The organism is Polaromonas sp. P2_G11 (assembly GCF_056403595.1).
Genome location: NZ_JBFUFE010000001.1, coordinates 1063220 through 1119179 on the forward strand (window position 1 = coordinate 1063220; position 55960 = coordinate 1119179).

Consider the following 55960-nt stretch of genomic DNA (forward strand, 5'->3'; position numbering starts at 1 on the left):
TTTGCGCAGGCTCAGCGTGACTTCGTCGCGGTTGTGAAGCTTGAACACCACACCCTTGAGGTTCAACAGGATGTTGACGACGTCTTCCTGCACACCGTCGATGGACGAGTACTCGTGCAGGACACCTGCGATGGTGACTTCGGTGGCGGCGTGGCCGACCATGGAAGACAACAGTACGCGGCGCAGCGCGTTGCCCAGCGTATGGCCGTAGCCACGCTCAAACGGTTCCAGAGTCACCTTGGCGCGGTTGGCGCCAAGCTGCTCAACATTAATGGTTTTTGGTTTCAACAAATTGGTCTGCATGCAGTCTTCCTCTCAATACCCTCGGTTCGTTACACCGATAAGGCCGGCGAAGCACACCCTGGCGATACGGTGCCCCGTATCGCAGGAACGAAAAATTAGCGTGAGTACAACTCGACGATCAACGATTCGTTGACGTCGGCGGCAAACTCGTCGCGATCGGGTACCTTCTTGAAGGTGCCTTCTCCCTTGTCGGCGTTCACATCGACCCAGGCGGGCAGGCCGACCTGTTTTGCAAGCTCAAGGGCTTCCGTGATGCGGGTCTGCTTCTTCGACTTGTCGCGTACGGCAATGATGTCGCCGGCCTTGACCATGTACGAAGGAATGTTGACAGATCCGCCATTGACCGTGATGGCCTTATGCGAAACCAGCTGGCGCGCTTCAGCACGGGTCGAACCGAAGCCCATGCGATACACAACGTTGTCCAGACGCGACTCAAGGATGAACAGCAGATTGGCGCCGGTATTGCCCTTGCGACGATCCGCTTCTTCAAAATACCGGCGGAACTGCTTTTCGAGCACGCCATACATGCGCTTGACTTTTTGCTTTTCGCGCAACTGCAAGCCGAAGTCGGAAGTACGGGTACCGGAGGTACGACCGTGTTGACCCGGCTTGGAGTCGAATTTGGCCTTGTCGCTGATGGCGCGGCGTGCGCTCTTCAGGAACAGGTCGGTGCCTTCACGGCGGGATAGTTTGGCCTTGGGGCCTAGGTAACGTGCCACTTGAATGTCCTTTTGTCATCTGCTGCAATGAATTGCAGGAGCCGGAGGTCGTAACCTGCGGCGGTGGGCTTGGTAAAAATGCCTGGTATCTGACGGGCTGAAACAACCCGCCGGATGCCTGGGCACGGGGAATTAAATGCGGCGGCGCTTTTGCGGGCGGCAGCCGTTGTGCGGAACCGGGGTCACGTCGGCAATCGAATTGATCCGGATGCCGAGTGCGCCCAAAGCGCGAACAGATGATTCACGACCTGGACCAGGACCCTTGATTTCGACGTCAAGATTCTTGATGCCTTGCTCAATGGCGGCACGACCTGCCACTTCGGAAGCGACCTGCGCTGCGAAAGGGGTGGATTTGCGCGAACCTTTGAAACCCTGACCACCGGAAGACGCCCAGGACAAGGCATTGCCCTGGCGATCCGTGATAGTGATGATCGTGTTATTGAAAGAAGCGTGGACGTGGGCGATACCATCGGCCACGTTCTTGCGAACTTTCTTGCGAACGCGTTGTGCGGCGTTATTGCTTGGTGATTTTGCCATGACGACCTCTCAATTATTTCTTCAAAGCTGCAGCGGCCTTGCGCGGGCCCTTGCGGGTACGGGCATTGGTCCGGGTGCGCTGGCCACGCATGGGCAGGCCGCGACGGTGGCGGAAACCACGGTAGCAACCGATGTCCATCAGGCGCTTGATGTTCATCGTGGTTTCACGACGCAGGTCACCCTCGATGGTGAACAGGGCGATCTGCTCACGGATTTTTTCCAGGTCGCCATCGGTCAGATCTTTGACCTTTTTGGCGTAAGCGATGTCACATGCTTCGCAAATTTTGCGAGCGCGCGTGCGACCGATGCCAAAGATAGCAGTCAAGCCGATTTCGGCATGTTGCTGCGGCGGAATATTGATACCAGCGATACGAGCCATGTTCGTCCTCTAAAACTCTTGAAATCAGCCTTGACGCTGTTTGTGACGCGGATCCGTGCAAATCACACGGACAACACCCTTGCGACGGATAACTTTGCAGTTACGGCAAATTTTCTTGACCGAAGCTGAAACTCTCATTTCTATTACTCCTAAACTTTCACTCTGTGCTTACTTGGCACGGAAAACAATTCGTGCGCGCGATAAATCGTAAGGCGTTAACTCAACCGTTACCTTGTCACCGGGAAGAATGCGGATGTAGTGCATACGCATTTTTCCCGAGATGTGCCCCAGTACAACATGTCCATTTTCCAGCTTCACCCTGAAAGTCGCATTGGGGAGGTTTTCTACAACCTCACCTTGCATCTGGATCACATCGTCTTTAGACATATCCCATCAAATACCCAGTTAACCGCCCAGTGACGTCTTGAAGTTCGCCTTTTTAAGCAACGACTCATACTGTTGCGACATCATGTAGTTCTGTACCTGGGCCATGAAATCCATGGTCACCACGACAATAATCATCAACGACGTACCGCCAAAATAAAACGGCACGTTGTATTTCAAAATCAGAAACTCCGGCAGCAAACACACGAATGTGATGTACACCGCACCTGCCAGCGTCAAGCGCACCAGGATTTTGTCAATGTAACGGGCCGTCTGATCACCCGGCCGAATCCCCGGAATGAACGCACCGCTCTTTTTCAGGTTGTCCGCCGTTTCACGGCTGTTGAACACCAGCGCCGTATAGAAGAAGCAGAAGAACACAATCGCGCTGGCGTACAGCATCACATAGATGGGCTGGCCCGGCGTCAGCGTGCTGGCAATGTCTTTGAGCCAGCGCATGCTTTCACCGGTACTAAACCAGCCCACAACCGTGGCAGGCAGCAAAATGATCGATGAAGCGAAAATCGGTGGGATCACGCCCGCCATGTTCAACTTCAGCGGCAAGTGCGATGACTGTCCACCGTAAACCTTGTTACCCACCTGGCGCCGCGCATAGTTCACAAGAATCTTGCGTTGCCCGCGCTCTACGAACACCACGAAATACGTCACCAGCACGACCACCGCGACGATCACGATGGCTACCAGAATACTCATGGCGCCGGTGCGAACTAATTCGAGCAAACCACCCATGGCATTCGGCAAGCCTGCCGCAATACCGGCAAAAATCAGGATCGAAATGCCGTTACCCAAACCACGCTCGGTAATCTGCTCACCCAGCCACATCAGGAACATCGTGCCGGCCGTCAGGCTGAACACTGCAGTCATGCGGAAACCAAAACCGGGTGCCAGCACCAGGCCTGGCGAGCTTTCCAGCGCCACGGCAATACCCATGGACTGGAACAGTGCCAAAGCCAGCGTGCCGTAACGCGTGTACTGCGTAATCTTGCGCCGGCCGCTTTCGCCTTCTTTTTTCATCTGCTCGAACGTCGGAACGACGTACGTCAGCAATTGCATGATGATCGAGGCCGAGATGTACGGCATGATGCCCAAGGCAAACACCGTGAATCGCGACAGGGCACCACCCGAGAACATATTGAACAGGTTCAATATGCCGCCTTGCTGGCCCTTGAAAAGCTCTTTCAGCTGGCCAGGGTCAATCCCTGGCACCGGGATGTGCGCGCCAATGCGGTACACCACCAGGGCCAGCAGCAAAAACACAAGCCTGTTGCGCAGATCACCGTACTTGCCGGTTTTCGCGATTTGAGCCGAAGTGGTTGCCACTGATTATCCAGTCAGGTATTAAGCGACAGAGCCGCCGGCGGCTTCGATCACAGCCTTGGCAGCTGCCGTGGCAGAAATGCCGTTCAGCTTGACTGCCTTGGTCAGTTCACCGGTCTTGATGATCTTGACGTTCTTGGCGAGCTGGCCCACCAGGCCGGCAGTCTTCAGAGCCAACAGATCGACTTCGGCCAGGCCGAGCTGCTCCAGCGCGCCGAGGGTGACCTCGGCGTTGAACTTCAGCAAATGCGACTTGAAGCCGCGCTTGGGCAAGCGACGCTGCATAGGCATTTGACCGCCTTCGAAGCCCACCTTGTGATAACCACCGGAGCGGGACTTCTGGCCTTTATGACCACGTCCTGCCGTTTTGCCCAGGCCAGAGCCGATGCCGCGACCAACGCGTCGTTTGGCATGTTTGGCGCCTTCGCTAGGCTTGATTCCGTTCAATTCCATGATGAGTCTCCGCTCAGACAATCTTGACCAGATAGCTGATCTTGTTGATCATGCCGCGCACTGCGGGCGTATCCTGCAATTCGCTGACGCTGTTGACGCCACGAAGGCCCAGACCGCGCACAGTAGCGCGATGCGATTCCTTGGTGCCAATCGGGCTGCGAACCAGCTGGACTTTGACTTTGGTTTCTTTGGTCATTTTCAATGCCGCCTTAGCCGAAGATCTCTTCGACCGATTTGCCACGTTTGGCCGCAATTTCAGAAGCGGTCGTGGAATTATTCAGTGCGTCCATGGTGGCGCGCACCATGTTGTAAGGGTTGCTCGAACCATGGCTCTTCGCCACGATGTCGGTGATGCCCATGACTTCGAAAACGGCGCGCATTGGACCGCCAGCAATGATGCCGGTACCCTTGGGAGCCGGCGCCATCATGACGCTGGCTGCACCGTGGTGGCCGAAAACATTGTGGTGAATGGTGCCGTTTTTCAACGAGACCTTGGTCATGTTGCGGCGCGCTTCTTCCATCGCTTTTTGCACGGCTGCCGGCACTTCTTTCGACTTGCCCTTGCCCATGCCGACGCGGCCATCGCCGTCACCCACGACGGTCAACGCGGCGAAACCGAGGATACGACCGCCCTTCACGACTTTGGTCACGCGGTTAACCGCGATCATTTTTTCCTTCAGACCATCGTCTGGAGCGTCGTTTTGCTGTTTTGCTTGAAACTTAGCCATACTTAATTCCAGTCTGCTTAGAACTGCAAACCAGCTTCGCGAGCCGCCTCAGCCAACGCTTTGACGCGGCCGTGGTACGCAAAACCGGCGCGATCAAACGCCACTTTTTCAACACCTGCTGCTTTTGCCTTTTCGGCAATGCGCTTGCCAATGGCTTGCGCAGCAGCAACGTTTCCACCTTTACCCGAAGCGCCGATTTCCTTGCGGACTTCCACTTCCGCGGTGGAAGCAGCAGCCAGGACCTTGGTGCCGTCGCCAGAAATAACGCTGGCATAGATATGCAGATTGGTGCGATTCACGGTCAAACGGGCAACACCTTGCGTAGCAATGCGAATGCGGGTCTGGCGTGAACGACGAAGGCGCTGCTCTTTTTTGGTCAACATGATGCAGCTCCTTATTTCTTCTTGGTTTCTTTGATCGTGATCTTCTCATCCACATAGCGGATGCCCTTGCCCTTGTAAGGCTCGGGAGGACGAACAGCACGAACTTCAGCGGCGATCTGGCCGACGCGCTGGCGGTCGGAACCCTTGATCACCACTTCCGTGGGAGTCGGGGTTGCAACGGTGATGCCAGCAGGCATGTCCATGATCACAGGGTGCGAATACCCCACGGTCAGGTTCAGCTTGGCGCCCTGGGCCTGGGCCTTGTAGCCCACGCCGACCAGGCTCAATTTTTTCTCGAAACCCTTGGTGACACCCGTCACCATGTTGTTCACGAGCTGGCGCATCGTGCCGCTCATGGCATTGGCTTCACGCGAATCATTGGCCGGCACAAAAGTCAGCTTGCCTGCATCGTTCTTGATGGTGACAAGCGCGTTCTGCGTCAGCGCCAGGGTGCCGAGAGCGCCCTTGACATTGATCTGGTCTGCTTTCATGGCCACGTCCACACCCTGAGGTACGGCCACTGGCATTTTTCCTACACGAGACATTTCAGTTTCTCCTCAAATGCCGCCGTTAGGCCACGTAGCAAAGCACTTCACCACCGATACCGGTAGCGCGGGCTTTACGATCCGTCATGACACCTTGCGGAGTCGTGACAATTGCCACACCAAGGCCGTTCATGACCTGGGGGATGGCACCATGGCCTTTGTAAACACGGAGGCCGGGGCGGCTGACGCGCTCAATGCGCTCAATCACGGGCTTGCCTGCGTAATACTTCAGGGCGATTTCCAGCTGGGACTTGCCTTCGTCGGTCTTGACGGAGAAGCCATCAATGTAGCCCTCATCCTTCAATACCTGCGCGATGGCAACTTTGACTTTTGACGACGGCACCAGCACGACGGCTTTTTCAACCATCTGTGCATTGCGGATGCGGGTCAACATGTCGGCAATAGGATCACTCATGCTCATTTTGTGGTTCTCCTATGCTTACCAGCTTGCCTTGGTGATACCGGGGATATCACCAGCAAAAGCCAACTCACGGATCTTGGCGCGAGCCAGACCAAATTGACGGAAAGTACCGCGTGGGCGGCCCGTGATCGCGCAGCGGTTGCGCTGGCGGGTCGGGTTCGCGTTGCGGGGCAGTTTCTGCAGCTCGAGGCGAGCCAGCTGACGCTCTTCGTCAGAACGCTTGGCGTCGTTGGACGTCGCCTTGAGTTCAGCGTATTTTTTGGCGAACTTCGCGGCGAGTTTCTCGCGCTTCAGTTCACGTTGCAGTAAAGCTTGTTTTGCCATGTCCCGCCTCAGTTCTTGAACGGAAAACGGAAGGCGGTGAGGAGTGCCTTGCACTCTTCATCGGTCTTTGCCGTTGTGGTGATGCTGATATTCAGGCCGCGCAAGGCGTCAACCTTGTCGTACTCGATCTCAGGGAAAATGATCTGCTCTTTCACGCCGATGTTGTAGTTTCCGCGGCCATCGAAGGCCCGGCCGGAAATACCACGAAAGTCACGCACACGGGGCAGGGCCACGGTAACGAAACGATCGAGGAACTCATACATCTTCACGCCGCGCAGGGTCACCATGCAGCCGATAGGCAGGTCTTCGCGGATCTTGAAACCGGCGATAGCCTTCTTGGCCTTGGTCACGACAGGCTTCTGGCCGGCAATCTTGGTCATGTCGCCGACGGCGTTGTCCATAACCTTCTTGTCAGCAACAGCCTCGCTCACGCCCATATTGAGCGTGATCTTGGTGATACGGGGAACCTGCATGGGCGAGGTGTAGCCGAATTTCTCAATCAGGCCGGGGGCGATTTTTTCGCGGTACTGAGCTTGCAGGCGAGCCTGCGAAGCGGCTTGTACAGGTGCGGTCTTTGCCATGTTATGCAACCTTGATTTCTTCGCCACTGGATTTGAAGACGCGCACTTTTTTGCCGTCTGCCAGGAGCTTGATGCCAACGCGATCCGCCTTGCCGGTAGCGGCATTGAAGATTGCCACGTTCGACTGGTGAATCGGCATGCTTTTTTCGACGATGCCGCCGGTGGTACCCTTGAGGGGGTTGGGCTTGGTGTGTTTTTTCACCAGGTTAATCCCATCCACCAGCACATAGCTGTCATCTTTGCGCAGCGAAATCTTGCCGCGCTTGCCTTTGTCGCGACCAGCGATCACGATGATCTCGTCGCCTTTACGGATTTTATTCATGGCGAGTCCTTACAGAACTTCAGGAGCCAGGGACACGATCTTCATGAACTTTTCAGTGCGCAGTTCGCGCGTCACTGGTCCGAAGATGCGGGTGCCGATTGGCTCCAGCTTGGCGTTAAGCAACACTGCTGCGTTGCCGTCGAATTTGACGAGCGAACCATCGCCACGGCGAATGCCCTTGGCGGTGCGAACGACCACAGCGCTGTAAACCTCGCCTTTTTTGACGCGGCCACGCGGAGCGGCTTCTTTGATGCTCACCTTGATGACGTCACCAACGCTGGCGTACCGGCGCTTGGAGCCGCCCAGAACCTTGATGCACATCACGGACTTGGCACCCGTGTTGTCAGCAACATCGAGCTTGGATTGCGTTTGAATCATTTAAATGTGTTCCCAACTTGCACCGGAAGGCAACCCCTTGGGATTACCAGCCAATCAGTCTTGGGCCTGTCGTCCACACCGCAAACCACTTGCAGCGCTTCCGTTAGGCAGAATTCCTCGCTTTTTTAGAGCGAAGCCTACGATTATGACCGAGCGAAAAGCCACTGTCAACCGCTTGTTGTGAAAATATCCCCACAATAAAGCGGCGGCCCCTCCAGAAGCCCGGGGGAGCCCCCGGGTACCGGCCACGCTTCGCGCTTATGCCGCGGGCGGATTTTCAGCATTAAATCCGGCCTCAGGCCAATAGGGATGAGCGCAACCAGCTATCAAAAAGAGAGCAAAAATCTGCCCGGGCATCCAATTTTGCCCGCCTCCTTCCTCCTTTGCAGGACGGCAACTGGCGGCAATTCAGGCTGGCAGGCTGAGGTATTGGCCACACAGCGTCAGGAATTCATCCAGCTGCGGATCCACGCCGTTTTCCTGCTGCAGCAGAGTGGCCACTTCCGGCGCCAGGGTTCTGGCCAGTGCCGCATCGAGAAACAGCAGACGGGAACGCCGTGCCAGTACGTCTTCAACGGTGCGGGCATATTCATGGCGGGCAGCGAAACGCACCATTGCCTCCGTCAGCCCACCGCCTAATTCGCGGCTGGCACCCGGCAGGTTTTCCATGGCGGACGCCTCGCTGCCATACAGATGAGACCCTGGCGCCTCGCTAATTTTGTGATTCGAATTGTGAGCGCCAACTAACTTCAAGTTTGTGGTGACGCCGGCCCCGCGTGTTGGCAGCAACGCCGCGCCAAAACATTTGTCCAGCACGTCTTCCGCCATCGCCCGGTAAGTGGTCCACTTCCCTCCCGTCACCGTGACCAGGCCGCTTTTGCTGACCAGCACCGTGTGCTCACGCGACAACGCCTGGGTGCTTCCGGCATCCTCATCCGGCGGCTTGACCAGGGGCCGCAACCCCACCCAAATGCTTTTAATGTCAGCCGGGCCGGGCGCGCGGCTCAGGTAGCGAGCCGATTCGCGCAGGATGAAGTCAACTTCTTCGCGGAAAGGCAGCGGCTCGCGCGCCAGGTCGTGGCGCGGCGTGTCCGTGGTCCCCAAAATGGTTTTACCCAGCCATGGCACGGCAAACAGCACCCGGCCGTCGGCCGTCTTGGGCACCAGCAGGGCGTGGTCGCCAGGCAAAAACGAGCGGTCCACCACAATATGAACACCCTGGCTGGGCGCCACCATGGGCTTGGCGTCCCGCCCTATGGCTTGCCCATCCTGGAGCCGCAGCTGGTCCACCCAAACGCCAGCCGCGTTCACCACGCAGTTCGCCCTGAGTTCAAACGTACGACCCGTTTCCTGGTCCCGCGCATGCAGGCCGACCAGCTTGCCGCCCTCATGGATCAGGCCCGTTGCCGCGCAGTAATTCACCAGCAACGCGCCCTGACGTGCCGCGGTGCGGGCCAACGCCAACGCCAGCCGCGCGTCGTCAAACTGGCCATCCCAGTACTTGACGCCGCCCTTGAGATCTTGAGCCTGCACTGTCGGCAGGCAGGCAAGGGTTTCTTGCCGGTTCAGGAATTCCGTGGCGCCCAGGCCCGCCTTGCCGGCCAGCGCGTCATACATCTTGAGCCCGATACCGTAGAACGGCGCCTCCCAGAACTTGTAGGAAGGCATGACAAAGGGCAAGGGCTGCGCCAGATGCGGCGCATTGGCCAGCAGCGTGGTGCGTTCGTGCAAGGCCTCACGCACCAGCGAGATATTGCCTTGCGCCAGGTAGCGCACGCCGCCGTGCACCAGCTTGGTGGCGCGGGACGATGTGCCCTTGGCAAAGTCGTGCGATTCGACCAGCACGACGGAAAATCCGCGGGCGGCCGCATCCAGTGCGACCCCCAGGCCGGTAGCGCCGCCGCCAATGATCGCGATGTCGTAGTGGTGCGGCTCAGCAAGCCGGGCCATTAAATCCTGGCGCCGCGTTTGCGCGGGCGCTAATTCAGTCGTCATGGGCCTTGCTTCCCGTTTTCATACAAACCCATTGGTAAAAGAGCGCCGAGCTTACCCTGCGCTTGTTGCAATAACCTCAATCCCGCAAAAAAACGGACCGTGCAGCACTTGCGCACTGCACGGCCACGCGATCAGCGTACTTTTCCGTCTTTCCAGGCCTGCAGCAACTTGTCGTAGTTGATGGTTTCGCCCTTGGGCTTTTCATTGGCCAGCTTGGCCCATGGCGCACCCTTGTCGCTCAGCCACTTGGCAGGGTCACCTTTGGGGTTGAGCTTGGGCGCGCAGTGGGCCATGCCGGCGCGCTCAAGGCGGCCCATCACCTGATCCATCTCATCGGCCAGCGTATCCATCGCACCCTGCGGGGTCTTTTCACCCGTTACGGCCTGGGCCACGTTCTTCCACCACAGCTGCGCCAGCTTGGGGTAGTCGGGTACATTGTTGCCCGTCGGCGTCCAGGCCACACGGGCCGGACTGCGGTAGAACTCAATCAGGCCACCGTAATTGGCGGCATTTTTGGTGAAGTACTCATGGTGGATGTCGCTGTCGCGGATGAAGGTCAGGCCCACCACCGACTTCTTGGCCGAAACGGTCTTGGAGGTGATGAACTGCGCGTACAGCCAGGCCGCGGCCACCTTGTTGGGGTCATGGTCCTTGAAGAAGGTCCAGCTCCCCACGTCCTGGTAGCCGTTTTGCATGCCCTGCTTCCAGTAAGGGCCATTGGGGCCAGGCGCCATGCGCCACTTCGGCGTGCCGTCGGCGTTCACCACAGGCAGTCCCTTCTTGGTCATGTCGGCGGTAAAGGCCGTGTACCAGAAGATCTGCTGGGCGATCTGCCCTTGGGCCGGCACCGGGCCGGCTTCACCAAAGGTCATGCCGCTGGCCTCTTTGGGCGCGTACTTCTTCATCCAGTCCACGTACTTGGTCAGCGCGTAGACCGCAGCAGGTGAATTGGTGGCCCCGCCACGCGCAACAGAGGCGCCCACAGGCGTGCACTTGTCGGCCGCCACGCGAATGCCCCACTCGTCCACCGGCATGCCGTTGGGGATGCCCTTGTCGGCGGTGCCGGCCATGGACAGCCAGGCGTCGGTAAAGCGCCAGCCCAGCGAGGGGTCCTTCTTGCCGTAGTCCATGTGGCCGTAAATCGGCTTGCCGTCTATGGTCTTCACGTCGTTGGTGAAGAACTCGGCGATGTCCTCATAGGCGCTCCAGTTCAGCGGCACCCCGAGGTCGTAGCCGTATTTGGCCTTGAACTTGTCCTGCAAGTCCTTGCGCGCAAACAGGTCGGCACGGAACCAGTACAGGTTGGCGAACTGCTGGTCGGGCAGCTGGTAGAGCTTGCCGTCGGGCGCCGTGGTGAAGCTGGTACCGATGAAGTCCTTGAGGTCCAGGCCCGGGTTGGTGTATTCCTTGCCCGCACCGGCCATGTAGTCGGACAGCGCCAGGATCTTGCCATAGCGGTAGTGGGTGCCGATCAGGTCGGAGTCGGAAATCCAGCCGTCGTAAATCGATTTGCCCGACTGCATGGAAGTCTGCAGCTTTTCAACCACGTCGCCTTCCTGAATGATGTCGTGCTTGACCTTGATGCCGGTGATTTCCTCAAAGGCTTTTGCCAGCGTCTTCGATTCGTATTCGTGGGTCGTGATGGTCTCGGACACGACCGAGATTTCCTTGACGCCCTTGGCCTGCAGCTTCTTGGCCGCATCGATAAACCACTTCATCTCAGCCTGCTGCTTGTCCTTGGACAACGTAGAGGGCTGGAACTCGCTGTCAATCCATTTTTTCGCCTCAGCTTCGCCTGCCCAGCCGGGGCTGGCCATGGCACATGCCGCAGCCAGGGCCAGAGCCGTATAACGCATCTTCATGATTTGTCTCCTCATTGGTTCACTCCCCGTGGTTGAAGGCTTGTTCGGCTCCGGGGAATATGAGCCGGGTTCCTTTTCTGACTTCTATCCCTTGCGCATGACGAATGCGAGCAAGGCCATTGACAACACGAAGCTGATCCAGATCGACGGATCGCCCTCCAGACCCAGCCACCCGGCCAGCTTGCCGCTGATGCCGACAAAAATCAGGTTGACGTAGGCCGCACTGAGCAGGCCGATAAAAAGCCGGTCACCACGGGTAGTTTCCAGCGGCAAAAAGCCGCGCCGCATCGTTGTCGGGGATTTCAACTCCCATACCGTCATGCCCACCAGCATCAGCACGATGCAGGTAAAGAAAATTGCCACCGGCGTGGTCCAGGCCATCCACTCAAACATCTGTCATCTCCTTACTTGGCGGCATCAGCACCGCAAGTGAATCCGTGCAAGTGCCATCGCGGAACCGGCTTTGCCGGGCCGCAGGTGGCGCCCCCTTGGGGGAAGCGCCGAAGGCGCTTCGGGGGGTCACACTCTTCCCATTGCGAAGCCTTTTGCGATGTAGTTGCGTACAAACCAGATCACGATGGCGCCCGGCACGATGGTCAGCACGCCAGCCGCTGCCAGTGTGGCCCAATCCATGCCGGATGCCGACACCGTCCGTGTCATGGTCGCGACGATGGGCTTGGCGTTGACGCTGGTCAGCGTGCGCGCCAGCAGCAGTTCGACCCAGCTGAACATGAAACAGAAGAACGCCGCCACGCCGACACCGGCCTTGATGAGCGGCAGGAAGATGCGTACAAAGAAGCGGGGGAAGGAATAGCCGTCGATGTACGCGGTTTCATCAATCTCACGCGGAATGCCGCTCATGAAACCTTCCAGGATCCACACCGCCAGCGGCACGTTGAACAACAGGTGCGCCAGGGCCACCGCGATGTGGGTATCCATCAGCCCCACCGTGGTGTAGAGCTGGAAGAAAGGCAGCAAGAACACTGCAGGTGGCGTCATGCGATTGGTCAGCAACCAGAAGAACACATGCTTGTCACCCAGGAAGCTGTAACGCGAAAACGCGTAGGCGGCCGGCAGGGCTACAGTCACCGAAATCACGGTATTGATGGCGACATAAATCAGGCTGTTGATGTAGCCCGAATACCAGGACGGGTCGGTAAAAATGGTCTTGTAGTTGTTCCAGGTGAACTCCTGGGGAAAGAACGAGAAGCTCGACAAAATCTCGGCATTCGTCTTGAAGCTCATGTTGACCATCCAGTAGATGGGCAACAGCGCGAACAAAATGTAGGCAATCAGGAACAGCGTGCGCGCCTGGAATTTCGGTGTGTTCATTCCACGCCCTCCTTCTCTTGCGTACCGACGCGCTGCATCCAGTTATAGAGGATGAAGCACAGCAGCAGGATGATCAAAAAGTAAATCAGCGAGAAAGCCGCCGCCGGGCCCAGGTCGAACTGGCCGACGGCTTTTTGCGTGAGATATTGCGAAAGGAATGTCGTGGCGTTGCCCGGCCCGCCACCCGTCAGCACAAAAGGCTCGGTGTAAATCATGAAGCTGTCCATGAAGCGCAGCAGCACGGCAATCATCAGCACGCCGCGCATCTTGGGCAGCTGGATGTAGCGGAACACAGCGAACTTGCTGGCGCCGTCGATGCGCGCGGCCTGGTAGTAGGCGTCCGGAATCGAGCGCAAGCCCGCGTAGCCCAGCAGCGCCACCAGCGGCGTCCAGTGCCAGACATCCATCATGAGCACCGTCACCCAGGCGTGCGTGGCATTGCCGGTGTAGCTGTAGTCAAAGCCCATCTTTTGCAGCATCGCGCCCAAAAGGCCAATGTCAGCCCGGCCATAGATCTGCCAGATAGTGCCCACCACGTTCCACGGAATCAGCAGTGAGAGCGAAACGAGCACCAGCACCAACGAGGCCTTCCAGCCTTGCGCCGGCATGGACAGCGCGAGTGCGATGCCCAGCGGAATTTCGACCGCCAGCACGGCCAGCGAGAACGTCAGTTGCCGCCAGAGTGCCGCATGCAGTTCTTCGTCACGCATGACGGATACAAACCACTCAGTGCCGACAAACACGCGCCGCTCGGGCGAGATGATGTCCTGCACCGAATAGTTAACCACGGTCATCAGCGGCAGAATGGCGGAGAACGCCACGCAGATGATGACGGGCAGCACCAGCAGCCAGGCCTTTTGATTAACGGGCTTAGTCGTCGTGCTCATGCATCCACCAGTTCGTCATTGAGGTACAGGCAGGTGTGTGGCCCCATCACCTGCAGCCAGACCTCCTCGCCAACTTGCGGCGCGCGGGAAGCCGGGTTCAACCGGGCCTTGATCGTGTGTTCACCGATCCGCGCCGTCAGCATCCAGTGCGTGCCGATGTCCTGCACCAGCGTGACAGTGAACGGCAGCGCCGCCGGGTCACCCGGCGCCGTCTTCACCACGTATTCAGGGCGCACACCCAGCTTGAGCTCGCCGTCGGGCATGGCACGTTCAGGCGGGAGCGCCAACGGCCGCTCCGCGACGCGTAGCGCGCCACCGACGACGGTGGCCGGCAAGAAGTTCATGCCGGGCGATCCGATGAAGTGGCCTACAAACGTATGGCGGGGGCGCTCAAACAGTGCATCGGCCGAGCCCGTCTGCACAGCGCGGCCGCGCGTCATCACCACCACCTCTTCGGCAAAGGTCAAAGCCTCCACCTGGTCGTGTGTCACATAAATCAGGGTGAGCTTCAATTCATGGTGAATCTGCTTGAGCTTGCGCCGCAGTTGCCATTTCAGGTGCGGGTCGATCACCGTGAGCGGCTCGTCAAACAGCACAGCAGACACATCGGGCCGCACAAGGCCGCGGCCCAGCGAAATTTTCTGCTTGGCATCTGCTGCAAGCCCAGCCGCGCGGTGGTTGAGCTGGCCGCTCATGTCCAGCATCTCGGCAATTTCACCAACGCGTTTTTTGATCTGGTCTTCCGGCACCTTGCGGTTGCGCAGCGGAAACGCCAGGTTTTCAGCCACAGTCATGGTGTCGTAGATCACCGGGAACTGGAACACCTGCGCAATATTGCGCTGCTGCGGCGAGGCGTGCGTCACATCTACGCCGTCAAACTTGACCGTGCCCTGCGACGGCACAAGCAAGCCCGACATGATGTTGAGCATGGTGGTCTTGCCGCAGCCTGAGGGACCAAGCAATGCATAGGCGCCGCCATCGCGAAAACTCATGGTGAGCGGGAGCAACGCGTAGTCGCTGTCCTCGCGCGGATTCGGCCGGTAAGCATGGGCCAGGTCGAGATCAATACGCGCCATAAGGCCTCCACAACACGGCAGCCGATGCAAAAAGGTGCTTCACGCAAGTCCCCCCCTGCGCTCTGGCGCCAGCAGCAAAGCGCCGGTTGCATCAAAGACATACACCTGGGCAGGGCTGAGAAACAGCGTGATGGGCGCACCCAACTCAAAGTAATGCACACCGGTCAGTTGCGCCACCAGTTCGCCCACCGCCGTGGCAACGTGGACAAAAGTGTCGGAACCCGAAATTTCAGCCAACTCGACCTTTCCCGGCAACGCCACATCACCCTCACGCTTTTGGACGCGCAGGGCGCTGCCGCGAACACCGGCCGTGAGGGTGGCCAGGTTTTGCGCCGGCGCATCGGGCAAGGCCAGCGCCAGGGTGGGCCCTGCCGCCAGCTGCAATCCCTGCGCTGCGGGCAGTGCCGCTATCAGATTCATGGGCGGATCGCTGAAGGCACGCGCAACGCGCAAGGATCGTGGCGAGTGGAAGACCTCGGCGGTCGGGCCGTACTGCAGCAGTTCACCACCGTCCATCACAGCGGTATAGCCCCCCAGCAGCAGAGCCTCGCCAGGCTCGGTGGTGGCATAGATCACGGTGGAATCGCCGGCTGCAAAAAGCTGGGTCAGCTCTTCGCGCAATTCCTCGCGCAGCTTGTAATCCAGATTGACCAGCGGTTCGTCCAGCAACATCAGGGGAGCCCCTTTGGCCAGTGCGCGTGCGAGGGCCACCCGCTGTTGCTGCCCACCCGACAGCTCGGCCGGGTAGCGGTCCAGGAACATCTCGATGTGCAGGCGTTCGGCCAGTTTGCGCACCGTCTGATCGATGTCTTTTTCCCCTCGCAGCTTCAGCGGCGAGGCGATGTTGTCCGCCACCCGCAGCGAGGGGTAGTTGATGAACTGCTGGTAGACCATGGCGACGTTCCGCTCGCGCACCGGCATGCCGGTCACATCGGCGTCGTTCACCATGACTTTCCCCTGCGTGGGGACATCCAGGCCCGCCATGATGCGCATCAGGCTGGTTTTTCCGGCCTGCGTTGCGCCCAGCAGCACCGTGACTTCGCCGCTGCGCGGCGCCAGGTTCATTTCATAAAGCCATTGTTCGGCGCCGACTTTTTTGCTGATGTGGTCCAGGGTCAGCTGCATCACGCGCCCCTTCTGAACAACCGGCCGTCCCAGGCGCGTTGCAGCGACCCAAAACGGCGGTGGGGCCTCTGTGCCAGGGCATTGGCAGGCAGACAAAAAGAAACAGTAGACAAGAGGAAGGCTCCCGGCGAAACTTTGAGGAAGTTCGGTTTTTTTCTATTTTTCTTCTTTTTTGATTGTTTTATCTACTTGTTTTCCCTTATCTGTTTCCTTTTGTTTCGATATAAAGTTTCCAGACCTCCACGATTCCTTCAAACTTGAACCCGCGTGAACTCCAACCCCAGGCAAATCAAGCTCCTTGACGTCGTGCGAACCCACGGATCGGCCTCCGTCGAGCAGCTTGCAGAAAAATTGGACGTGACCTTGCAGACCGTCCGGCGGGATGTGCAGCGCCTGGCGGAAGCCGGCCTGCTGACGCGTTTTCATGGCGGCGTGCGGGTACCCAGTTCCACCATCGAAAACATTGCCCACCGCCAGCGTGAAAGCCTTCACGCCGAAGGCAAGGCGCGTATCGCGCGCGCAGTGGCCAGGCGTGTTCCGAACGACTGCTCATTGATCCTCAATATCGGCACCACCACCGAGGCCATCGCCAAGGCCCTGCTGCACCACAAAGGGCTGCGGGTCATCACCAACAACCTGAATGTGGCCGGCATCCTGTGCAGCAATACCGACTGCGAAGTCATCGTCGCCGGTGGCGTAGTGCGTTCGCGCGACCGGGGCATCGTGGGCGAGGCGGCGGTCGACTTCATACGCCAGTTTCGGGTAGACATCGCGATCATCGGCATTTCAGGGATCGAGCCTGACGGCTCCCTGCGCGACTTCGACTACCGCGAAGTCAAAGTTGCCCAGACCATCATCGAGCATGCCCGCGAAGTCTGGCTGGCGGCAGACAGCAGCAAGTTCAACCGGCCCGCCATGGTGGAGCTGGCCACGCTTTCCCAGATTGACCGGCTGTTCACCGACATGCCTCCGCCCGAGCCATTCCCCACCTTGCTGGAAGAGGCGGACGTCAACTGTGAAGTGGCCCACTCCTGAGCCCCGCGCACTTGTGCGCGCCTGCCACCCTTTCATACACTCCAGCGCATGACATACCTTCTTGCACTCGACCAGGGAACCTCCAGCTCCCGCAGCATAGTGTTTGACGAACACGGTCACATCGTGGCATTGGCCCAGCAGGAGTTGCCGCAGATCTACCCCAGGCCGGGCTGGGTCGAGCACGACCTGATGGAGATCTGGCGCACCCAGCTGGCGACAGCGCGCGAAGTGCTGGCCAAGGCGAACATCAAGGCCAGCGACATTCGGGCACTGGGCATCACCAACCAGCGCGAGACCACCGCCCTCTGGAACCGCAAGACCGGCCTGCCGGTTCATCACGCCATCGTCTGGCAGGACAGGCGCGCGGAAGCCACCTGCGCCGAGTTGCGTGAGCGCGGCAAGGAAAAGCTGATCCAGTCCAAAACCGGGCTGCTGATCGACGCCTATTTTTCCGGTACCAAGCTCAAATGGCTGCTCGACAACGTGCCCGGCGCCCGCGCGCAGGCCGAGCGCGGCGAACTGGCCTTCGGCACCATCGACAGCTGGCTGATGTGGCAACTCACGGGCGGCGCGCTGCATGCCACCGACGTCAGCAACGCGTCGCGCACAATGCTGTTCAATGTGCACACCAATCAGTGGGACGACGAGCTGCTTGAGCTGCTGGGCATCCCGGCTTCGCTGATGCCCAAGGTATTACCTTCGAGCGCGCATTACGGCGAGGTGCGCCCCGATCTGCTGGGCCATGACATCCCCATCGGAGGCGTCGCCGGTGACCAGCAAAGCGCGCTGTTCGGCCAGGCCTGCTTCAAGGCCGGCATGGCAAAAAACACCTATGGCACCGGCTGCTTCATGTTGATGCACACGGGCAGCCAGTTTCAAACCTCACACAATGGCCTGCTGACCACCAGCGCAGCCCAGGCAACAACCCAAACGCAGTTCGCCACCGAAGGCAGCGTGTTTGTTGGCGGCGCCGTGGTGCAGTGGCTGCGCGACGGCCTGCACGCCATCAAGGGCAGCGCCGAAGTGCAGGCGCTGGCCGAAAGCGTGCCTGACTCAGGCGGCGTGATGATGGTGCCGGCCTTCACCGGCCTGGGTGCACCCTACTGGAAACCGGATGCGCGGGGCACCATCACCGGCCTCACGCGCGGCACCACCGTCGCCCATATCGCGCGCGCCGCACTCGAAAGCATCGCCTACCAAAGCGCCGCCCTGCTGCAGGCCATGAGCCGCGACGCGGTGAGTGCTGGCGCCGCACCTGTTGCGGAATTGCGCGTAGACGGCGGCGCCTGCGTCAACGACCTGCTGATGCAATTCCAGGCCGACCTGCTGGGCATACCGGTGATCCGCCCGGCGGTCATTGAAACCACCGCTCTGGGCGCCGCCTACCTGGCAGGACTTTCCAGCGGCGTCTACAGCAGCACCGACGAGTTGTCCGGCATGTGGCGCGCCGAGCGCAAGTTTTTGCCTACGCTAGGCGCGGACCGGGCCGCTGAGCTGATGGCGCGCTGGGAGCAGGCGGTGCGGCAGACCGTGCTGCAGTAAGCGCAGCCCTGCCCTGTCACATTTCCCACAGGTGCGGCCGCTAGACTTGGCTGCATGAACCCCTATGTCACAGCACCCTCCAGGCGCCGGCTGGTCCTCGGAGCCGGCGCAGCCGCAGTGCTGGGCCTGGCCGGCGGCAAGGCACCGCAGCCGGCAGCAGCGGCCACGCAGCCGGTCCACACACGTCTGCGCCTGATCGGTGAATCCCGCATTCCACACCGGTTGCAATTCCAGGGCACCACGGTGGGCGGTCTCTCAGGCATTGACTACGACGCCGCCAACAACCTGTATTACCTGATCAGCGACGACGCCTCCAGCATCAACCCCGTGCGGTTTTACACCGCACGCATCGCGCTGGACATGAGCAGCCTGGGCCAGCCGGAATTGCTGAGCGTCACCCCCCTGCGCCAGGGCGACAGCAGCACGTATGAGGCCGCATTGCGGGGCATGCAGCCCCCCGACCCGGAGTCGATTCGCTGGCGCCCGAGCAGCCAGACGCTGCTGTGGGTCACTGAGGGGCATTCCCTGACGGGCGTGGCGCCGGAGCTGCGCGAAAGCCGGGCAGACGGCACGATGGTTCGCGAATTTACGCTGCCGCCCATGTTTGAGTTTCATCTCATCCGGGGGCCGCGCGTCAATCTGGCGCTGGAAGGCCTGGCGCTGACACCCGATGACAAGACAGCCTGGATCGCCATGGAAAACGCCTTCCGCCAGGATGGACCCGTACCCACGGTGAAAGCGAAGGGCGGTCCTTGCCGCTTCACCCAAATTGACCTTGCCAGTGGGAAAGCATTGCGGCAAATTGCGTATGTGCCCGACGCCATTCCGCGCGCACCTGTTGCGCCGGCCACCCAGGCCGACAACGGCGTGGTGGAAATCCTGATGCTCGATGCCGACCGCATGCTGGTGCTGGAGCGGGCCTATATGGCCGGCTGGGGCCCGCAGGCAGGTAACTCGCTGCGCCTGTACCTTATCGACACCCGGCAGGGATCCGACACGCTCGCAACGCCTGTCCTGCAGACTGGCACCTATCGCGCGGTGGACAAAACACTGATCGCCGACTTTTCCACCTTCACCGGCCCGGGGCCCGGCCTCCGGCTGGAACGTCTGGACAATACGGAAGGCATGGCCTGGGGCCCGGTACTGCCCAACGGAAATCGCAGCCTCGTCTTCATTAGCGACGACAATTTCAGCTCCCGGCAAATCAGCCAATGGCTGGCCTTTGAATTTTTGGATTGACAACGCATGACCTCCAATTCCCGTACAAGCAACGAACACATCGCCTTCATAGGCGGCGGCAACATGGCCAGCGCCATCATTGGCGGCCTGCTTAAGCAAGGCATGCCAGCCAGCCAGATCCAGGTGGTCGAGCCTTTTGAGGAGCAACGCAACAAGCTCATCCGGCAATTCGGCGTGCAGGTGCATGAAAAACCCGGCGCGCCACTGGCCAGCGCCGGCCTGGTGGTCTGGGCTGTAAAGCCGCAGACATTCAAGGATGCAGCGCTGCAAACACGCTTTCACACCAAAACCGCCCTGCACCTGAGTGTGGCAGCCGGCGTGCGGTCCAGCAGCATCGCGCGCTGGCTGGGCACCGAGCGCGTGGTACGCGCCATGCCCAACACGCCGGCGCTGGTCGGCAAAGGCATGACGGCGCTGTTTGCGCGGGATGCCGTGACAGACGACGACAGGCTGGGTGTCGAGCAGGTGGTCAAGCCCACGGGGGATTACCTGTGGCTCACCGAAGAAGCCCACTTGGACGCGGTCACCGCCATTTCGGGCTCCGGCCCGGCCTACGTCTTTTATTTTGTGGAAGCCATGATCGAGGCAGGCACGGACATGGGCCTTGCGCCGGAACAGGCGCGCAAGCTTGCCGTCGGCACCTTTGCTGGCGCTTCGGCGCTGTTGGCGGCGTCCGACGAGACGCCCCAGACCCTGCGCGCCCAGGTCACGTCCAAAGGGGGCACCACCTACGCCGCGCTGACCTCCATGGAGCAGGACCGCGTCAAGATGCTGTTCATGCGCGCCATCCACACGGCAAGGCAACGCGCCGGTGAACTAGGTGATGAGTTTGGCGCGGGCTGAAGAGGTTTAAGAGGAAACCCCCTGAAACCCAATGCAGGAAAGCGCAAGCAGCTATCTATTTAGGAGCTTAGGAACTCAGCTCATCTGGTGATGAGCTTTGCTTCCCAAACCCCAAACTTAATAGCTGCTCAGGCACATATTCGATGTCAATGGCCAAAACGACAGAACAGCCTGAAAAAAGCTGTTTTCCGCCTCTGTGAGCGCCTGGGAAGCCTACTGATCGACCTTGACACGGTAAGTGACGACGATCTGTGCCCCAGAGGCCAGCGAACCGGTAAAAGTCCACTTCAATGCCCCCTGCGCGTTCACGGCCGGTTGCGTGGTCACCGTGCAGCCCGTGATGCCCGTGGGCAGCACGCCCGGACAGGCGGTGGAGACGAAGCCGGTGAACGCCGGGGTGGAGTCGCTCACAAACAGCGTGGACAGCGCCTGTGTGCCGTTGTTGGTGGCCGTCAACGTGTACTGCAGCGTGTCGCCAGGGCTGGCGTTTACGCTGGTGGCCGAGGCGATAGCCTGGGTGACGTTGCTCACCAGCTTGGCCAGCGACAGGTCGCCAGCCTGGCCGACGGTGGTGATATCGGTGACAAGCAGGGTGCTGACGCTGAGCGCCGGGCTGGCGTTGGTGTAGCTGAAGGCCGCGCTCAAGGTTACGCTGTTCTGCGCGCCCTGGCCGGCCCCAGCGGGCACGAACTGCTTGACGATGAGGCAGACGGTCTGCCCGGCGGTGACGGTGAGAGCTGTGGTGACCTGCGTCTCGCTGGCCTCCAGCGCTGCGTTGCAATTGCTGTCCTGATACAGCACCTGGCTCCACGCAGGGCTGGCCGGCGTGGCGGTGTTGACCATCGAGAAGGTAACTTGCCCGCCGGTGCCAGCGGTGTAGGTGTGGGCGTAAAACACGACCGTGCCAGGCTGGGCGGTCTGCGCGCCGTTGGGGCTCAGGGTGTTGGGCCCCACCATGCCGAAGCTGATGCCGGTGCGGGCCAGGCCGGAGCCGGCGGTGTAGCTCACACTCGGGCGGGTGTAAGTGCCGCCCGTGGTGCCGGCCGAGCCGCCGGTGGCGGTGTAGCCGGAGGGCAGCACGGGCGTGAGGACCACGGTGCCGCTGGTGGCACCGGGAATCCACAGAATGAAGCTGCCATCGCTGGCCGTGGGTTCGGTGTCCACCGTCGTCGCACCCTGCATGGCGTTGACGGTGATGCCGGCCAGGCCGGGCTCCGTCCCGGCCTTCACGCCGTTGTTGGCGGTGCCGCCGCCCGCGCCGTTGTCGGCAAACACGGTGCCGCTCAGCGTGCTGCCGCTGTACAGGCCGAAATTCTGCGGTGCGGGCGGCGCACCCACGATGCTGAATTGGATCACCCCGGTGGGATTCTGCGTACCGATGAAGCCGGCCGGATATGCAGCCGCGATGTCGCTCAGCGTGTTGTTGCCGTCCACGATCAGGCAATAGTTGCCCTGCTGTATGTTGGTGAAGCTGTAGGCGCCGGTGGTCAGGTTGACCGATGCAGCCACGGTGGCCGGCCCCGTGCAGGTGCCGCCCGTGCGCGGCGCAAGCTTGACCCACAGTGCAGTGGCCCCGCCTATGCCGGCCTCGCCCGCATCCAGGTTGCTGTTGTGGTTGGGGTCGCTGTAAACGTTGCCGCCGAAACCCAGGGCTACCGTACTGACCACGGGCGCAGCGCAGCCGGCGCTCGGCGTGTTGGCAGCCGTGCAAGTGGTCGGGGTCGGTGGGCTGGTGCCGCCGGCCGGGTCTACGGCGGTGTAGTTGGTGACCGTGATGTTGCTCGTCGGTCTTGCCGTGATCTGCAGCGTCGAGGTGCCGCCGCTGGCTGTGATGGTGCCAACGAAATTGCAGGTCACCAGCGTGCCGCCGGCATTGGCCGCGGTCGAGCAGGTCCAGCCGGTGCCGCTGCTGCTGACGTAGGTCATGTTGACGGGAAGCTGATCCACCACCCGCGCCACAAAGGCCGGCGTGGTGGTGGTGGTTGCCACGGTAAGGGTGTAGACACTGTTGATGCCCACCTGCAACGCAGGGCTGGGCTGCGACTTGGTGACAGTCAGCGTGGGGTAGATGGGCGTGATGGTCACGGAGCCGTCGCCACCGGGATTGCCGGTGCCCGGCGCCGTGTTGCCGGGGACTGTCGCGCCGCCCGCGCCACCCAGCGACGCGGTCACGCTGAAAGCCGACACCGACACCGCGTCGCGGCAAGATCCGCCGCCCGTGGCCTGAGCGGTGGTGTTGGTGGCGCTGCTGTCCACCAGTTCCGCGCCGCCCACACCGGCCGCGCAACCGGCGCCGCCGCCGCCGCCGCCCGAGCCGTCGCCGACGCGTGTCGCGCCGGCGCTACCCGCTGCGCCCGGCAAGGTGCCTATCGTCGTCGTCGCGGCCAGCCCGGGGCGGCCCGCGATGTTGAGCGCGCCGCCCTGCCCGCCGCCACCGCCGCCGGCGATGATCAGCCTGGCATTGGCGGCCGTGGCCACCACGCTGGCGGCACCGCCGCCGGCACCGCCGCCGGACCAGCCGCTGCAGCCGGCCTGGCCACCGGAGCCGCCGGCCCAGCCCGGAGCACCGCCCGCAAGGCCGCCCGCGCCCGCCGCGTTGGCGCAGGTAAAAGCACCTTGCGATGTGTTGCCGGGCCGGCCACCCTGTCCGACGGCCACGTTGAGCACGGTGCCCGGGGCGATGTAATACGTGCCCGTGGCTCGCGCACCCGCGCCGCCAGCGCCGCCGTCACCGCTCAAGTCATTGCCGCCGCTGCCACCACCCGCGCCGTTGGCCTGGATGATCACGCCGCCCGCGCCCGCCGGCACGGTATAGGTCTGCAGGGCGCCCGTGTAATTGAAAGTTGTCTGTGCCATCGCGCCAGTCGCGGCCAGCAGCATGACGGCCACGGCCCATACCAGGCGCGCCCACTTGCTTGCCGGTGAGGATCGGCGGGGCGCATACGAGGAAAGGCCTGGACACTGAAAAAACATCATGATTTGGGGCCCGCCGTGTTGGAAGGTGAGGCAGTGGCCGCGCCAGCCGGTTCAAACACATTCTCGTCAAACTTGAAGCGTACACGCAGGTAGACACCACGCTGGGTGTAGGCCTCGCCCGCCAGGTCAGCGGCCCGGAAGCCCTTGATGTTGTAGCCCAGTGACACCCACATGTTTTTCCAGGCCAGATAGCCGACTTCCACGCCCACCGCGGTCTCCGCGGCGCCGTTACCCCACATGCGGTAGGCCTGCAGGCTGACGTCCCAGCGCTCGGTAAGGTCCCAGGTGGAACGGCCGCCAATCAACTGGGTAAAGGAGCGGCTGCTGATGCCGTTGGACTTGTCGCGGCCCCATTTGGCGGCATAGCGTGCGCTCGTCACCCAGCTGCGGCTGGGCTGGATATTGAGGTGGGTGGAAAGAATCAGCCCGGACTCATCGCGGCTGACGCCTGGGCCCAGGGTGCTGTCCGAATCCTTTTTGTATTCGATGCGACCCAGCGCATTCCACACGTCGGTGCTTACCGGGCGATAGGCCACACCGGACTGCGCCGTGATCAGTTCACGCTTGCCGCCCGTGGCGCCGAGGTTGGTCTGCTCGCTGTAGAGCGCGCGGTTGAGCAGGGTCCAGCTGTCGTCCAGCTTGTTGGCCAGCGCGCCCGTCAACAGCCAGCCGCTCGAAGTGGCCGATGTCTGCCACTGTACCTGGCCGGACGCCTTCCAGGTGGCCGCGGCCGTGTAGTCGGCTCCGATGGTGACGGCGCTAGAGTCGTCGATGGTCACACCCGACAACGGCTTAATGCGTTGCAAGCTGGCTGTCAGGCCGACGCCATTGTCCAGGCGCCAGAGCCTGCGCAGTCCGACCGCAGCCTCGCTGCTGCGGCCGTTGATGCTGTCGCCCATGCGGTATTCATTGAACAGCTGCGTGCTGTCCGGCAGTTCCGTATTGAGGCCGGCAACGGTGGTGTATTGCGAAGTCGACGCATTGAGCGTGTAAATGCTTTTCAGGCTATTGATGAAGTCGTGGCGCGCATACAGGCGCGTTGTGGAATTAATGGCATAGTTGCCGCCGACGCCGACCTCCCGGCCGCCGCTGCCGTCGATCGCGTATTCGGCCAGGCCGTAGACGTCGGCTTGGGGCACATCCGGAACCGGCACCGTCACCTTGACCCGCGCCGTGGTGTAACCCACCTCCTCGGACGAGCCTGAAGCCAGCGCCGTGGCGGAAGGCGTCACCGGAACGGTACTGCCAGGCAAGGCCGGACCGGAAAGCGCAGCGGCGGTGTTGGCGCTGCTGTAGCGCACGCCAACTTCCACCTTCACATTTCCGGGCAGGCTGTGTTCGAGCTTCAGGTCCGCGCCGGTTTGTGCCGCGCCTGTCACGCTGTTGGCAGTGCGCAGCGCTTCAGCGACAAGCCTGTTCTTGTCATCTACGGCGTAACCGATTTTTGCGCCGTATTCAGACTGGCCGGCCGACTGCACGCTGTTGGGGTTGTAAAAACCCGCACTGGTGCGCGCACCCCAGACGCGCGCCTGCAGCGCCTGGTCGTCATGACGGACTTCCACGCGCTGGCCTGAGCCGTTGCCCTGCAAGTCTGTACTGCTGCGGGCGATTTCACCGGTGGCCACGGTTTTTTCGCCCAGCTTCGCCGTCACGTTCAGTCCGCTGAGGTTCTGGCGATTGGCGGGGTCGGTGTCCTGCACCGCCGTCGCGCCGAGCGATATACCCGGAAGGACTTCCAGGCGCGCATCGGCGCCGGCGACCGTATGCTTGGGGCCGCCCGAGTCCACCGAATAGCTGACCCGCACGAAGATCGGATTCAGGTCGGTGTCCACGCTCGGAACCGGAGTCTTGAGCAGAAGCTGACCGCTGAAAGGTTCGATTTCGTAGTCGGTGAACTGCGCCAGCGGTGTGTCATTGATGATGACTGATGCCTGGCTGCGGCTTCGCGTGAGGATGTCGACTTGCTGGCTGTTGACCACACCGTTGATGTTGAGCCGGAACGGCCCGGAAGTGCCATTGGCGCGGAATTCCTGCACCAGTTGCGTCGTCGCCGTGCGGCTTGCAAAACCTTCCACGGTCACTGCGCCTTCCTGGTAACGGCCCTTGACACCGTTCAGGGCGCGCGAGTATTGCGTGAGCTGACGTGCGGCGTTGTCGCTCTGGGTTGAATAGTCGCCCAGCAGTGCGTAGTTGGTGCCGTTTTGCAGCATCACGTAGAGCTTGCCGGTGGACTGGGCGTCAAAGCCACGCGCCGACGAATCGCCATACACCGGGTAAAACTGGTTGGGCTGGATATCGCGGAACAGCGCCGTATCGGAAGGCTTGTCGGAATCGTAGGCCAGCGTCAGCAGTGAAGAACCGAGCACCTTGCCTTTGAGGAACAGCGCAGTCCGCGCAGCCGCTTCGCCCTTGCCACCCGCAAAGCTGCGCGACGTGCTCCGGATCTGCCGTTCAAAAACATCGCCGCTTTGCGCGGGTTGCAATGCGGAAGGATTGAGGCTGCGCAGGTTGAGCGTGCCCTCCACAATACCGGCCGCAATCATGGGCCGCAGGTTGGGCATGAACTCGATGGCCGCCACAGACTTGACGGTGCCGCTGGCAATACCAAGCTCCGCCTTTCCGGGCTGGGCGGGTGGCAACAACAAAAAGCGGCCCTCACCACCTTCAACAAAGACCTGCGTGCCGGGCTGGCGTGCATCCAGGTCGGGAGTCTGCCACTGGCCAAGGCTTGCCTGCAGCGTCACTTGGGTTCGCACGGCCACCGGCAGGCCTTGCGCATCGCGCAGCGAAATGGTGACAGGAACGGCAGTCGCACCGTCAGCAATCAGCTGCGCAGGCGCGCCAACTTCGATCTTTGCCAGGGCACCGGGAACCAGGATCGTGACTTGCGCCGTTCCGCGTGCATTGCCAAAACCGTCTACAGCGCGCACACCCAGCGTATTGCGGCCGGGCCGGAGGTCAACACCGATGTATTCCCAGGCGACGACGCGGTTCTTCTCAAGGCTGCTCTTCTTGCCTACCTGTGTGGCGGGTACCAGTTGCCCATTGAGGGTGACCTCAAACGTGGCGCCTAGCGGGCCTTTCACCCGGACGCGGGTCTGGGCTGAAGGCAACACCTGCTCGTTGACCAGCCCGACAAAACCAGTTTCACCATTGAGCTCCGGCAGGAGCTCTTCCAGTGGAACAACTGCCTGTAGCGATTCGGCACCGGAAACCGCCGAAGGTTGCGCGGCCTCCGACACAACCTCCAAAGGCGCGTAAATAGGTTTTGGCAACCCCTGGGCGTTAGGCGCATAAGGTCCGCCCGGATCGCCCACGGCGCCGAGAGTGCCCGGTAGCGGCGCCGCCGAACCTGCGGGGGTATTGTTTTTCTGTGCTCCGGGCAGACCGAGCGCGCCGCTGGAGGGAAGCGTCCGGCTGTCCACCGTCGCTGCGCCGCGGTTGGCCTGCAGCAACAGGCCTGCGGCCTGGGCGATCTCCGAAGAATTGCCTAACGCTTTGCGGCGCAGAGCGATCTGCTCCTGAATGGCGGCCGTGCACTCGGCGATGGCAAAGTCAGCTTTGTGGAGCTCGCCATTGGTCAGGTCCACAAAACGGCTGGCCGCATCAAGGGCATTTCGATTGTTGAGCACCTGGAGCGAAGCACCTGCAGGCAATGTGATGCTGTCGATCTTGGCGACATGGGTGCGTGGCTCCAGGCCGTAGAAACTGTATTTGCCTTCCTCGTCGGTCACGGCATAGGTGCCGTCTTCCAGATAAATCCGAACGCCCGGAATGCCTGGCTCACCCGCATCCTGCACACCATTGCGGCTGCAATCGGCAAACACCTTGCCGATCACGTAGGCTTTGTTGGAAAACACGCCACCGACGACCTGGACGCGAACGCTGGACCGGTTGGACCGCACCACGCCGCTGGCAGCCTGCGCCGTATTGATGCCGTCACCTCCCTGGCCGCCCACGCCGACGCGCACGCGGTAGGTCAGCGTCGGCTGTGAGCCGGAGGCAATGGCACCCACCGCAAACTGGAGGCTGGGACCCGCACCACCTGAAGGGTCTGCAAGGGGCACGCCGTTGAGCCGTGCCGTGCCGCGCACATAGGCAAAGCCGGCAGGCAGGCTGTCGCTGACCACAACACCGGGGAGTGCCCCTGCGCTGACGTTGTTGAACTTGATCGAGTAGTCAACAAAGTCCCCGATTTCTGCTGTCTTCTTGTTGGCTGTTTTCTGGATAAACAGGCCACCCGCATTCGCACCAGGATCCAGGGGTACGTCGAAATGCACAGGCGCACCCGCCACGACGAAAGTGCCCCCGTAAGAGCCCGGTGTATCGATCAGCCGACCCGCAGGCTGTATCCCGGCAGGAAGCAGCGATGGAAAGGTGAAGCCCGCCGGTTGGGTGATTACCAGCCGGTATGTGCTGTTGGCCACCAGCGGAAATTCATAAAACCCGTCGGCAGCTGTCACGACAACGCTGGGAGCCGGCGTTACCCCATCTATCTGGAACACGACGGCTGGCCCACCGGGAACCCCGCCGTTGCCGGCACCGGTGACGTCGATCAGCGCTACCGTGGCGCCGGCAACAGGCTGGTTGGTGGATGAATTGAACACGATGCCGGAAGGATCCACCAGCAGCGTGGTCGTCGCCGAGACGGTGATGCCGCCGCAGGAGGAAATCGTGGCCGTCACCGTGTCGTTTCGCAGCACTTCCAGTATGCCGTCGCCGGAAGCCACGATGTGCGTCGCCGCATTGGCTGTGGGAACATTCGGCATGATGCGGAAGATGCCAGTGTTGGGGCCGGTTTCCACAGCCGTAAAGGTTTCCGAATCTCCCGTAAGCCGGCTCACCAGCGTGATGGGCACCGTACCTACTGTCGTGGAGTCAGCGTTGCACACAGCAGCATTGGCCTGCACAAACAGTGGATGGCCCGGCGTACCGAGGGCGGTCCGGTTGGCATAAGAGGCGTTGCTGTAGAAAAGGATGTCTGCCGCGTATGCCGGCAACGGCAACACCACCATATTGCTGGTGGTGGTCAACGGTGCAGCGGCGTCAGTCCAGTCCGCATAGGCCGTGCCCGACACATTGCCCGACGCGTTTGTGTTCACGCTGACATTAAATGTTCCCTGGAACAATCCGCCCTGAGGCAACGCGGCAATGCCCCAGGCAACGGCGTCCACCGTGGCACCACCGGGTATTGCCGTGACATAGCTGTTGGTCGCTCCGCCCAGCAGGTGGTACAGCGTCTGGGCACCGGGACTGGTAGACGGCAGGGCCGAGACAAAGGCCGTGTTGACCGGCACCGGGGCGCGCAGGATAAAAAGCGTCACTGGTGCGCCATTGACAAGCACATTCGCCGGGCTGGCCGCCATGTTTCCGTTGTTGATGGCCCTTGCGGTAAAGCTGAGAGCACCACCCTGAATAGCGGTGGCCGACGAGGCTGAGTAGCTGACCTGGATTGCCGCACCATTGGTGAGATTGATCGTATCGGTGTTGGTCGCGCTGGCCCCCTGGACCTGGCTCAACGCACTCAGGGTAATCTGGGCCGTCTGGCCGGGCGTCGCGCCCGGCGGGATCTGGCCCGTGATCAGCAATCCGGCATTGGCGCCAACGGCAACCATCACAGGACTTCCGGCAGGAACCACGGGTTCACCCGCATCCACTAAACCGTTGCCATTGACGTCCAGCACCACCTGGAGATTGAGCGGTGTGAAGGCGCTGCCGCCGGACACACTGGCCGTGATCAGGTAGTTCGTGGTGCTGTTGCCGCTGTTGGCAAGGTTATGGTTGATCGTGAATGACGAACCTACGCCGATCAGCAGGTTCTGGCTGGATGCCAGCGTGAGCGCTTCAAGCGTCGCCACCGTGGTGTTCACGGTGTTGGAGTTGAGGTGAACCGTCAGGCCCGTCGCCGCGTCCACAAAAGTTGCTGTCGCCGTGTTGCTGATCACCGTCCCTGCCGGGGTCGGCGCTGCCTGTGCTGCTGCCCAGAAGAGCAGCAACATGCAGGAGATCAGCAGCTTGCGCAGCGGGCGAGGAAGCATGGTTGATGGGCTTGTTGTTCGGTTTTCGACAGGGCGTCGCTTTCCAAAGGGCACGCGGCCGTGCCCTTTGAAAAGCGGGGAAGCTTTCGCTTCCCGCGCTTGAGGTCAGTCCCGGGTTAGGGGTTGATGCGTACACCGAAAGTCACGACAGCCGACTGACCAGGGGTCAGGGTGCCGATCGTCGCGGTGACGGTGCCCGCTGCGCCTGCGGAGGGGCCGGTCACGGTACCTACCGTGCTTGCCGCAGCGCTGCTCAGGGTGGTGTAACTAGGCGTCGCGTCGGACACCACAACGGAGGTCGCATTCGCGGATCCGACATTGGTTACGGTGATCTGGTACAGCACGCACTGGTTGGGACGGGCGCTCAGGGTAGCTGCCGCGTAGACCGTGCCACCGTTGGCGCCAGCGCAAGCCGTGTCCAGGGATTGCGCCTTGGTCAGCGTCAGGTTGCCGGCGATCACGGTCGTACTGTCAACCGCAGTAGCCACGGCAGGAACCGTCGTCGCGTAGCTGCCATTGGTGGTCGTGACCGTGATGGTCGTGGCGTCCACTGCACCGGGGGTTGCGCCGCTAGGAGCGATCACCTTGTTGAACACCGTGATCGATGCACCGGGAGCCAGACCCGCAGGCAGGACGCCCGCGGCATGCAGCGTGCTGCTGATCTGAGGGTCGGTCGCGTCGAGTACGCCGTTGGCGTTGGCATCGTAGTACAGCGCGGAAGTCCAGCCGGCCTGGTTGTCGGCGCCGGCCAGGGTCAGCGTACTGACCGTGCCGTTGCCTTCCAGCACGTTGCCGGTATTGGTCAAGGTGTGGCTGTAGACGTAGGAGCCGCCTGGATAGGTCTGGCCGGCGCCGTTGGGCGTGAGGGTCACCGAGCGCACGGCGTTCACGACCACCGCGTCATGCAGCGTGTCCGAAGCGTTCGACGTGGGCGACAGCGTACGGAAGTACAGCTGCGTGGTGCCCGCTGCAAAGCCGGCAGGCACACCCACCACCGCGCAGACGACAACGTTGCCGGCGGCGGCCACGGAACCCGTGTTGGTGATGGTCGCACCCGTGGTCGAGCAGTTTCCTGCGCCGCCGTCGGCGCGGAAGCTGACCGTCCAGCCGGCCGGCAGCGTCACGCTGGCAAAGGTATTCACCGTGCTGGCGCCCAGGTTGTAGCTGTCCGGCGAAGGGCCGGTGTTGTTGGCCACGATCGTGAAGACCGTCGAGGCGCCCGGGTTCAGCGTGTTGGTGACCTGCGCGGCACCTTCGCCGTTGGCGAACACGCCCACGCCGGGAACACCCACCGCGGTCGGCAGGTTGTTGGTGGCATCAACCGCTGCGGCAGTCACGGCGGTCAGCTGGTCGTTGGTGGTAGCCGTCTTGGTCGGGTCAAACACCGAGGTGGCCGTCTTGACAATGATGAAAGGCGCGCCGGCGTTGGTCGCGTTCGGAGGCAGCGTGGCCTTGAGGATCACGTTGTAGGTAGCGCCTGCGGCCAGCGGGCCGGTGTCAACCGTGCCGTCGCTATTCGTATCGACCAACGGCGTGACGCCGTCGCTCTTGTACAGCTGGAAGGTCGTACCAGCGGGAAAGTTGCCCGTGCTCAGCGTGATGTTGAAGGTGTCGGAGCCATTGCCGGTATTGGTCACCGTGTTGGTGAAGCTCACCGTCGAGCCAGGCGCGGCCGGGCCAGGCACCGTGGTGCCGGTCAGCGTCACGGCGGCGGTCTGCAGCACCGTGAACGGCACCGTGTTAGAGCCGCCCGTTACCGTGGTAGCGCCGTTGTTGTAAGACGTCGTGGCGGTGTTGTTGAGTACGCCGGGTGCAGTTCCCCCGGCTACGGTCACGCCGAAGCTGATGGTGCCAGATTGGCCAGCCGTCACCTGGTTGAGCGTGACCAGCAGGGTCTTGGTTCCCAGGGTGTAGCCCGAAGTCAGGGTGTTGGGTGCAGAACCACTGGAGGCACCAGCGTCGCTCAGCGCCGTGGCGCCCGTCACGCTCCAGCGTGCAGAACCCGCGGTATAGGTCAGGCCCGCCGGCAGAACGTCGGTGATCGCCACGGCGGTGGCCGTGCTGTTACCGGTGTTCGTGTAGGTCAGGGTGTAGGTGATGGCCGTCCCGGCCGAGCCGCTGGACACGCTTGCCGACTTGGTCAGCGTGACGACCGCGTTGGTCGTGGCCGTGGTCACGTCGGTGTTCGACTGGGTTTTCGTCGGGTCAAATACGCTGGTGCCGGTCACCGTGATGGTGTTGGTCTGTGCCGCCGTAGCCGTGCCCGGCAAGGTGGCGACCACGATGTACTTGAAGAGGCCGCCTGCGGCCAGCGCGCCCGTCGAAGTGATCGCCGGGCCCGTTGGTGTACCGCTGCCGTTGTCGGCAAAAATCTGGACGCTGGCCATCGAGAAGCCACCGGTATTGCTGGTGGTCAGGTTGAACGTGTCCGTGCCGTTACCCGTGTTGGTCAGGGTGTGCGGGTAGTACACCACGCTGCCGGGGGTCGCGTTCTGCGCGCCGTTGGCCGCCAGGGTCAAGCTTGCAATCTGCTGCACCGTGGTCTGCACCACGTTCGACGTGACCGTGCGCGTAATGCCGGATGCATCCGAGTACGTGGCCGAGGCCTGGTTGCTGATGGACGTGCCCGCCGGCGGTGGCGCGGCATGGGCCGCCAGGCCGGCCAGAGCCAGCATAAGCGCGACAAACAATCCCACAATCCAGTGGGTGAAAAAGTGCTGCAACCCTAAAGGCTGCGGACTCGAAGGATTGGCATACATGGCTTTTTCTCCTGGCTACTTAACAACGGTGAATCAACAAACAATTAACGGGGAACGGAAAGGCGAAATGCGCCGCCCGCATGGCGGGAGGCGCAGCTGCAAGGGAAGCTGGCCGTCATCACGGTTTGGCAGCCAGTGCGACTGCAGGTGAATCGATGCGCACACGCAGACTGACCACGGTGCTGGCGCCTGCGGCCAAGGTGCCGGTTTCCCAGCGCAAGGCGCGATAGTCAGACAGGGGAACGGGCTCTTTGCGCACGCTGCCGTCGGCCTGCTTGACCATGCGCGTCAGCGGCATGGGTGCAAAGATGCTTCCGTCCGTTGAGGCCAGAGCCTGTGCAGGTTCGGCACTTGCCGCGATAAAGGTGGTGCCGGGAGGCACCGGTATGGTTGCCAGAAGCTTGCCGGCTGCAGCGGTGCTGGTATTGCGGTAAGTAGCGCTGTACTGCAGGACATCCCCGGGTTTGCCGTCGCCGGCGGGCTTGAGCACGGGCTTGCCGCCCACCATCTCCACGCGCTGCGCCAGGAGCTGGGAAGACACCGGCGAGGCTTGGGCCAGCACAGCTTGGCCAAACACCAGTCCGGCGGCAAAAATACAAAGTTTCAGGGCAGATTTCATGGGTAACGTCCTTTCGTGACTCTCGGCAAATGGCTGGCTCGGAGGCAGATCCATGTAGGGCCGGCAACATATGCGCATCGATATGTATTTGAGACGTAACTTTATGTTACTTATCAACTTTTAGAGCCTCGATTACTTCACACGAACGCAATAGATGTGAATAAAAACAAAAATTTCGTGAGAAAAATCGCATAAACGTCCGTATTTAGTTGAATTTCAGTCTTCAATCGGAGTGATTGAAACAGTAAGTTACATATTAAAACATCGAAAATCCACCAAAAGATCCGAAGAAACTAATGGAAATTAGCTAAAACCGGGGCCTCAATTCAACAATTAGAGTTAACTCGTAACCAATAGAAACAACCATCAGATTACCGGCCAAGCCGAATGTCATTTTCGAAAGGGGACAGGTAGCCGGGCAGCGCCAACGGGAAGCCGGAGGATGAGGAAAACAAGGAGAAAAGAGGGGGAAGGGAGGAAAGGGCAACGCCCCAGGCGCAACAAGCCAGGCGAACTCCAACGCGGAGCATGGCGGGGCGGAAGACATAACCGCATAGTCGCGGCCGCTCGCCGCGGGCAGAGTGGCGAAAGACAAGCTGCCCGAACTCGGTGCCAAGCTCGCTCAAAACTCGCTTCTTCACGGCCCGCCCTGTTCTGTCAGGGCAAGCCGCGAAAGAAGGAGGAAAGTTACCTCACGGCATCACGCAAGCGCGCAAACACCTTCCAGAACGCAGCCTCCTGCGTGGTTGCAAAGTTGATGCGCATCAATGTGCTGGGTTTGCGCGCCGCGTGAAACAAGCCGCCAGGCGCAATCAGGTAGCCCTCGTCCAGCATGCGCTGGGACAACGCATCGGTGTCGACGCCCGTGTCCACCCAGCCGAACAGGCCGGCGGGCTCCGCAGCAAATGTGCAGCCGTGAGCCAGGGCCAATTTGACGCTGCGTGCACGCGCGCCGTCAAGCCGGGTGCGAATACGCTCGGCATGCCGGCGTAACTGGCCCTGATCTATGCACCAGGCCAGCGCCTTCTCCAGCAGGGCTGGCGTGGTTAGCGTGGCCAGCAGTTTGGTGTCCAGCAGGCGCTCGATGAGGTCGGGGGGTGCGGCCATGAAGCCGACGCGCCAGCCGGGTGCCAGGATCTTGGCGAAGCCGCTGACATAAATCGTGCGCTGCAGCCCATCGAGGGCGCATAGCCGCGTGGCATGCTCAGGCGCCAGGTGGCTGTAGGTGTCGTCTTCAACAATGTGGAAGTTGTGTTGCATCGCCAACTGCAGCACGCGGTGGGCGCTGCCGGGCGTGAGGCAGTAGCCCGTCGGGTTGTGGAATACGCTGACACTGACAAACAGCTTGGGCTGGTGGATTTCGCAGTATTGGGCCATCACCGCCAGGTCCGGGCCGTCGGCGCGGCGCGGTACCGGCAGGATGCGCATGCCTAAAGCGTCCAGTCGGGCGAACTCCACCGCCCAGCCGGGCTCCTCCACCATCACACAGTCCCCGGCACGCAGCAGCGTCCGGCTGACGATGTCGAGCGCATGGGTGGCGCCAACGGTGGTGATGATCTGCTCGGGCGCGGCGTGCACATTGAGTGCACTGAGCTTCTGCGAAAGCGCGCGGCGCAGGCCGCTGTCGCCCATGGGTTCACCGTACTGGAGCGAAAAGTCCCGCAACGCGCTGACGCTGGTGACTTTGCGGACGGCGGCCGGCATGAAGGTGGTTTCGAGCCAGTCTGGTGGAAACACGCCCATGCCGGGTTGCGGCTTGTTGCTGACCTTGTGGAACATCCCGCGGATCAGCGCCGTCGCATCCACCGGCGCCTGGCGCGTGGCCATCCAGGTCGCAGTGCTCCAGGCGCCCGGGGGGGCGTGGCCCGCGGCCGTACCCGTTTTTGCGTCTGCTATATTTTTTATAGCTGCCGGCGCTTTAGGAGCCTGCGCCAGCGCCGCATTAAGCGAAGTATCACGGACAAAAAAACCGCGGTTCTTGCGCGCCACCACCAGGCCTTGCGCCAGCAACTGGTCATAAGCCGCCACCACGGTGGAGGCACTTACACCTTGCTGCTCGGCGCACAGCCGCACAGAAGGCAGGCGCGCACCAGGGGCCAACAGCCGGCTACGGATGCGTTCGGCAAAGCGCGCCGACAGCTGTTCGGTGAGGGACTGTGAAGCGGTTTTCATCAACATGGTGTGGCCTTGGCACGCCCTGCAGGCGGCATGTGTGCTGACAATTTGACCAATACAGTTTGGAAATTTGTACCAACAACTGTACTGGTGGTGTATTGCTTTCAACTATAAAGTTGAAAACATGAACTGGCAAGAATTTACGGCCTTACTGGTGCTGGCAACGGCGATGAGCTTTTCGCCGGGACCCAACACGACGCTATCAACCGCACTGGGAGCCAACCATGGGTTGAAACGCGCACTGCCTTTTGTCTGCGCGGTGCCGGTCGGCTGGGGCGTACTGCTGCTGGTGTGTGCCCTGGGGCTGGGCGCCCTGGTGCTGGCTGTGCCCTTGCTGAGCTGGGCCGTGAAGATCATCGGCGTGGCGTACCTGCTGTGGCTGGCCTGGAAGATTTCGCAGTCGCGCCAATTGAGCGAGGCGGACGCGGCGCGCCTGAACATCACTTTCTGGCAAGGCGCCGCACTGCAGTTTGTCAACATCAAGGCGTGGATGCTGGCGCTGGCCATCGTGAGCGGCTGGATTGCCGGCCGCGAGGCCCCGGGCGCGCGGCTGGCCATCGTATTGCCGGTGATGCTGGCCTACGCGTTTGTCAGCAACCTCACTTACGCGCTCGCCGGGTCATTGCTGCGCGAGTGGCTGACCGGCCCGTCCGGCAGCGGACGACGGCTCCAGTGGTTCAACCGCGCCATGGCGCTGGTACTCGTGGCCACCGCCATCTGGATGCTTTTTATATGACGTCCACATCTGCCGACACAAACAAAGGGCTATGGCTCGGCTTGCTGGGCATCGTGATTTTTGCCGTCACGCTGCCCATGACACGCCTGGCCGTGGGCACGCCCGATGCACCGCAGATGTCCGGCGTTTTCATCGCGCTCGGGCGGGCCACGGTGGCGGCCGTGTTGTCGGCGGCGTTTTTGCTGGCCACCCGCGCGCCACTGCCGCAGCGAAAGGACTGGTTGCCGCTGACCATCACCGCGGGCGGCGTGGTGTTTGGTTTTCCGCTCTTCACCTCGATTGCCATGCGTTACGTGGAAGCCGTGCATGCAAGCGTCATCCTCGGCGTGCTGCCCCTGGCCACCGCGGCAGTGGGCGCGCTGCTGCACCGCCAGCGTCCGTCTGCCGGCTTCTGGCTGTGTGCGGCGCTGGGCAGCGCGCTGGTGGTTTTGTTTGCCATGCTGCGTTCAAACAGTGAGGGTGGGCTGTCCATCCATTTTGCTGACCTATTGTTGCTGGCCGCCTGTTTGTGCGCGGCAGTCGGTTACGGCTACGGCGCGCGGCTGTCCCAGCACATGCGCGCCGAGCACGTGATCTGCTGGGCCTTGGTGCTCTCGCTGCCCTTGACTTTGCCGCTGTCTCTTCTCAGCTGGCCCACAGCACCACTCAAGGTCAGCGCCTGGGCCGGCTTTGCCTACGTGGCGGTGTTCTCGGCCTGGTTGGGATTTTTTGCCTGGTACCGCGGCCTGGCGCTGGGCGGCACGGTCCGTGTCAGCCAGGTGCAGTTGGTGCAACCGTTCTTGTCCATGCTGTTTTCTGTGCCGCTGCTTGGCGAGCACCTGGACGCGGTCACTGTCGGCTTCGGGCTGGCCGTGATTGCCACCGTTTTCATCGGCAAAAAAATGCCGGTGCAGTCAGGCGCCCGCATGCCGGCCGCCGAACCGGGCTCTTTGCTCAACACCAGAAAGTTGTGATGTACTCAGCCGCCTTTATCTTTGAACCCGGCACCTACGACGAACGGTTCCACACGCTGGACGCGCTGATCGAAGAAGCCGCCCTTGCCACGCCGGGCTACCTGGGCGCGGAGTCCTGGCGTTCGCCGGATGGCGTGCTGACCAATGCGACTTACTTCTGGGAGACCGAGGAATCGCTGCGCGTATTTTCAGCACACCCCAAGCACCTGGAAGCCAAACGCCAGTACACGCAGTGGTACAAAGGTTTTCACATCGTCATCTCACAGGTGTTGCGCTCTTACGGCGACGGCACCATTACACACATCACGCCCAACCAGCGAAAGCGGGCATGAAGCGGGCTTGAGGCCGCCCGCCGCTTTTGCACTGCTTTCCAGGATATCCCCTACAACAAGGAACCATCGATGACCCCCGAACAACGCCTGCAGCAACTCGGCCTGATCCTGCCGCCCGTCGTGACCCCTCGCGGCAACTTCGATGCCTGGGTGCTCGACGGTTCCATGCTGTACCTGTCGGGCAAGGGCTCGCCGCTGCGGCAAGACCTGGCTGTGGTGCCTAAGGTCGGGCGCGAGATCAGCGCGGAGGAAGCCCGCAAACATGCCCACGACGTCGGACTGAACCTGATTGCCACCATGAAGGCCGCCCTGGGCGAACTTTCGCGCGTGCGGCGCGTGGTCAAGCTGCTGGGCATGGTCAATGCGGCGCCCGATTTCACGGGCCATACCGAAGTCATCAACGGCTGCTCTGACCTGCTGGTGCAGGTATTCGGCGACGCGGGCCGCCATGCGCGCTCGGCAGTCGGCGTGGGCTCACTGCCGCGGGGCTTTGCGGTGGAAATCGAAGCCATCGTGTCGGTCACGGAGTAAGCAGCATGAAAATGAACGAAATTCCCTTCGGCACCACCGACTGGTCCAACGTGGAACGCACCGAACATTCCGCCCTGGAAGGCAAGGCCTTCTGGCGCACCCGCAAGTTTGGCGATGTGCGCGTGCGCATGGTGGAGTACACGCCCGGCTATGTTTCCGATCACTGGTGCAGCAAAGGCCACATCCTGCTTTGCCTGGAAGGCGAGCTGCATACGGAGCTGGACAACGGCAGTGTGCACGTGCTGTTACCGGGCATGAGCTACCAGGTGGCAGACGGCGCCGAAGCCCACCGGTCGACCTCGCCTTCGGGGGCCAAACTGTTTATCGTGGACTGACCCCGCACCAACCGTCTCACCTCGGTACCGGTAGATCGATTCACAGCAACGTCTTTTTTTCTTTCAGTGAAGTAGCGCTTTCAACCCGCATCAGGACAGCTTTCATGCATATCGCCATCCTTACCTTCGACGGCTTCAACGAACTGGATTCCTTGATCGCCTATGGAATGCTGAGCCGCATTTCGCTGCGGGGTGATGCCGACTGGAAAGTCAGCATTGCCAGCCCCACCGAGCGCGTGACGTCGATGAACGGCCTCACCATTGATGCGCATATCGGCCTGAAAGAAGCCAATCGGGCCGATGCCGTATTAATCGGCAGCGGAATGAAAACGCGCGAAGTCGCCAATGACGCGTCCATCCTCGGTCAACTGCAGCTCAATCCACAACGGCAGCTCATAGCGGCGCAGTGCTCCGGGACCTTTTTGCTCGCCAAGCTAGGGCTTGTCGGCCAGATGCCGGCATGCACGGACTTGACCAGCAAGCCCTGGGTGCAGGCAGCCGGGGTGAGCATCCTGAACCAGGCCTTCTTTGCGAAGGGCAACCTGGCGACCGCAGGCGGCTGCATGTCCGCGCAATACATTTCCGCATGGCTGATTGCCCGGCTGAAGGGCATTGACGAAGCCCGCGAGGTGCTGCACTACTTTGCCCCGGTCGGTGAAAAAGAGGAATACGTCTCACGGGGACTTGCACATCTGAAGGCGAATTTACAGGAACAGTCGACGACACCGGAAATGTCCGGCGCGTCGTGACGCCAGACCCGCAAGGACGGGTATGGCGAGTGTGAAAGCAAAGACAAGTGCACGGAGCGGGGGCAGAATGAATGCGCCAAGTCGTCCCCGCTCCCGGCAGCCACCGGACAGTGGATTTTGAAAATCTTGCCAAAAATTTTTGTGCCCGGTTGTCTTTTGACGGCCCATAAGGAGAGAGTGAAATGGAATGGACCCAAGCGCAGCGCGCCAAAAAAATGAACCCCTCGGTGATCCGCGAGATCCTCAAGGTCACCGAGAAGCCCGGCATCATCAGCTTTGCCGGCGGCCTGCCCTCGCCCAAGACCTTTCCGGTCGCCGCCTTTCGCGAAGCCTGTGACAAGGTGCTGCGCGAAGACGGCCATGCGGCGCTGCAGTATGCGGCCAGCGAAGGCTATGCGCCGCTGCGCGAGATGGTGGCCGCCATGCTGCCCTGGGAAGTCGACCCGGCGCAGGTGCTGATCACCACCGGCTCGCAGCAGGGCCTGGATTTGATCGCCAAGATATTGATCGACGCCGGCAGCCGCGTGCTGGTGGAAACGCCTACCTACCTGGGCGCGCTGCAGGCCTTCACGCCGATGGAGCCCGAAATCGTCGGCGTGGCCAGCGACGATGAAGGTGTGGACGTCAAGGACCTGGCCAGCAAGGCCGCCGGTGCGCGTTTCTTTTATGTGCTGCCCAACTTCCAGAACCCGACCGGCCGCACCATGACAGAAGCGCGCCGCGCCGCACTGAGCGCCGAGGCCGCGCGCCTGGGCCTGCCCATCGTCGAAGACAACCCCTATGGCGACCTGTGGTTTGACACACCGCCGCCGCTGCCGCTCACCGCGCGCAACCCTGAAGGCTGCGTGTACATGGGCTCGTTCTCGAAAATCCTGGCGCCGGGTTTGCGCCTGGGCTTTCTGGTCGCGCCCAAGTCGCTCTACCCCAAGCTGCTGCAAGCCAAGCAAGCGGCCGACCTGCACACGCCGGGCTTTAACCAGCGCATGGTGGTCGAGACCATGAAGAACAACTTCCTGGACCGCCACGTGCCGACCATTCGCGCGCTCTACAAATCGCAGCGCGACGCGATGCTGGCCGCGATGAAGCAGGGCATGCCCGAAGGTGTGAGCTGGAACACACCGGCCGGCGGCATGTTTTTGTGGGTGCGCCTGCCTGAAGGCATGAACGCCATCGACCTGCTGCCCAAGGCCGTGGAGCGCAACGTGGCCTTTGTGCCCGGCTGGGCCTTCTACGCCGACCATGCCGACGCCCGCACGCTGCGCCTCTCGTTCGTCACGTCCAGCGTCGAGCAAATCAACATCGGCATCGCCGCGCTGGCTGCGGCCATACGCGAGCAACTACCTGCCGGCCTGCCTCAACTGCGCGCGGCAGCATGATGAACGCGAAAGGGACCTGACATGCTTCATCTTTGGGGGCGCATCAGCTCCATCAACGTGCGAAAAGTCGTGTGGGCCGCGCAGGAGCTGGGCCTCACGATGCAGCGAACCGACGCCGGGGGCCAGTTCGGTATCGTCAAGGAGGCCGATTACCGGCGCAAGAACCCGAATGCGCTGGTGCCGCTGATGGAAGACGGTGAGGTGCTCATCTGGGAGTCCAATGTCATCGTGCGCTACCTCTGCGCCAAGCACTCGCCAGGCAATTTTTATCCCACAACGCTGCCGCAACGCTTTGCCGCCGAGCAGTGGATGGACTGGCAGCAGACCACCTTCAACCCGGCCGGACGCACGGCTTTCGTGCAGTGGATTCGCACGCCAGCGGAGCAGCGCAATACAGAACTGATTGCGCAGTCCGTAGCCGCCACCGAAGCGCTGCTAACACTGCTCGATGCACATCTGGCTGACCATGCGTTCATGGGCGGCGACCAGTTCAGCATGGCCGACATTCCGCTGGGCTGCGAAATGCACCGCTGGTTCGGCTTGCCGCAGCCGCGGCCCGTGCGTCCCCATCTGGACCGCTGGTACCAAACCCTCCTGGCACGGCCCGCCACGCGCGGCGTGCTGGACCTGCCTTTGTCATAAATCTTCAAACCTCCCCTGGAAAACCGAGAAACCCCATGAAGCAGCGCGCATTCAAGCAAGTCGACGTGTTCACACCCACCCCTTACTTCGGCAACCCCCTGGCCGTGGTAATCGACGGCAGCGGCCTGGATGATGCCGCCATGCAGCGTTTTGCCAAGTGGACCAACCTCTCGGAAACCACTTTCCTGTTGCCACCCACAGACGCCACGGCTGATTACAGCGTGCGCATCTTCACGCCCGGCGGCGAACTGCCTTTTGCCGGCCACCCCACGCTGGGCAGTTGCCACAGCTGGCTGGAAGCCGGTGGGCAACCGCACAGCAAAGACTTTATCGTGCAGGAGTGCAAAGTAGGCCTGGTGAAGATTCGCCGCGAGACTGGCACGAAGCGCCTGGCGTTTGCCGCGCCGGCCCTGAAGCGCTCCGCGCCCAGCCCCTCATTGCTGGCGCAGGTAGCCGGCGCGCTGGGCCTGAAAGCGACAAGCATCCTGGCTGCCCAATGCCTGGACAACGGCCCGTTGTGGCTGGGCCTGCTGCTGGACAACCCGGAGACCGTGCTGCAACTGGCGCCCGATCACAAAGCGCTGGCCAAGCTGGGCACCAAAGTCGGCGTGGTGGCGCGCTACCCACGTGAGGAAACCGCGCCGCTGATTGCACGCGCCAACCGCGAAGCCAAGGCATTCGCAGCCTCCGCACCTGAAACAGCCCCTGATTTCGAAGTTCGGGCCTTCGCCTCTCCCATCGGTGTCGACGAAGACCCCGTCACCGGCAGCCTCAATGCCAGCCTGGCCCAGTGGCTGATCGCCGAAGGCCATGCATCCGAGCGCTATACCGCCTCGCAAGGTGTCTGCCTGGGCCGCGCCGGTCAGGTGCATATCGAGCGCGATGCAGCCGGCCAGGTGTGGGTGGGCGGCGAATCGGTCACCTGCATTGACGGAAGCGTGACGCTTTAGGAACCAGCCCTAACCATGGAACACAGCACCACACTCCCGCCGCTGGCCTCGCAGGTCGACCACCTCGTGGTGGTGGCGGCCAGCCTCGCCGAAGGCGTGCAGTGGTGCGAACGCGTGCTGGGCATCACGCCCGGGCCGGGCGGCGAGCATCCGCTGATGGGCACGCACAACCGGCTCTTCACAGTGGCCTCGCCGGCCTTTCCACGCGCCTATTTCGAAATCATTGCAATCAATCCGGACAAGCAAACCCCGCGTACGGCACCGGCCAGACGCTGGTATGACCTGGATGATCATGAGTTGCAGCTGCGGCTGAGCAAGACCGGCCCGCAGCTCGCGCACTTTGTCGCCTCGACGCCCCGTGTGATCGCGGCGGTGCGGGCGCTTTCCCGCCTGGGGCTGGATCGCGGTGAGGCGCTGGACGTCTCGCGCATGACGCCGCAAGGCCAGCTCACCTGGAAGATCACCGTGCGCGAAGACGGCCAGCGGCTGTTTTACGGCGCGCTGCCCACGCTGATCCAGTGGGGCGACGTGCATGCGGCCGACGGCATGGCGCCGTCGGGCGTCACGCTGCAATCGCTGCACGCCAGCCACCCGCGTCCCGACGCGCTGCGCGGCGGCTATGAAGCCATAGGGCTGGCTGGCGTAGGCCTCGCGCAAGGCCCGCCCAATCTCATCGCCACGCTGCAGACGCCGCGCGGCCTCGTCACGCTGGAATCCAAAGGAGCCTGAGAATGTTTACGAGCACAGAACTCGCCTGGTTTGCCCTCGCCGCCCTGGTGCTGGTGCTCACGCCCGGGCCCAACATGATTTACTGCATCTCGCGCACGCTGTGCCAGGGCCCCCGCGCCGGGCTGGTGTCGCTCAGCGGCGTGGCGCTGGGGTTTGTGGCGCACCTGCTGGCGGCATCTTTCGGTCTGACGGCCCTGCTGCTGGCCGTGCCGCTAGCCTTTGATGCCATCAAGGTGGCAGGCGCCGCTTACCTGCTCTGGATGGCCTGGCAAGCCGTCAAGCCCGGGGGCCTGGCGCCTTTTGAAACGCGCGAGCTGCCGCATGACCCGCCGCGCACGCTCTTCCTCATGGGTTTTATGACCAACCTGCTCAACCCCAAGGTCGCCATGTTTTATCTCTCCTTCTTTCCGCAGTTTTTGTACCCCGAGCGCGGCGACCTGCTGCTGCAAAGCCTGACGCTGGGCGCCGTGCAGATCAGCGTCAGCACGGGTGTGAACACGGTGCTGATCTGTTTCGCCGCGGCGATTGCCGGTTTCCTCAACCGCAATATCAGCTGGATGCGCGTGCAGCGCTACGTGATGGGCACGGTGCTGGGCCTTTTGGCGCTGCGCCTGCTGACTGAAAAGCGGGCGGCCGCATGAGCCGCCGGACCGCTCCCAAGGCGAATGCCGCAGCTCGCAGAGCGGAGACCACCCAATGAGCGCCGTACTCGACCACAAGCCGCAGCTGGGGAACAGCATGCTGCCTTCGCTGCAGGAGATTGAAGACGCGGCGCGTGTCGTCTACCGCGAATTCCAGGCCACGCCGCAATACCGCTGGGGCCTGTCCAGCCAGCGGCTGGGCACCGACTGCTGGATCAAGCACGAGAACCACACGCCGGTGGGCGCATTCAAGCTGCGCGGCGGACTCACCTACTTTGAAGCGCTCAAGCAACGCGGCGAGCTGCCGCGAGAAGCCGTCAGTGCCACGCGCGGCAACCACGGCCAAAGCATAGGCTGGGCCGCCCGCGCGCACGGCGTGCCCTGCACCGTCGTGGTTCCGCACGGCAACTCAGTGGAGAAAAACGCCGCCATGCGCGCGCTGGGCGTCACACTGATCGAGCATGGCAACGACTTCCAGGAAAGCCGCGAGTTTGCGAAGAGGCTGGCTGCCGAACGCGGCGCCCACATGGTGCCGAGCTTTCATGCGGATTTACTGCGCGGCGTCAGCACCTACTGGTGGGAATTCATGCTGGCAGTGCCGCAACTCGACGTGGTGTATGTGCCGATAGGCCAGGGCTCGGGCGCGTGTTCGGCCGTTGCCGCCAAGCTGGCGCTGGGCCGCAAGCTGCGCATCGTGGGCGTGGTCAGCGCGCACGCCACCACCTACGCCGACTCGCTGGCCGCGGGGCGCGTGATTGAAGCACCGGTGACCACCTACCTGGCCGACGGCATGGCGTGCCGCGTCGCGGACCAGGCCGCGCTGGATGTCTTGCTGCCGCACCTGGAGCGCATCGTGAAGGTGACGGACGACGAAGTGGCCCAGGCCATGCGCGACCTCTATGCCGACACGCACAACGTGGCCGAAGGCGCGGGCGCGGCCAGCTTTGCCGCGGCCATGCAGGAGCGCGAGCAACTCAAGGGCCTGGTAGTGGGCACGACGCTGTGCGGCGGGAATGTGGACACGGCTATTGTCGCCAAGGTGCTAGCTGCCGGCCCCCACGCTTCTCGCTTCGCGTAGTGCGCTGCCCCCCGAGGGGGCGCTGCGCCTGCGGCCCGGCAAAGCCGGTTCCACGGCCCCTGCTGGCGGGGCTGCGTTTTTTGGCTGAGGCCTCGACACTCGAACACCCAGTCGCGCGCGAGACTAAACGCAGGGGGGCAGCGCGCCACAATTTACCCATGGGAACCCTCTACCTCGTGCGCCATGGCCAGGCCTCATTTGGCGAAGACGACTACGACGTGCTCAGCCCCATGGGGCGCCAGCAAAGCGTGCGTCTGGGCGAGTACTTCAAGTACAAGGGCATCACCTTTGACGCCGCTTTCACCGGCACGCTGCAGCGCCAGATCAATACCTTTGCAGGGATCTGTGAAGGCATGGGCATCACCATGCAAGCCACACAGCGCCCGGGGCTCAATGAATATGACAGCCACGCCGTCATCGGTGCCATCCACCCGCACAAGCTCGAAAAACCCACCACGCCCGAGGAATACCGCGGCCACTTCCGGCTGCTGCGTGACGGGCTGGCACAGTGGATGGCCGGCGTCGTCAGCCCCCAGGGCATGCCAAGCTACATCGGGTTTGTTGAGGGTGTAACTTCTGTCCTGGACCACATTCGTGCCAGTTACACCGGCAATGTGCTGCTGGTTTCCAGCGGCGGGCCCATCTCGACCGCAGTGGGCCATGTGCTGGGCACCAGCCCTGAAACCACGATAGAGCTGAACCTGCGCATACGCAACTGCTCACTTACCGAGTTTGCCTTTACGCCCAAGCGGCACATGCTGGTGACCTACAACACCTTGCCGCACCTGGACGCGCCCGAACACGCAAGCTGGATCACTTACGCCTGACAGTGCCCGCGAGCAGCCGGCTTCGTGGTTTTTCCGCCATTGCCGAATCGACCACAAGCAAAGATACTTTGCGGCAACATGACCGCCGCCCTGATGCCCAGTCTTCGTCCTGTCGGAATTCACCTTCACGGTGAAACAACCGGCGCGCTAGCGGCTTCCACCTACAGTTTCCTGGTGCAGCTTGAAAAGCTCGGTCTGCAGGACGCCGTGGAAACCAGTGAGATTTTTCCGGGCTCCACCGCCGCAAGAAGCTTTTGCCTGCCGGAAGGCCTCGCCGCACAATGGGCGCCCGGCCTGGATACCCTGGGCCTGGCGGAACGGCTGCAGCTGGATACGCTGAACGACAGCGAAGACCTGGAACGGGAGATTCTTCTGGCCATGCTGCTCAGCCCGGTCGCCTTTGAATTTCCCAGCCATGCGGAGCTGGCATCGGCAGTGCGCATACGCCGCAACATCGTGCTGGCCGCACGCAAGACTGCACTGGAATTCCACACCACCGAAGTCAACCGGCCGGAGGACTGCTGGGTCTACTCGGAAGACGCTGGCTTTACCGTCAAGCCCGGTCACGCACTGATTCCCGCCCTGGAAAAAGCCACCCAACCCGAGGCCTCGGGCAAGCTGTATTCCTTTTCCTGCTACCGCGCGACCGAATACGTGATCCTGCTGGCCATCGCGCAGGAACTCGAAACCTGCAACCCGCCGTTGCTGGCTGCGCTGCAGCAGCGCTGGGAGCGCCGCGCCATCATGTCGGGCAAATTCCATGACGTGTTCCTGCGCGAATACGGCACGATGGAACAACCGCTGCCGCCCAAGTATTACGTGCCCGGCGACCGCCTCTGGTTCCGAAACCCCGATGAACACTCCTCGGACGTTTCGGGTTATGAAGGCTCCTGGGTGTTCTATATCGGCAACGGGCAGTTCACCAACTTCTGGAAGCGCGAGCAGCCCTACACCCTGACGGCCAAATGCCTGGAGCTGTTTCACTGGCGGTATGCCACCTACACCGACGAAGCCGGCGAGTTGCGTATCAATGAAAGCATCGTGGAAGCCGGCGTCAAGTCCTCCAGCACCGACCCGGCCGAGACGGCGCGAATCCTGGAACTGATGCTGCGCATGCGTGAACCCAAGGGCGTGTATGCATCAGGCGGGTGCATAGACACCTCGCGGGAACACCCCCGCTGGGTCTGCCCGGGCACCGCCGACATGGTGTTGCCGACCGCCTGATGCGATTTCAGGCAGCATGATTGCTATTAAATCAATAGCTGCTTGCGCTCATCACATAAGGGTTTCAGGCATTTTTTCTTCAAGAAACCCGAACCTCCTATTTCAGCTGGCTAGCGCTGACCCGCCAGACCACGTTGCCCACATCGTCAGCCACCAGCAGCGCGCCGCGCTTGTCCATCGCCACGCCCACCGGCCGGCCGTAGGCATGGCCTTCGGGGCTCAGGAAACCCGTGAGCACATCCACCGGCAAACCAGCCGGCAAGCCCTGGCGAAAAGGCACGAACACCACCTTGTACCCGCTGTGCGGCACGCGGTTCCAGGAACCGTGTTCACCGATAAAAACTCCCATGGCCAGTGATGGCGGCAGCGCATTGCCTTCTGAAAACACCATGCCCAATGGCGCGACATGGGAGCCCAGCGCGTAGTCGGGTGAAACCGCTTGCGCCACCAGGTCCGGACGCGGCGGCTTGACGCGGTCGTCCACGTTCTGGCCGTAATAGCTGTATGGCCAGCCGTAAAACACGCCGTCGCGCACGGAAGTCAGGTAGTCGGGCACGAGGTCGCTGCCGATCTCGTCGCGCTCGTTCACCACCGTCCAGAGTGCGCCGCTGCCGGGTGCCCAACCCATGCCGTTGGGGTTGCGCAGGCCCGAGGCAAACACGCGGTGGCTGCCGGTTTTGGCATCGACCTCCCAGATGGCGGCGCGGCCGGTTTCGGCTTCCATGCCGCGTTCTCCCACATTGCTGTTGGAGCCGACAGTGACATACAGCTTGCTGCCGTCCGGACTGGCAATGATATTTTTGGTCCAGTGGTGGTTGATGGGGCCGGCCGGCAGGTCGACCACCTTGACGGGCGCCGCCGTGATGCGGGTCTGGCCCGGCTGGTAAGGAAAGCGCATAACGGCATCCGTGTTGGCCACGTAGAAATCGTTGCCCACCAGCACCATGCCGAAAGGCGAGTTGAGGTTTTCCAGAAACACGCTGCGGCTTTCGGCCTTTCCGTCGCCGTCGGCGTCGCGCAGCAGGGTGATGCGGTTGGCCGTGGGCGCGCCAGCGCCGGCCCGGCCCATCACCTTTTTCATGAACCAGCCGCGGATACCCTTGCCGTCTTCGGGCTTGGGCGGCGCATTGCTTTCAGCCACCAGCACGTCACCGTTGGGCAGCACGTAGACCCAGCGCGGATGGTCCAGGCCGCTGGCCAGGGCCGTCACGCCCAGGCCCGCCATGGGCGTGGGTATAGCCCCCTCGGGCCAGCCCTTGGCCGGCGCGATGTTCACCGTGGGAAACAGGGTCTTGTTGGGTTTGGGCAGGGTTGGATTGGCGCCCATCCCGGCCTCCGGCGGCAACAGGGCCGTGTCGCCGCACGCGGCCAGCGTACAGGCGCATGCCGCGCACAACGCCAGAACATGCCAGACGCGTTGACGGGCAATCGATTGCATAAAACCCCCTGATGAAATGACGGCAATGCCAGCGCCCTGTATGGTGCGGGGCATTCGTCAGTGTGGGCGGGTGAGGTCCGCGCAGCTGTCAGCCGGCCTCACCGACCACTGTCAGCGCTGACCTTCGCCTGGCTCAGCCGGGCAGCAGCGGCAGGTCGGCCTTCTTCAGCGTGCGCAGTACAAAGCTGGATTTGCTGTGGCGTATGCCCTTGATCTTGTAGAGCCGCTCGCGCAGCAGGCGCTCGTAGTCCTTGGTGTCGTGCACGGCAATGCGCAGCAGGTAGTCGTATTCACCGGACACCAGGTAAGCCTCTATCACTTCGGGAATGGCTGCCAGCGTTTCACCGAATTTCTCCAGCGTGTTGTCGGAGTGGCTGTCGAGCGTGACCTGCACCATCACCGTGTCGCCCAGGCCCAGCGCCTGCGCATTGAGCCGCACGGTGTAGCCCTCAATCACCCCAGCCTCCTCCATCTTCTTGATGCGGCCCCAGCAGGGCGAGGGGCTCAGGCCGACGGCCTGGCCGATGTCTTGCAGGCTGGTGCGCGCGTCAGCCTGCAAAACCTGAAGGATTTTCCGGTCTAAAGTGTCCATTCAGGTAATTTATCTGAAATTGGCCGTTTTACAGATTTTTTATCTGTTTATGGGAAATTCAACAGCAAATCAGGCAAATTATTCGGCCCTACCCGCGAGATACTTTCTTACATGGCAGCGGGCTTACCGGTCCGCCTGGCAAGACAAGGCCCCCAGTGAGTTACCGCTCACTGGGGGCTTTGATTTTTATTCCATTGCTAATTCGCCGCGATAGGTCGTTACGCCGCCTTGCCGTGCCAGGGCCTGTCAATGCCATTTATGCAAATGCGAATGGGGTGAAAACGGTGCCAATCAAGGCGCGCGACGACGCCCAGACTTTTGTCTGGCTAGAAGCGCAACGCCGAGTGGCGCCGTTTTCACCCCATTCCCTCCGGGTTGCGATCAAAAAGGCCTTGCGCGGCGTTGCAAAGCCTTGACGGGGTCTACCCCGCCTGCGTTTTGCGCCTTGCTCAAGGCCTTTTTGACTCGCAACGCATCTGCATAAATGGCATTGGCAGGCCCTAAGCACTGTCTGCGGCGGCGCGCCTACTCTCGCAGCGAATTAGCAATGGAATCAGGGATCAGCCGACAGCGCACTGCAGGCGCAACTCCAGGCAAACGCCGCTGTCCCGGTTGTGCGCGGTGATGGTGCCGCCCATCTTGGCCATATAGGTTTTGGCGACAAACAGGCCCTGCCCGCGCTGTCCCGCGGCGCCGGTATCTGGCTGGTCAGACACGCCGTATTCGAAAACCTTGTCCAGCAGGCCGGCCTCGATCTGCGGGCCCAGGTTGCTGATGGTGATGAGCGCCTCGGGCGCGGTGCCTTCCTGTGCCTGCTGCGACAGCGTGATGCGGATCAGGCTGCCGGGCAAACGGTAGCGATCAGCATTGCGCAGCACATGCGACACGACATCTTCCAGCGAATACTCGTCGGCACGCACCCTGACCGGCTGGACCAGCGGATCAAAGGCCACACCGGGAATGCCCGCGGCCGCAGCGTTGCGCGCCACGTGGCTCAGGAACTCATTGGCATCCAGCGTCTGCACATTGAGCGCGGTGGATTCAAAGGCTTCACTGGGCGATGCGCTGCCGTAGAGCACGCGCACGGCCTGCTGCATGCGGCTGATGTAACGGTGCGCGGGGTCGTCGGCGCTTCCGTGCAGCACCATGAGCGATTGCAGGGGCGACATGATTTCATGGCCTACCGCGTGCCAGGTGTCTTTTTCCTGGGCGACCCGGATCTGCTCGCGGCGCACGTCTTCGTTCACGCGCTGCAGCAGGTCTTGCAGGCCGCCGGCCAGCACACCCAGCTCGTCGCCGCCACGCAGGTCGGCCAGGTCAACCGTTGCCAGGTTGTCGCTGGCGCGCACGCCCTTGGACACGGTGGCCGCGCGGCGGGTGAGTTCGGTGATGCGGCGGATGATCCGCAGCTCAATGGCCAGCCAGGTCACAAAGATGGCCAGCAGCATGCCGCCCACAAACCAGGACACGCGGGTGGCCACGGCCGTGAGGGCCTTGTTGACGCTGCGAATGTCACCGGTCAGCGAGAGTTCATAACGCCCGAGTGGTGTGCTGATGATGTCGGCGCTCGTGACGGGTGCGTCATAACCGTCCACTTGCAGCCGGCGTATCAACCACGCAATCAGGGGCGAGGACCGCTCCGTCGTCTCCGCGCCGGACAGCGACACGACGTCCGAGCTGACACCCGCGCTGCCCATCCTGCGGATGCGCAGCTTCTCGCCGGGCAGCAGCAAAGGGGTCAGCTCAGACCACGAAAAAGGCGCAGTGGCGCCCCCGGCATTGCTGTCGAACAGAGGCTTTCCCTCGCCGGGAGCCAGCATTTCCACCTGCACCTTGATCTGGTCCAGATCGGCCGGCGGCCAGACGATGCCCGCGGGCCCTTTGGAGAACAGAGCCTCGCGAAACAGCTCAACCGGCAGGCGCACGCTGACAAAGGCACGCCGGGCGCAATCCGGGTCTGCCGCCAGCGTGCCGTCCACGCAGCGGCTGTCTTGCCAAAGCCAGCCGCGAAAGTCGCGCACGGGCCGGCTGGCTGGGGTGATCGGGTTGTCGTCCGAAAACCCCACCAGGCGCCCCCTGGCATTGGCAAAAGGCGAGGCGTTGCGGCCCTCGTCCGTGGCCTGCATGGCCTGGAAAGGCGCGATCCAGCGGTAGCGCTGTCCGCGCATGTCGACCGTGATGCGGGCGCGGTGCGCCTGGCTTAAATCCAGCGTTCCAGAGGTGTGCGACACCAGGGGCCCGCTGTTGAAGCTGCCGACGGCATAGAGAAAACCGCCGGCAAAGGGGTTGTTGCCGACGGCCACGCACATCGACGCCGCGTCGGGGTATTGCACCAGGCAGCCGGCCATCTCCACTGCCTGCTGGGCCTTGTTGCGATCGTCAAAATCGAGGGCCGAAAAAGGCAACACCAGCGGGCGCAGCGGCGTCACCTCATGCTCGTAGGCCGTGGGGTTGAGCAGCACCAGTTGGCCGGTGGGATGGCGCAGCTTGGCGGCGATCTGCGCCTGGTTTTTGCGAAAGCCGTCCTGGTAATTGCGGTAGCTTCGCTCCTTTTCGTCTTGCAACACGGCGATGGCCAGGGCGACGGTGGCCAATGCCAGCAGAAAAAAAGCGCCGCGAAAAAATACGCGCAGCCCGAAGGGTACGCGCGCCGGCAGCAGGCGCTCGACATCCAGGCGTGTGGGCAGCTTCACGGCTTGCCTCTGCCGCGCGGGGGCTCCGCCGCCTCGGCCCAGCGAAAGCCTCGCATCGGGATGTTTTCAATGCCGTCAAAGGCCGCATCGATTTCCTTGAACGCGTCGCGAATCGTGCTGACGTGCTTGCGGATGTTGTCGCGGTTGCGGCCGCTCTTGACCACCTGGTACAGGTCGTCATAGCTCACCACCTCGCCGCGGCGCGCGTGCAGCGCCGCCAGGATGCGTTGCGCCGTCAGCGGCAGGTTCACGCGCTGACCGCGCCAGATAGCCGTGTTCTGTCGCAGCGGGTCCAGCTGCAGCTCCTGGCTGTCTGCGGCGGGCGCCTTGCCTTCCGGCTTCGTTTTGGCGGTGCGCAGGATGTCGAGGAAAGTTTCGATGAAGTCGGCTTCTTCAAACGTGGTCTTTTGCAGGTAGTCCCAAGCGTCCAGCGCTTTCATGATGCTGCGGTAAATGGCAGCGGGCATGGCGGACACCACCAGCACGGGCGTACCCTGCCGCTGCTTGTTGATGGCGTTGATGATGGCCACGCCGGCATGGCGTTCGCGCCCCAGTTCGATGTCCAGCACCACCGCGTCATAGCCTTCGCGGGCAACGGCGGCCTCGGCGTCGTCGCGGTTGAACCATTGGTCGACCTGGATGCCCGGACGGGCCGATTCAATCCAGCCCTTGAGCTGGTTGCTCATGGGCAGGTCGTCTTCGATCACGGCAATTTTGGTCATGAGGCCTCAAGAGGATGGGGTGTCGCCATTATGGGTGTGGCCTGCGCCAGGCCGTGTGAGTGTTTCTTCCGTTGGCGGAGGGTTGCCGCCGCCAAACCGTGCAAAGACACCGCGCAGGCGCATTGAATGCTCCGGGCCCGATTCGAACAATGGAGGCCAGAGAAAGCGCAACCCGCGCCTCTCGCCAAACCAACCGGAGGAGCCCATCATGAACCCACGCCTTAGCCGTATTTCCCTGCGCATCCGCGCCATCTTTTCCAGGGGGGTGCGCGGCACCCGCCGTATCGCTGCCACAGGGGTGCAGCGCGCCGCCAGCGCCAGCGGCCTGATGATCGCCACCGCCGCGGCGGGCGCGGTCGGCTACCTGCTGTGGGTGCACCCTCCCATGGAGTCGGTGGCGCGCGGCGACGTGGCGATTCGCACCAACCAGCTGACCGGCAGCGTCGACGAATTCCGCGAAGGTTCCTTGCTGCTGCTGCCAGCTCTGCATGAGATGCGCACTTTCTCGCTGCGCGACCAGGTCTACCGCCCTGAAGGCAGCAGCCGGGCCGACGGCCCCTCGCCCTTCCAGTCGATTGAAGGCATGTCGCTGGGAGTGGACATCACGGTGCGTTATGCACTGGATCCCACCAAGGTGAACGCACTGTCGAAAAACCTGCCCGACGACATCGCGGGCCAGATCGTGCAGCCCGCCGTGCAAGGCGTGATCTACAAGACCTTCACGCGCTACACCGTGCGGGAAATTTTCTCGAGCAAGCGTGCCGAAATCCAGCAGCTTATCGAAGCCGAACTCAAACCCAAGCTTGCGGCCGACGGCATCCTGCTGCGCACGGTGCAAATGGGCAAAGTGGACCTGCCCGCGGACTACCGCCAGGGCATGGACAAGCTGCTGGCCGAAGAGCTGGCCACGGAAAAGATGCGCTACACGTTGGCCCTGAAGGAAAAGCGCGTGAAAGAAACCGAGCTGGACGCGATGGCCGAAAAAATACGCCGTGAAACCAATGCGCAGGCCGCCGCCAGCGAACAGGTAATTGCAGCCAAAGCGCAGGAAGAAGCCATGAAACATGTCCTGCCCTTCAAGCAAAAGCAGATCGAGCAGCGTCAACTTGAAGCCGAAGCCGACAAGCAGTCGCGCATCCGCACGGCCGAAGGTAGCGCCCAGGCGCGGCGCATCGAGGCATCGGGTGAAGCCGATTCGCGCCAGAAACTGGCGGATGCCGAAGCCTACCGGCTGGACCGCGTGGGCAAGATCAACAGCGAGCAGATGGCGCGCGAAGGGGTGCTGATCACGCGCCACCCGCTGCTGATCCAGAAGACCATGGCCGACAAACTCAGCGACAAGATCACCGTGATCATCGCCCCGCCCTCCACCAGCGGCGGCTTTGTGGGCGCGGGCCTGCTGGGCGGCGCGCCCAAAGCCGGCCGCACCGTGGCGCAAGCGCCGCGCGGCGCCGGCACGCAAGACCACGACGACAAAGAAGAGGCCGAATAATGATCACCACCGCACTTCTGACCCTGGCCATCGTGACGCAGGACCAGGCCACCCTGCGCGCCGCGCCGCGTGATTCGGCCGCACAGCAGGCGGCCCTGTGGCAAGGCGACGCGCTCGAGATCCGCGGCCAGCGCATGGATTACCTGCAGGTCTACGACCACAGGCGCGAACGCGCAGGCTTCATCCACGTGAGCCAGGTGCGCACGGTCTCGCTGCAGCCCGAGGAAGCGCCGCAGCTGCTCTCGGTGGTGCGCTTCCTCCGCGAAAGCCCGGGCGCTGAAGCCCTGGGCATTGCGTACACGGCCGCTTACCTCAAGGCCGCGCCGGCAGACGCCATAGGCGCGGAAGCCTTTGATGCGTTGGGCACCATGGCCGAACGCCTGGCGCGTCGCGGCTCCATGAAGCACGGCAAGGCCACGAGTGACGTGATCTCTGCGCACATGGAAGTGGCCACCTTTTATGGCGTGAACTTCAAGGGTTATGAGCAGAACGGAAGCATGCAGCTTTGCTACAACGGCGAGGCCTTTCGCCGCGTGCTGGCGCTGCCATCCGACGCCGAGCAGCGCGCGCGCGCCGCACTGGCTGTGACCCGCCCCGATTGCATGAGCCCCGACCTGCATCCGCAGGACCGCTTCACGCAAGACCAGTGGCGCGCCGAAGTGCTGGACAAGGTCAGCGCCGCGCAGTTCGCCCAGTTGTCTGAAGTCAGCAAAAACCGTTTGCGCCTGCGCCGTGCCGGCGTGCACGCCAGCCTGGCGTTTGAGCAGGCGCGCCGGGCCGAAGCACCCACGGCAGCCGCCCAGCGCGCCCTGGCGGAACTCGCAGCGGTGAACAAGCTGGAGCTGACGGACAACGACAGGCAGGACTACAACGACGCGGCGATTCGAGTGGGCGCCTCACGATGGGGCGCTGAAACCGCGCTACCCCGCTTCGCCAGACTGACGGTAGCCACCGAGACGGGCCAGGCCGGCGAAACCTGCGTGGCGCTGTACGAAAACAAGGCCGACGGCAAACCCGGCAAGGAGGCCGTGGCCAGGCGCTGCACCTACGGCATCGTGTGGACCGCGTCCGCCAGCGCCCACCCGGATGGCCAGGCCCTGGCGCTCGCGGTGCAGCCGCTGGACACCTGGCGCGAGCTGTGGGTGTTTCGCAAAAGATCCGGGCAATGGACGATTGAGGTGCTGCCGCCCGCCAGCAATGGCCCCGAGTTGGGCTATGTGGAATTTGCCGGCTGGGTGCGCGGTACGCCTCACATGCTGCTGGCCCGCGAGACCCGCATTGCCGGGCGCCTGCGCCGCAGTTTCGAGGTGGCGCGCATGGACAGCTTGACGGCCGAGAAACAGGCCGGTGACCCGGGAACGCTGGCGGCCTTTGCCCGCTCGCAGGACGCCGCGTGGAAGCGCCAGACCGTGATCCTGCGCTAAATGCCTGCTTGCAAAAGCCTAGAACGCGGTTCTATCGCTCAGCGTATCGGCCGGCAACTGGTCGATCTCCGCCAGCAGCCGCGCCAGGCTGCGGCCCGCAGCACCCAGCAAGGCACGGCCCTTTTCCGCTGTGGCCACAGCGGCATTGCCAACGGCGCCTTGCGGGTTGTAGTCCTGCATCTGCCAGGCCAGCTTGGCGCTGCGGCCGTCACCCAGGATGCTGTACTTCGCAGCCCTGTCCTGTGAAGTGGAGTGAAAGTTCTGCGCCTTGGCCATGTCGACCTGATCCGGCTTGAGCGCCAGCATCATGGAGGTTTCGATCTCGCCGGCGTGGATGCCGAAGCGGTGCTCTTCGGCACTGAACAAATCATTCACGGACTTGCCATCCTCACCTGTGAGCGGCAGGTTGAACCAGTTCACGCTGTAGACCAGCATGCCCAGCCGGGCTCGCAGGTCGCGCGCCACCACATCCAGCAGGCCAACCTGGCCGCCGTGCGAATTGAGCAGCACCAATTTCTTGACACCCGTTTGCGCAACGGATTCGGCCAGCTCAGTCCAGAGCCGGATCACGGTCTCGGCTTTTAGCGTGAGCGTGCCGGCAAAGCGATCGTGCTCGGGGCTAAAGCCCACCGCCTGCGTGGGCAAAAACAGCACCGGCTGCGTTGGGGGTAAATGCGGCAAGGCGGCTGCAATCACACCTTCCACCAACGTCGCATCCACATTAAGCGGCAGGTGCGGGCCGTGCTGCTCCACCGCGGCCACCGGCAGCACCGCAATACAGCGGGCCAGGTCCAGACGCGAAAAGTCAGGGCTTTTCAGGTCGGACCAGAAACGGGGGGGGTTGGCTGCATCGAAGGTCATGGAGGGTATTTTGAGCTATCTGGCGATGCCGGGGGCTGGGGACTTCTGGCTGGTGGCGAATCGAAACAGTTCTGACGAGCGGGCAAATCCCCAGGCTCTGGCGGCTCAACCGAGCGTGAAAGCGCACCGATCGCCATCAATCGGGGGCTTGAGAAGCAAAAATCCCGTTAAAGAGGATTGTTTCCCGGCAAGGATAGCAGCGACTTGTACAGGCTGCGGTGGCGTTGGTTCGACCTGAACCCGGTTTCCTTCAAGTGCAGGTAGAAGGTATGCCTGTGTGCACCGCTGAACTGCACCAGACGTCGCTTGGCATAGCGCCAGAAGCTCTCGATACCGT

Annotated in this window: 55 protein-coding genes and 1 pseudogene (2 of these 56 cut by a window edge); 21 read left to right on the top strand and 35 right to left on the bottom strand. The window is 62.3% G+C overall.

The features are described from left to right. The 24 genes from AC1DWQ_RS05160 to AC1DWQ_RS05275 form a co-directional block, all read right to left on the bottom strand. Positions 1-303, bottom strand: partial view of a DNA-directed RNA polymerase subunit alpha gene (locus tag AC1DWQ_RS05160; protein ID WP_122954336.1) — the 5' portion only. It extends 687 nt beyond the left edge of the window; only the first 303 of its 990 coding nucleotides appear in the window; it begins with the start codon at positions 301-303; its stop codon lies beyond the left edge, outside the window. 95 nt (positions 304-398) lie between these two features. Then, entirely contained in the window at positions 399-1022 is a 624-nt protein-coding gene (gene rpsD, locus AC1DWQ_RS05165; RefSeq protein ID WP_457281392.1) for a 30S ribosomal protein S4, read from the bottom strand. 132 nt (positions 1023-1154) lie between these two features. After that, positions 1155-1559, bottom strand: a complete 405-nt coding sequence (gene rpsK / locus AC1DWQ_RS05170; protein WP_007869288.1) for a 30S ribosomal protein S11 — start codon at positions 1557-1559, stop codon at positions 1155-1157. 13 nt (positions 1560-1572) lie between these two features. Continuing rightward, the gene (gene rpsM / locus AC1DWQ_RS05175) at positions 1573-1938 is read right to left on the bottom strand and encodes a 30S ribosomal protein S13 (RefSeq protein ID WP_074579313.1); all 366 of its coding nucleotides are present in this window, start codon (positions 1936-1938) and stop codon (positions 1573-1575) included. A 24-nt stretch (positions 1939-1962) separates the two neighbouring features. Then, positions 1963-2076: a 50S ribosomal protein L36 gene (gene rpmJ, locus AC1DWQ_RS05180; protein ID WP_028820150.1), complete on the bottom strand. Its 114-nt coding sequence runs from the start codon at positions 2074-2076 to the stop codon at positions 1963-1965. 30 nt (positions 2077-2106) lie between these two features. Next, a complete protein-coding gene (gene infA, locus AC1DWQ_RS05185) occupies positions 2107-2325 on the bottom strand; it encodes a translation initiation factor IF-1 (RefSeq protein WP_007869286.1) in 219 nt (72 codons plus the stop codon). Between the two features lie 18 nt (positions 2326-2343). After that, positions 2344-3663 (bottom strand): preprotein translocase subunit SecY, encoded by a 1320-nt coding sequence (gene secY, locus AC1DWQ_RS05190; RefSeq protein ID WP_477668669.1) that lies wholly within the window; start codon positions 3661-3663, stop codon positions 2344-2346. A gap of 18 nt (positions 3664-3681) precedes the next feature. After that, positions 3682-4113 carry a 50S ribosomal protein L15 gene (gene rplO / locus AC1DWQ_RS05195; RefSeq protein ID WP_411878481.1) on the bottom strand — a complete coding sequence of 144 codons (432 nt, stop codon included), beginning with the start codon at positions 4111-4113 and terminating at the stop codon, positions 3682-3684. A 13-nt stretch (positions 4114-4126) separates the two neighbouring features. Further along, positions 4127-4309, bottom strand: a complete 183-nt coding sequence (rpmD, locus tag AC1DWQ_RS05200) for a 50S ribosomal protein L30 (RefSeq protein WP_122954340.1) — start codon at positions 4307-4309, stop codon at positions 4127-4129. A gap of 13 nt (positions 4310-4322) precedes the next feature. Beyond that, positions 4323-4841, bottom strand: a complete 519-nt coding sequence (rpsE, locus tag AC1DWQ_RS05205) for a 30S ribosomal protein S5 (protein WP_457281394.1) — start codon at positions 4839-4841, stop codon at positions 4323-4325. 17 nt (positions 4842-4858) lie between these two features. Next, positions 4859-5224 (bottom strand): 50S ribosomal protein L18, encoded by a 366-nt coding sequence (gene rplR / locus AC1DWQ_RS05210; RefSeq protein WP_457281395.1) that lies wholly within the window; start codon positions 5222-5224, stop codon positions 4859-4861. Positions 5225-5235: 11 nt separating this feature from the next. Next, positions 5236-5769 (bottom strand): 50S ribosomal protein L6, encoded by a 534-nt coding sequence (gene rplF, locus AC1DWQ_RS05215; RefSeq protein WP_477668670.1) that lies wholly within the window; start codon positions 5767-5769, stop codon positions 5236-5238. A gap of 25 nt (positions 5770-5794) precedes the next feature. Further along, positions 5795-6190 carry a 30S ribosomal protein S8 gene (rpsH, locus tag AC1DWQ_RS05220; protein ID WP_371436766.1) on the bottom strand — a complete coding sequence of 132 codons (396 nt, stop codon included), beginning with the start codon at positions 6188-6190 and terminating at the stop codon, positions 5795-5797. Between the two features lie 18 nt (positions 6191-6208). Further along, positions 6209-6514, bottom strand: coding sequence for a 30S ribosomal protein S14 (rpsN, locus tag AC1DWQ_RS05225; RefSeq protein WP_188709725.1), 306 nt, complete (start codon positions 6512-6514; stop codon positions 6209-6211). 8 nt (positions 6515-6522) lie between these two features. Next, on the bottom strand, positions 6523-7095 hold the full coding sequence (rplE, locus tag AC1DWQ_RS05230; RefSeq protein WP_092130238.1) for a 50S ribosomal protein L5: 573 nt from the start codon (positions 7093-7095) through the stop codon (positions 6523-6525). Between the two features lies 1 nt (position 7096). Next, positions 7097-7417, bottom strand: coding sequence for a 50S ribosomal protein L24 (gene rplX, locus AC1DWQ_RS05235; RefSeq protein WP_348045257.1), 321 nt, complete (start codon positions 7415-7417; stop codon positions 7097-7099). A gap of 9 nt (positions 7418-7426) precedes the next feature. After that, positions 7427-7795, bottom strand: a complete 369-nt coding sequence (gene rplN, locus AC1DWQ_RS05240; protein WP_007869247.1) for a 50S ribosomal protein L14 — start codon at positions 7793-7795, stop codon at positions 7427-7429. Between the two features lie 408 nt (positions 7796-8203). Next, the gene (locus AC1DWQ_RS05245) at positions 8204-9790 is read right to left on the bottom strand and encodes a glycerol-3-phosphate dehydrogenase/oxidase (protein ID WP_477668671.1); all 1587 of its coding nucleotides are present in this window, start codon (positions 9788-9790) and stop codon (positions 8204-8206) included. 131 nt (positions 9791-9921) lie between these two features. Further along, entirely contained in the window at positions 9922-11652 is a 1731-nt protein-coding gene (locus AC1DWQ_RS05250) for an ABC transporter substrate-binding protein (RefSeq protein ID WP_477668672.1), read from the bottom strand. Between the two features lie 84 nt (positions 11653-11736). Then, on the bottom strand, positions 11737-12045 hold the full coding sequence (locus AC1DWQ_RS05255) for a DUF2160 domain-containing protein (RefSeq protein ID WP_477668673.1): 309 nt from the start codon (positions 12043-12045) through the stop codon (positions 11737-11739). A 126-nt stretch (positions 12046-12171) separates the two neighbouring features. Next, a complete protein-coding gene (locus AC1DWQ_RS05260; protein ID WP_477668674.1) occupies positions 12172-12984 on the bottom strand; it encodes a carbohydrate ABC transporter permease in 813 nt (270 codons plus the stop codon). Then, the gene (locus tag AC1DWQ_RS05265; RefSeq protein ID WP_457281401.1) at positions 12981-13871 is read right to left on the bottom strand and encodes a carbohydrate ABC transporter permease; all 891 of its coding nucleotides are present in this window, start codon (positions 13869-13871) and stop codon (positions 12981-12983) included. Before AC1DWQ_RS05265 ends, AC1DWQ_RS05260 begins: the two co-directional genes overlap by 4 nt. Continuing rightward, positions 13868-14947: an ABC transporter ATP-binding protein gene (locus AC1DWQ_RS05270; protein ID WP_457281402.1), complete on the bottom strand. Its 1080-nt coding sequence runs from the start codon at positions 14945-14947 to the stop codon at positions 13868-13870. Before AC1DWQ_RS05270 ends, AC1DWQ_RS05265 begins: the two co-directional genes overlap by 4 nt. 39 nt (positions 14948-14986) lie before the next feature. After that, the gene (locus AC1DWQ_RS05275) at positions 14987-16072 is read right to left on the bottom strand and encodes an ABC transporter ATP-binding protein (protein ID WP_477668932.1); all 1086 of its coding nucleotides are present in this window, start codon (positions 16070-16072) and stop codon (positions 14987-14989) included. Positions 16073-16339: 267 nt separating this feature from the next. Between AC1DWQ_RS05275 and AC1DWQ_RS05280 the strand changes: the two genes are divergently transcribed. Genes AC1DWQ_RS05280 through proC form a run of 4 tightly spaced genes read left to right on the top strand, consistent with a single transcriptional unit; the run spans position 16340 to position 20731 of the window. Beyond that, positions 16340-17107 (top strand): DeoR/GlpR family DNA-binding transcription regulator, encoded by a 768-nt coding sequence (locus tag AC1DWQ_RS05280; protein WP_477668675.1) that lies wholly within the window; start codon positions 16340-16342, stop codon positions 17105-17107. A gap of 48 nt (positions 17108-17155) precedes the next feature. Beyond that, on the top strand, positions 17156-18649 hold the full coding sequence (glpK, locus tag AC1DWQ_RS05285) for a glycerol kinase GlpK (protein WP_477668676.1): 1494 nt from the start codon (positions 17156-17158) through the stop codon (positions 18647-18649). Between the two features lie 54 nt (positions 18650-18703). Then, positions 18704-19888 carry an esterase-like activity of phytase family protein gene (locus tag AC1DWQ_RS05290; protein ID WP_477668677.1) on the top strand — a complete coding sequence of 395 codons (1185 nt, stop codon included), beginning with the start codon at positions 18704-18706 and terminating at the stop codon, positions 19886-19888. Between the two features lie 6 nt (positions 19889-19894). Next, complete coding sequence (gene proC, locus AC1DWQ_RS05295) at positions 19895-20731, top strand: pyrroline-5-carboxylate reductase (RefSeq protein WP_477668678.1); 837 nt, start codon at positions 19895-19897, stop codon at positions 20729-20731. Positions 20732-20944: 213 nt separating this feature from the next. Here proC and AC1DWQ_RS05300 read toward each other — a convergent pair whose 3' ends face one another. The 5 genes from AC1DWQ_RS05300 to AC1DWQ_RS05320 form a co-directional block, all read right to left on the bottom strand. Continuing rightward, complete coding sequence (locus tag AC1DWQ_RS05300) at positions 20945-23707, bottom strand: beta strand repeat-containing protein (protein WP_477668679.1); 2763 nt, start codon at positions 23705-23707, stop codon at positions 20945-20947. Further along, positions 23704-29745, bottom strand: coding sequence for an SdrD B-like domain-containing protein (locus AC1DWQ_RS05305; protein ID WP_477668680.1), 6042 nt, complete (start codon positions 29743-29745; stop codon positions 23704-23706). The genes AC1DWQ_RS05300 and AC1DWQ_RS05305 overlap by 4 nt, the downstream gene beginning before the upstream one ends. A 116-nt stretch (positions 29746-29861) precedes the next feature. Then, entirely contained in the window at positions 29862-32504 is a 2643-nt protein-coding gene (locus tag AC1DWQ_RS05310) for a beta strand repeat-containing protein (protein ID WP_477668681.1), read from the bottom strand. Between the two features lie 118 nt (positions 32505-32622). Beyond that, positions 32623-33123, bottom strand: a complete 501-nt coding sequence (locus AC1DWQ_RS05315) for a hypothetical protein (RefSeq protein ID WP_477668682.1) — start codon at positions 33121-33123, stop codon at positions 32623-32625. A 687-nt stretch (positions 33124-33810) separates the two neighbouring features. Then, positions 33811-35301, bottom strand: a complete 1491-nt coding sequence (locus AC1DWQ_RS05320; protein ID WP_477668683.1) for an aminotransferase-like domain-containing protein — start codon at positions 35299-35301, stop codon at positions 33811-33813. Between the two features lie 121 nt (positions 35302-35422). On the opposite strand from AC1DWQ_RS05320, the gene AC1DWQ_RS05325 reads away from it, so the two are divergent. The 14 genes from AC1DWQ_RS05325 (at position 35423) to AC1DWQ_RS05390 (ending at position 46401) form a co-directional block, all read left to right on the top strand. Next, positions 35423-36034, top strand: a complete 612-nt coding sequence (locus AC1DWQ_RS05325) for a LysE family translocator (RefSeq protein ID WP_477668684.1) — start codon at positions 35423-35425, stop codon at positions 36032-36034. Beyond that, the gene (locus tag AC1DWQ_RS05330) at positions 36031-36987 is read left to right on the top strand and encodes a DMT family transporter (protein ID WP_477668685.1); all 957 of its coding nucleotides are present in this window, start codon (positions 36031-36033) and stop codon (positions 36985-36987) included. Before AC1DWQ_RS05325 ends, AC1DWQ_RS05330 begins: the two co-directional genes overlap by 4 nt. Further along, positions 36987-37319: an antibiotic biosynthesis monooxygenase family protein gene (locus AC1DWQ_RS05335; RefSeq protein ID WP_477668686.1), complete on the top strand. Its 333-nt coding sequence runs from the start codon at positions 36987-36989 to the stop codon at positions 37317-37319. Before AC1DWQ_RS05330 ends, AC1DWQ_RS05335 begins: the two co-directional genes overlap by 1 nt. Before the next feature lie 69 nt (positions 37320-37388). Beyond that, complete coding sequence (locus tag AC1DWQ_RS05340; RefSeq protein ID WP_477668687.1) at positions 37389-37850, top strand: RidA family protein; 462 nt, start codon at positions 37389-37391, stop codon at positions 37848-37850. A gap of 5 nt (positions 37851-37855) precedes the next feature. Continuing rightward, complete coding sequence (locus tag AC1DWQ_RS05345; protein WP_477668688.1) at positions 37856-38185, top strand: DHCW motif cupin fold protein; 330 nt, start codon at positions 37856-37858, stop codon at positions 38183-38185. 104 nt (positions 38186-38289) lie between these two features. Then, positions 38290-38934, top strand: coding sequence for a DJ-1/PfpI family protein (locus tag AC1DWQ_RS05350; protein WP_477668689.1), 645 nt, complete (start codon positions 38290-38292; stop codon positions 38932-38934). Positions 38935-39116: 182 nt separating this feature from the next. Then, entirely contained in the window at positions 39117-40310 is a 1194-nt protein-coding gene (locus tag AC1DWQ_RS05355; protein ID WP_477668690.1) for an aminotransferase-like domain-containing protein, read from the top strand. A gap of 21 nt (positions 40311-40331) precedes the next feature. Continuing rightward, positions 40332-40952 carry a glutathione S-transferase family protein gene (locus AC1DWQ_RS05360; RefSeq protein ID WP_477668691.1) on the top strand — a complete coding sequence of 207 codons (621 nt, stop codon included), beginning with the start codon at positions 40332-40334 and terminating at the stop codon, positions 40950-40952. A gap of 35 nt (positions 40953-40987) precedes the next feature. After that, positions 40988-41902 carry a PhzF family phenazine biosynthesis protein gene (locus AC1DWQ_RS05365; RefSeq protein WP_477668692.1) on the top strand — a complete coding sequence of 305 codons (915 nt, stop codon included), beginning with the start codon at positions 40988-40990 and terminating at the stop codon, positions 41900-41902. A gap of 15 nt (positions 41903-41917) precedes the next feature. Further along, positions 41918-42631 carry a VOC family protein gene (locus AC1DWQ_RS05370; protein WP_477668693.1) on the top strand — a complete coding sequence of 238 codons (714 nt, stop codon included), beginning with the start codon at positions 41918-41920 and terminating at the stop codon, positions 42629-42631. Between the two features lie 2 nt (positions 42632-42633). Further along, positions 42634-43272, top strand: a complete 639-nt coding sequence (locus AC1DWQ_RS05375) for a LysE family translocator (protein ID WP_477668694.1) — start codon at positions 42634-42636, stop codon at positions 43270-43272. A gap of 55 nt (positions 43273-43327) precedes the next feature. Next, positions 43328-44350 carry a threonine dehydratase gene (locus AC1DWQ_RS05380; RefSeq protein ID WP_477668695.1) on the top strand — a complete coding sequence of 341 codons (1023 nt, stop codon included), beginning with the start codon at positions 43328-43330 and terminating at the stop codon, positions 44348-44350. 158 nt (positions 44351-44508) lie between these two features. After that, a complete protein-coding gene (locus AC1DWQ_RS05385; protein ID WP_477668696.1) occupies positions 44509-45177 on the top strand; it encodes a histidine phosphatase family protein in 669 nt (222 codons plus the stop codon). Positions 45178-45270: 93 nt separating this feature from the next. After that, on the top strand, positions 45271-46401 hold the full coding sequence (locus AC1DWQ_RS05390) for a hypothetical protein (protein ID WP_477668933.1): 1131 nt from the start codon (positions 45271-45273) through the stop codon (positions 46399-46401). A 97-nt stretch (positions 46402-46498) separates the two neighbouring features. Here AC1DWQ_RS05390 and AC1DWQ_RS05395 read toward each other — a convergent pair whose 3' ends face one another. Further along, positions 46499-47839: a PQQ-dependent sugar dehydrogenase gene (locus AC1DWQ_RS05395; RefSeq protein ID WP_477668697.1), complete on the bottom strand. Its 1341-nt coding sequence runs from the start codon at positions 47837-47839 to the stop codon at positions 46499-46501. Between the two features lie 133 nt (positions 47840-47972). Continuing rightward, positions 47973-48431, bottom strand: a complete 459-nt coding sequence (locus tag AC1DWQ_RS05400; protein WP_092132085.1) for an Lrp/AsnC family transcriptional regulator — start codon at positions 48429-48431, stop codon at positions 47973-47975. 155 nt (positions 48432-48586) lie between these two features. Between AC1DWQ_RS05400 and AC1DWQ_RS05405 the strand changes: the two genes are divergently transcribed. Continuing rightward, positions 48587-48847, top strand: a complete 261-nt coding sequence (locus tag AC1DWQ_RS05405) for a hypothetical protein (protein WP_477668698.1) — start codon at positions 48587-48589, stop codon at positions 48845-48847. 144 nt (positions 48848-48991) lie between these two features. On the opposite strand, the gene AC1DWQ_RS05410 is transcribed toward AC1DWQ_RS05405, so the two are convergent. Further along, positions 48992-51124, bottom strand: coding sequence for a sensor histidine kinase (locus AC1DWQ_RS05410; RefSeq protein ID WP_477668699.1), 2133 nt, complete (start codon positions 51122-51124; stop codon positions 48992-48994). Continuing rightward, positions 51121-51846, bottom strand: a complete 726-nt coding sequence (locus AC1DWQ_RS05415) for a response regulator transcription factor (protein ID WP_477668700.1) — start codon at positions 51844-51846, stop codon at positions 51121-51123. The genes AC1DWQ_RS05410 and AC1DWQ_RS05415 overlap by 4 nt, the downstream gene beginning before the upstream one ends. A gap of 208 nt (positions 51847-52054) precedes the next feature. Between AC1DWQ_RS05415 and AC1DWQ_RS05420 the strand changes: the two genes are divergently transcribed. Both AC1DWQ_RS05420 and AC1DWQ_RS05425 read left to right on the top strand, forming a co-directional pair. Further along, positions 52055-53338, top strand: coding sequence for an SPFH domain-containing protein (locus tag AC1DWQ_RS05420; protein ID WP_477668701.1), 1284 nt, complete (start codon positions 52055-52057; stop codon positions 53336-53338). Further along, positions 53338-54762, top strand: coding sequence for a hypothetical protein (locus tag AC1DWQ_RS05425; RefSeq protein WP_477668702.1), 1425 nt, complete (start codon positions 53338-53340; stop codon positions 54760-54762). Before AC1DWQ_RS05420 ends, AC1DWQ_RS05425 begins: the two co-directional genes overlap by 1 nt. An 18-nt stretch (positions 54763-54780) precedes the next feature. On the opposite strand, the gene AC1DWQ_RS05430 is transcribed toward AC1DWQ_RS05425, so the two are convergent. Continuing rightward, positions 54781-55623, bottom strand: a complete 843-nt coding sequence (locus AC1DWQ_RS05430) for a creatininase family protein (RefSeq protein WP_477668703.1) — start codon at positions 55621-55623, stop codon at positions 54781-54783. A 167-nt stretch (positions 55624-55790) separates the two neighbouring features. Further along, positions 55791-55960: pseudogene (locus AC1DWQ_RS05435) on the bottom strand (IS1595 family transposase) (its annotated part continues 58 nt past the right edge of the window); the annotation flags it as partial.

Excerpts from the sequence above, each read along its gene's own strand:
- AC1DWQ_RS05390 (WP_477668933.1), top strand. The coding sequence starts at position 45,271 with ATGCCCAGTCTTCGTCCTGTCGGAATTCACCTTCACGGTGAAACAACC.
- rpsN (WP_188709725.1), bottom strand. The coding sequence starts at position 6,514 with ATGGCAAAACAAGCTTTACTGCAACGTGAACTGAAGCGCGAGAAACTC.
- AC1DWQ_RS05425 (WP_477668702.1), top strand. The coding sequence starts at position 53,338 with ATGATCACCACCGCACTTCTGACCCTGGCCATCGTGACGCAGGACCAG.
- AC1DWQ_RS05305 (WP_477668680.1), bottom strand. The coding sequence starts at position 29,745 with ATGCTTCCTCGCCCGCTGCGCAAGCTGCTGATCTCCTGCATGTTGCTG.
- AC1DWQ_RS05290 (WP_477668677.1), top strand. The coding sequence starts at position 18,704 with ATGAACCCCTATGTCACAGCACCCTCCAGGCGCCGGCTGGTCCTCGGA.
- rplE (WP_092130238.1), bottom strand. The coding sequence starts at position 7,095 with ATGGCAAAGACCGCACCTGTACAAGCCGCTTCGCAGGCTCGCCTGCAA.
- infA (WP_007869286.1), bottom strand. The coding sequence starts at position 2,325 with ATGTCTAAAGACGATGTGATCCAGATGCAAGGTGAGGTTGTAGAAAAC.
- rpmJ (WP_028820150.1), bottom strand. The coding sequence starts at position 2,076 with ATGAGAGTTTCAGCTTCGGTCAAGAAAATTTGCCGTAACTGCAAAGTT.
- AC1DWQ_RS05385 (WP_477668696.1), top strand. The coding sequence starts at position 44,509 with ATGGGAACCCTCTACCTCGTGCGCCATGGCCAGGCCTCATTTGGCGAA.
- rplO (WP_411878481.1), bottom strand. The coding sequence starts at position 4,113 with ATGGAATTGAACGGAATCAAGCCTAGCGAAGGCGCCAAACATGCCAAA.
- rpsE (WP_457281394.1), bottom strand. The coding sequence starts at position 4,841 with ATGGCTAAGTTTCAAGCAAAACAGCAAAACGACGCTCCAGACGATGGT.
- AC1DWQ_RS05245 (WP_477668671.1), bottom strand. The coding sequence starts at position 9,790 with ATGACGACTGAATTAGCGCCCGCGCAAACGCGGCGCCAGGATTTAATG.
- AC1DWQ_RS05395 (WP_477668697.1), bottom strand. The coding sequence starts at position 47,839 with ATGCAATCGATTGCCCGTCAACGCGTCTGGCATGTTCTGGCGTTGTGC.
- AC1DWQ_RS05255 (WP_477668673.1), bottom strand. The coding sequence starts at position 12,045 with ATGTTTGAGTGGATGGCCTGGACCACGCCGGTGGCAATTTTCTTTACC.
- AC1DWQ_RS05300 (WP_477668679.1), bottom strand. The coding sequence starts at position 23,707 with ATGATGTTTTTTCAGTGTCCAGGCCTTTCCTCGTATGCGCCCCGCCGA.
- rpsK (WP_007869288.1), bottom strand. The coding sequence starts at position 1,559 with ATGGCAAAATCACCAAGCAATAACGCCGCACAACGCGTTCGCAAGAAA.
- proC (WP_477668678.1), top strand. The coding sequence starts at position 19,895 with ATGACCTCCAATTCCCGTACAAGCAACGAACACATCGCCTTCATAGGC.
- glpK (WP_477668676.1), top strand. The coding sequence starts at position 17,156 with ATGACATACCTTCTTGCACTCGACCAGGGAACCTCCAGCTCCCGCAGC.
- rpmD (WP_122954340.1), bottom strand. The coding sequence starts at position 4,309 with ATGACCAAAGAAACCAAAGTCAAAGTCCAGCTGGTTCGCAGCCCGATT.
- AC1DWQ_RS05275 (WP_477668932.1), bottom strand. The coding sequence starts at position 16,072 with ATGCAGCTGACCCTGGACCACATCAGCAAAAAAGTCGGCGCCGAACAA.
- AC1DWQ_RS05415 (WP_477668700.1), bottom strand. The coding sequence starts at position 51,846 with ATGACCAAAATTGCCGTGATCGAAGACGACCTGCCCATGAGCAACCAG.
- rpsH (WP_371436766.1), bottom strand. The coding sequence starts at position 6,190 with ATGAGCATGAGTGATCCTATTGCCGACATGTTGACCCGCATCCGCAAT.
- AC1DWQ_RS05370 (WP_477668693.1), top strand. The coding sequence starts at position 41,918 with ATGGAACACAGCACCACACTCCCGCCGCTGGCCTCGCAGGTCGACCAC.
- AC1DWQ_RS05310 (WP_477668681.1), bottom strand. The coding sequence starts at position 32,504 with ATGTATGCCAATCCTTCGAGTCCGCAGCCTTTAGGGTTGCAGCACTTT.
- rplF (WP_477668670.1), bottom strand. The coding sequence starts at position 5,769 with ATGTCTCGTGTAGGAAAAATGCCAGTGGCCGTACCTCAGGGTGTGGAC.
- AC1DWQ_RS05375 (WP_477668694.1), top strand. The coding sequence starts at position 42,634 with ATGTTTACGAGCACAGAACTCGCCTGGTTTGCCCTCGCCGCCCTGGTG.
- AC1DWQ_RS05355 (WP_477668690.1), top strand. The coding sequence starts at position 39,117 with ATGGAATGGACCCAAGCGCAGCGCGCCAAAAAAATGAACCCCTCGGTG.
- AC1DWQ_RS05350 (WP_477668689.1), top strand. The coding sequence starts at position 38,290 with ATGCATATCGCCATCCTTACCTTCGACGGCTTCAACGAACTGGATTCC.
- rpsM (WP_074579313.1), bottom strand. The coding sequence starts at position 1,938 with ATGGCTCGTATCGCTGGTATCAATATTCCGCCGCAGCAACATGCCGAA.
- AC1DWQ_RS05420 (WP_477668701.1), top strand. The coding sequence starts at position 52,055 with ATGAACCCACGCCTTAGCCGTATTTCCCTGCGCATCCGCGCCATCTTT.
- AC1DWQ_RS05260 (WP_477668674.1), bottom strand. The coding sequence starts at position 12,984 with ATGAACACACCGAAATTCCAGGCGCGCACGCTGTTCCTGATTGCCTAC.
- AC1DWQ_RS05345 (WP_477668688.1), top strand. The coding sequence starts at position 37,856 with ATGAAAATGAACGAAATTCCCTTCGGCACCACCGACTGGTCCAACGTG.
- AC1DWQ_RS05265 (WP_457281401.1), bottom strand. The coding sequence starts at position 13,871 with ATGAGCACGACGACTAAGCCCGTTAATCAAAAGGCCTGGCTGCTGGTG.
- AC1DWQ_RS05360 (WP_477668691.1), top strand. The coding sequence starts at position 40,332 with ATGCTTCATCTTTGGGGGCGCATCAGCTCCATCAACGTGCGAAAAGTC.
- AC1DWQ_RS05320 (WP_477668683.1), bottom strand. The coding sequence starts at position 35,301 with ATGTTGATGAAAACCGCTTCACAGTCCCTCACCGAACAGCTGTCGGCG.
- rplR (WP_457281395.1), bottom strand. The coding sequence starts at position 5,224 with ATGTTGACCAAAAAAGAGCAGCGCCTTCGTCGTTCACGCCAGACCCGC.
- rplX (WP_348045257.1), bottom strand. The coding sequence starts at position 7,417 with ATGAATAAAATCCGTAAAGGCGACGAGATCATCGTGATCGCTGGTCGC.
- AC1DWQ_RS05330 (WP_477668685.1), top strand. The coding sequence starts at position 36,031 with ATGACGTCCACATCTGCCGACACAAACAAAGGGCTATGGCTCGGCTTG.
- AC1DWQ_RS05250 (WP_477668672.1), bottom strand. The coding sequence starts at position 11,652 with ATGAAGATGCGTTATACGGCTCTGGCCCTGGCTGCGGCATGTGCCATG.
- AC1DWQ_RS05325 (WP_477668684.1), top strand. The coding sequence starts at position 35,423 with ATGAACTGGCAAGAATTTACGGCCTTACTGGTGCTGGCAACGGCGATG.
- AC1DWQ_RS05430 (WP_477668703.1), bottom strand. The coding sequence starts at position 55,623 with ATGACCTTCGATGCAGCCAACCCCCCCCGTTTCTGGTCCGACCTGAAA.
- AC1DWQ_RS05380 (WP_477668695.1), top strand. The coding sequence starts at position 43,328 with ATGAGCGCCGTACTCGACCACAAGCCGCAGCTGGGGAACAGCATGCTG.
- AC1DWQ_RS05365 (WP_477668692.1), top strand. The coding sequence starts at position 40,988 with ATGAAGCAGCGCGCATTCAAGCAAGTCGACGTGTTCACACCCACCCCT.
- AC1DWQ_RS05315 (WP_477668682.1), bottom strand. The coding sequence starts at position 33,123 with ATGAAATCTGCCCTGAAACTTTGTATTTTTGCCGCCGGACTGGTGTTT.
- AC1DWQ_RS05400 (WP_092132085.1), bottom strand. The coding sequence starts at position 48,431 with ATGGACACTTTAGACCGGAAAATCCTTCAGGTTTTGCAGGCTGACGCG.
- AC1DWQ_RS05335 (WP_477668686.1), top strand. The coding sequence starts at position 36,987 with ATGTACTCAGCCGCCTTTATCTTTGAACCCGGCACCTACGACGAACGG.
- AC1DWQ_RS05270 (WP_457281402.1), bottom strand. The coding sequence starts at position 14,947 with ATGGCGCGTATTGATCTCGACCTGGCCCATGCTTACCGGCCGAATCCG.
- rplN (WP_007869247.1), bottom strand. The coding sequence starts at position 7,795 with ATGATTCAAACGCAATCCAAGCTCGATGTTGCTGACAACACGGGTGCC.
- AC1DWQ_RS05340 (WP_477668687.1), top strand. The coding sequence starts at position 37,389 with ATGACCCCCGAACAACGCCTGCAGCAACTCGGCCTGATCCTGCCGCCC.